This is a genomic window from Gangjinia marincola, assembly GCF_039523415.1.
Taxonomy (GTDB): domain Bacteria; phylum Bacteroidota; class Bacteroidia; order Flavobacteriales; family Flavobacteriaceae; genus Gangjinia; species Gangjinia marincola.
In genome coordinates this window covers 474038-531708 of the sequence record NZ_BAAAFG010000016.1, presented here as the reverse complement: position 1 = coordinate 531708, position 57671 = coordinate 474038, and the positions used below count along the sequence as shown (strand labels likewise).

57 protein-coding genes and 2 tRNA genes (1 of these 59 cut by a window edge) are annotated in these 57671 nt (G+C 38.1%); 26 read left to right on the top strand and 33 right to left on the bottom strand.

Annotated features, from left to right (window positions below; genetic code table 11):
- The 7 genes from ABD000_RS13410 to ABD000_RS13380 all read right to left on the bottom strand — a co-directional run.
- A protein-coding gene (locus tag ABD000_RS13410; RefSeq protein ID WP_343768562.1) for a VOC family protein crosses the window boundary here: on the bottom strand, positions 1-39 show its start. It extends 384 nt beyond the left edge of the window; 39 of the gene's 423 nt are visible here — the first part of the coding sequence; the start codon lies at positions 37-39; the stop codon falls past the left edge of the window.
- Positions 36-1055: an AI-2E family transporter gene (locus tag ABD000_RS13405; RefSeq protein ID WP_343768560.1), complete on the bottom strand. Its 1020-nt coding sequence runs from the start codon at positions 1053-1055 to the stop codon at positions 36-38. Before ABD000_RS13405 ends, ABD000_RS13410 begins: the two co-directional genes overlap by 4 nt.
- 25 nt (positions 1056-1080) lie before the next feature.
- Complete coding sequence (locus ABD000_RS13400) at positions 1081-1320, bottom strand: DUF7218 family protein (protein ID WP_343768558.1); 240 nt, start codon at positions 1318-1320, stop codon at positions 1081-1083.
- 70 nt (positions 1321-1390) lie between these two features.
- Complete coding sequence (locus ABD000_RS13395; RefSeq protein ID WP_343768555.1) at positions 1391-2227, bottom strand: alpha/beta hydrolase; 837 nt, start codon at positions 2225-2227, stop codon at positions 1391-1393.
- On the bottom strand, positions 2224-2595 hold the full coding sequence (locus tag ABD000_RS13390) for a cupin domain-containing protein (protein WP_343768552.1): 372 nt from the start codon (positions 2593-2595) through the stop codon (positions 2224-2226). The genes ABD000_RS13395 and ABD000_RS13390 overlap by 4 nt, the downstream gene beginning before the upstream one ends.
- 75 nt (positions 2596-2670) lie before the next feature.
- Positions 2671-3225, bottom strand: a complete 555-nt coding sequence (locus tag ABD000_RS13385; protein WP_343768549.1) for a hypothetical protein — start codon at positions 3223-3225, stop codon at positions 2671-2673.
- A gap of 39 nt (positions 3226-3264) precedes the next feature.
- Positions 3265-4800 (bottom strand): helicase HerA-like domain-containing protein, encoded by a 1536-nt coding sequence (locus ABD000_RS13380; RefSeq protein WP_343768547.1) that lies wholly within the window; start codon positions 4798-4800, stop codon positions 3265-3267.
- Between the two features lie 112 nt (positions 4801-4912).
- On the opposite strand from ABD000_RS13380, the gene ABD000_RS13375 reads away from it, so the two are divergent.
- On the top strand, positions 4913-5545 hold the full coding sequence (locus ABD000_RS13375; protein WP_343768545.1) for a 7-carboxy-7-deazaguanine synthase QueE: 633 nt from the start codon (positions 4913-4915) through the stop codon (positions 5543-5545).
- Between the two features lie 128 nt (positions 5546-5673).
- Here the strand turns inward: ABD000_RS13375 and ABD000_RS13370 are convergent, their stop codons facing one another.
- Positions 5674-6210 carry a DUF2911 domain-containing protein gene (locus ABD000_RS13370; protein ID WP_343768543.1) on the bottom strand — a complete coding sequence of 179 codons (537 nt, stop codon included), beginning with the start codon at positions 6208-6210 and terminating at the stop codon, positions 5674-5676.
- A gap of 244 nt (positions 6211-6454) precedes the next feature.
- Between ABD000_RS13370 and asnB the strand changes: the two genes are divergently transcribed.
- The 8 genes from asnB (at position 6455) to rlmB (ending at position 18946) form a co-directional block, all read left to right on the top strand.
- A complete protein-coding gene (gene asnB / locus ABD000_RS13365) occupies positions 6455-8119 on the top strand; it encodes an asparagine synthase B (protein WP_343768541.1) in 1665 nt (554 codons plus the stop codon).
- A 522-nt stretch (positions 8120-8641) separates the two neighbouring features.
- Positions 8642-9685 (top strand): dipeptide epimerase, encoded by a 1044-nt coding sequence (locus ABD000_RS13360; RefSeq protein WP_343768539.1) that lies wholly within the window; start codon positions 8642-8644, stop codon positions 9683-9685.
- Positions 9686-9873: 188 nt separating this feature from the next.
- Positions 9874-11814, top strand: coding sequence for a DNA topoisomerase (ATP-hydrolyzing) subunit B (gene gyrB / locus ABD000_RS13355; protein ID WP_343768536.1), 1941 nt, complete (start codon positions 9874-9876; stop codon positions 11812-11814).
- A gap of 112 nt (positions 11815-11926) precedes the next feature.
- Positions 11927-12949: a DUF6588 family protein gene (locus ABD000_RS13350; protein WP_343768533.1), complete on the top strand. Its 1023-nt coding sequence runs from the start codon at positions 11927-11929 to the stop codon at positions 12947-12949.
- A gap of 1 nt (position 12950) precedes the next feature.
- Complete coding sequence (locus ABD000_RS13345; RefSeq protein WP_343768530.1) at positions 12951-13928, top strand: DUF6588 family protein; 978 nt, start codon at positions 12951-12953, stop codon at positions 13926-13928.
- Between the two features lie 84 nt (positions 13929-14012).
- Complete coding sequence (mdh, locus tag ABD000_RS13340; RefSeq protein WP_343768527.1) at positions 14013-14939, top strand: malate dehydrogenase; 927 nt, start codon at positions 14013-14015, stop codon at positions 14937-14939.
- 200 nt (positions 14940-15139) lie between these two features.
- Positions 15140-18130 (top strand): protein translocase subunit SecDF, encoded by a 2991-nt coding sequence (gene secDF / locus ABD000_RS13335; RefSeq protein ID WP_343768524.1) that lies wholly within the window; start codon positions 15140-15142, stop codon positions 18128-18130.
- A 78-nt stretch (positions 18131-18208) separates the two neighbouring features.
- Entirely contained in the window at positions 18209-18946 is a 738-nt protein-coding gene (rlmB, locus tag ABD000_RS13330; protein ID WP_343768522.1) for a 23S rRNA (guanosine(2251)-2'-O)-methyltransferase RlmB, read from the top strand.
- A gap of 2 nt (positions 18947-18948) precedes the next feature.
- Here the strand turns inward: rlmB and ABD000_RS13325 are convergent, their stop codons facing one another.
- From ABD000_RS13325 to ABD000_RS13295, 7 genes are all read right to left on the bottom strand, one after another.
- Positions 18949-19437, bottom strand: a complete 489-nt coding sequence (locus ABD000_RS13325; protein ID WP_343768519.1) for a DUF192 domain-containing protein — start codon at positions 19435-19437, stop codon at positions 18949-18951.
- Positions 19437-20360 (bottom strand): prolipoprotein diacylglyceryl transferase, encoded by a 924-nt coding sequence (lgt, locus tag ABD000_RS13320; protein ID WP_343768516.1) that lies wholly within the window; start codon positions 20358-20360, stop codon positions 19437-19439. Before lgt ends, ABD000_RS13325 begins: the two co-directional genes overlap by 1 nt.
- 146 nt (positions 20361-20506) lie before the next feature.
- Entirely contained in the window at positions 20507-20737 is a 231-nt protein-coding gene (gene yidD / locus ABD000_RS13315; protein ID WP_343768514.1) for a membrane protein insertion efficiency factor YidD, read from the bottom strand.
- Between the two features lie 8 nt (positions 20738-20745).
- Positions 20746-22230, bottom strand: coding sequence for a cysteine--tRNA ligase (gene cysS / locus ABD000_RS13310; protein ID WP_343768511.1), 1485 nt, complete (start codon positions 22228-22230; stop codon positions 20746-20748).
- Between the two features lie 35 nt (positions 22231-22265).
- Entirely contained in the window at positions 22266-22949 is a 684-nt protein-coding gene (gene folE / locus ABD000_RS13305; RefSeq protein WP_343768508.1) for a GTP cyclohydrolase I FolE, read from the bottom strand.
- Positions 22950-23057: 108 nt separating this feature from the next.
- A complete protein-coding gene (locus ABD000_RS13300; protein ID WP_343768505.1) occupies positions 23058-24614 on the bottom strand; it encodes an OmpP1/FadL family transporter in 1557 nt (518 codons plus the stop codon).
- 21 nt (positions 24615-24635) lie between these two features.
- Complete coding sequence (locus ABD000_RS13295; protein WP_343768502.1) at positions 24636-25667, bottom strand: hypothetical protein; 1032 nt, start codon at positions 25665-25667, stop codon at positions 24636-24638.
- 102 nt (positions 25668-25769) lie between these two features.
- Here ABD000_RS13295 and proS point away from each other — a divergent pair, with 102 nt between their 5' ends.
- From proS to rpsT, 4 genes are all read left to right on the top strand, one after another.
- Positions 25770-27248 carry a proline--tRNA ligase gene (gene proS, locus ABD000_RS13290; protein ID WP_343768500.1) on the top strand — a complete coding sequence of 493 codons (1479 nt, stop codon included), beginning with the start codon at positions 25770-25772 and terminating at the stop codon, positions 27246-27248.
- A gap of 152 nt (positions 27249-27400) precedes the next feature.
- A tRNA-Glu gene (locus tag ABD000_RS13285) sits at positions 27401-27472 on the top strand.
- Positions 27473-27537: 65 nt separating this feature from the next.
- Positions 27538-27609 (top strand) — tRNA-Glu (locus tag ABD000_RS13280).
- Positions 27610-27633: 24 nt separating this feature from the next.
- Positions 27634-27885, top strand: coding sequence for a 30S ribosomal protein S20 (gene rpsT / locus ABD000_RS13275; RefSeq protein WP_343768496.1), 252 nt, complete (start codon positions 27634-27636; stop codon positions 27883-27885).
- 580 nt (positions 27886-28465) lie between these two features.
- Here rpsT and rho read toward each other — a convergent pair.
- Positions 28466-30115: a transcription termination factor Rho gene (gene rho, locus ABD000_RS13270; protein WP_343768494.1), complete on the bottom strand. Its 1650-nt coding sequence runs from the start codon at positions 30113-30115 to the stop codon at positions 28466-28468.
- Positions 30116-30307: 192 nt separating this feature from the next.
- On the opposite strand from rho, the gene ABD000_RS13265 reads away from it, so the two are divergent.
- The gene (locus ABD000_RS13265; RefSeq protein ID WP_343768492.1) at positions 30308-30718 is read left to right on the top strand and encodes a DUF4293 domain-containing protein; all 411 of its coding nucleotides are present in this window, start codon (positions 30308-30310) and stop codon (positions 30716-30718) included.
- Positions 30719-30998: 280 nt separating this feature from the next.
- Here the strand turns inward: ABD000_RS13265 and ABD000_RS13260 are convergent, their stop codons facing one another.
- A complete protein-coding gene (locus tag ABD000_RS13260; RefSeq protein ID WP_343768489.1) occupies positions 30999-31496 on the bottom strand; it encodes a metallophosphoesterase family protein in 498 nt (165 codons plus the stop codon).
- 104 nt (positions 31497-31600) lie between these two features.
- Between ABD000_RS13260 and truA the strand changes: the two genes are divergently transcribed.
- Positions 31601-32344 (top strand): tRNA pseudouridine(38-40) synthase TruA, encoded by a 744-nt coding sequence (gene truA, locus ABD000_RS13255; protein ID WP_343768487.1) that lies wholly within the window; start codon positions 31601-31603, stop codon positions 32342-32344.
- Positions 32345-32347: 3 nt separating this feature from the next.
- Complete coding sequence (locus tag ABD000_RS13250; protein ID WP_343768485.1) at positions 32348-34114, top strand: ABC transporter ATP-binding protein; 1767 nt, start codon at positions 32348-32350, stop codon at positions 34112-34114.
- 55 nt (positions 34115-34169) lie between these two features.
- On the opposite strand, the gene ABD000_RS13245 is transcribed toward ABD000_RS13250, so the two are convergent.
- The 4 genes from ABD000_RS13245 to folP form a co-directional block, all read right to left on the bottom strand.
- A complete protein-coding gene (locus ABD000_RS13245) occupies positions 34170-35069 on the bottom strand; it encodes a T9SS type A sorting domain-containing protein (RefSeq protein WP_343768484.1) in 900 nt (299 codons plus the stop codon).
- Positions 35070-35292: 223 nt separating this feature from the next.
- Complete coding sequence (locus tag ABD000_RS13240) at positions 35293-36138, bottom strand: DUF3667 domain-containing protein (protein WP_343768482.1); 846 nt, start codon at positions 36136-36138, stop codon at positions 35293-35295.
- Between the two features lie 115 nt (positions 36139-36253).
- A complete protein-coding gene (gene cdaA / locus ABD000_RS13235) occupies positions 36254-37027 on the bottom strand; it encodes a diadenylate cyclase CdaA (protein ID WP_343768480.1) in 774 nt (257 codons plus the stop codon).
- Positions 37028-37070: 43 nt separating this feature from the next.
- Positions 37071-37889 carry a dihydropteroate synthase gene (folP, locus tag ABD000_RS13230; RefSeq protein ID WP_343768477.1) on the bottom strand — a complete coding sequence of 273 codons (819 nt, stop codon included), beginning with the start codon at positions 37887-37889 and terminating at the stop codon, positions 37071-37073.
- A gap of 101 nt (positions 37890-37990) precedes the next feature.
- On the opposite strand from folP, the gene ABD000_RS13225 reads away from it, so the two are divergent.
- The 10 genes from ABD000_RS13225 to ABD000_RS13180 all read left to right on the top strand — a co-directional run bounded on the left by ABD000_RS13225 (position 37991) and on the right by ABD000_RS13180 (position 48215).
- Positions 37991-38533, top strand: coding sequence for a DUF1599 domain-containing protein (locus tag ABD000_RS13225; RefSeq protein ID WP_343768475.1), 543 nt, complete (start codon positions 37991-37993; stop codon positions 38531-38533).
- Between the two features lie 3 nt (positions 38534-38536).
- Positions 38537-39631, top strand: a complete 1095-nt coding sequence (locus ABD000_RS13220; RefSeq protein ID WP_343768473.1) for a BT_3928 family protein — start codon at positions 38537-38539, stop codon at positions 39629-39631.
- Between the two features lies 1 nt (position 39632).
- A complete protein-coding gene (locus ABD000_RS13215) occupies positions 39633-40706 on the top strand; it encodes an ABC transporter permease (protein ID WP_343768472.1) in 1074 nt (357 codons plus the stop codon).
- 64 nt (positions 40707-40770) lie between these two features.
- Entirely contained in the window at positions 40771-41523 is a 753-nt protein-coding gene (gene tpiA / locus ABD000_RS13210) for a triose-phosphate isomerase (protein WP_343768470.1), read from the top strand.
- Complete coding sequence (prmA, locus tag ABD000_RS13205; protein WP_343768468.1) at positions 41523-42380, top strand: 50S ribosomal protein L11 methyltransferase; 858 nt, start codon at positions 41523-41525, stop codon at positions 42378-42380. Before tpiA ends, prmA begins: the two co-directional genes overlap by 1 nt.
- 52 nt (positions 42381-42432) lie before the next feature.
- Positions 42433-42708, top strand: coding sequence for an ATP-dependent Clp protease adaptor ClpS (locus ABD000_RS13200; protein ID WP_343768465.1), 276 nt, complete (start codon positions 42433-42435; stop codon positions 42706-42708).
- A 150-nt stretch (positions 42709-42858) separates the two neighbouring features.
- A complete protein-coding gene (locus ABD000_RS13195; protein WP_343768463.1) occupies positions 42859-43707 on the top strand; it encodes a M57 family metalloprotease in 849 nt (282 codons plus the stop codon).
- A gap of 137 nt (positions 43708-43844) precedes the next feature.
- Complete coding sequence (locus ABD000_RS13190) at positions 43845-46343, top strand: ATP-dependent Clp protease ATP-binding subunit (protein ID WP_343768460.1); 2499 nt, start codon at positions 43845-43847, stop codon at positions 46341-46343.
- A gap of 56 nt (positions 46344-46399) precedes the next feature.
- Positions 46400-46849 (top strand): hypothetical protein, encoded by a 450-nt coding sequence (locus ABD000_RS13185; RefSeq protein ID WP_343768458.1) that lies wholly within the window; start codon positions 46400-46402, stop codon positions 46847-46849.
- Positions 46850-46862: 13 nt separating this feature from the next.
- Positions 46863-48215, top strand: a complete 1353-nt coding sequence (locus tag ABD000_RS13180; protein ID WP_343768456.1) for a DUF5458 family protein — start codon at positions 46863-46865, stop codon at positions 48213-48215.
- Positions 48216-48405: 190 nt separating this feature from the next.
- Here ABD000_RS13180 and ABD000_RS13175 read toward each other — a convergent pair whose 3' ends face one another.
- From ABD000_RS13175 to ABD000_RS13120, 12 genes are all read right to left on the bottom strand, one after another.
- The gene (locus ABD000_RS13175) at positions 48406-49221 is read right to left on the bottom strand and encodes a hypothetical protein (RefSeq protein ID WP_343768454.1); all 816 of its coding nucleotides are present in this window, start codon (positions 49219-49221) and stop codon (positions 48406-48408) included.
- A 254-nt stretch (positions 49222-49475) separates the two neighbouring features.
- On the bottom strand, positions 49476-50249 hold the full coding sequence (locus tag ABD000_RS13170; protein ID WP_343768452.1) for a hypothetical protein: 774 nt from the start codon (positions 50247-50249) through the stop codon (positions 49476-49478).
- Complete coding sequence (locus ABD000_RS13165; RefSeq protein WP_343768450.1) at positions 50243-50854, bottom strand: hypothetical protein; 612 nt, start codon at positions 50852-50854, stop codon at positions 50243-50245. The genes ABD000_RS13170 and ABD000_RS13165 overlap by 7 nt, the downstream gene beginning before the upstream one ends.
- A gap of 79 nt (positions 50855-50933) precedes the next feature.
- The gene (locus ABD000_RS13160; protein WP_343768447.1) at positions 50934-51245 is read right to left on the bottom strand and encodes a hypothetical protein; all 312 of its coding nucleotides are present in this window, start codon (positions 51243-51245) and stop codon (positions 50934-50936) included.
- Positions 51246-51361: 116 nt separating this feature from the next.
- On the bottom strand, positions 51362-51880 hold the full coding sequence (locus tag ABD000_RS13155) for a hypothetical protein (RefSeq protein ID WP_343768445.1): 519 nt from the start codon (positions 51878-51880) through the stop codon (positions 51362-51364).
- Entirely contained in the window at positions 51881-52402 is a 522-nt protein-coding gene (locus ABD000_RS13150; RefSeq protein WP_343768443.1) for a hypothetical protein, read from the bottom strand.
- Positions 52403-53129: 727 nt separating this feature from the next.
- Positions 53130-53525, bottom strand: coding sequence for a hypothetical protein (locus ABD000_RS13145; RefSeq protein WP_343768440.1), 396 nt, complete (start codon positions 53523-53525; stop codon positions 53130-53132).
- A gap of 395 nt (positions 53526-53920) precedes the next feature.
- Entirely contained in the window at positions 53921-54253 is a 333-nt protein-coding gene (locus tag ABD000_RS13140) for a hypothetical protein (RefSeq protein ID WP_343768438.1), read from the bottom strand.
- A gap of 7 nt (positions 54254-54260) precedes the next feature.
- The gene (locus ABD000_RS13135) at positions 54261-54671 is read right to left on the bottom strand and encodes a hypothetical protein (protein ID WP_343768436.1); all 411 of its coding nucleotides are present in this window, start codon (positions 54669-54671) and stop codon (positions 54261-54263) included.
- Positions 54672-54673: 2 nt separating this feature from the next.
- Positions 54674-55879 carry a DUF4280 domain-containing protein gene (locus ABD000_RS13130; RefSeq protein WP_343768433.1) on the bottom strand — a complete coding sequence of 402 codons (1206 nt, stop codon included), beginning with the start codon at positions 55877-55879 and terminating at the stop codon, positions 54674-54676.
- Positions 55872-56726 (bottom strand): hypothetical protein, encoded by an 855-nt coding sequence (locus ABD000_RS13125; RefSeq protein ID WP_343768431.1) that lies wholly within the window; start codon positions 56724-56726, stop codon positions 55872-55874. Before ABD000_RS13125 ends, ABD000_RS13130 begins: the two co-directional genes overlap by 8 nt.
- A 2-nt stretch (positions 56727-56728) precedes the next feature.
- A partial coding sequence (locus ABD000_RS13120; RefSeq protein ID WP_343768428.1) for a phage baseplate assembly protein V occupies positions 56729-57671 on the bottom strand: 943 nt, incomplete at its 5' end.

Here is a 57671-nt window from a genome sequence, read left to right as displayed (position 1 = left end):
AGGAATAGCCAGATGAAACGGCGTTAACATGTTGCTCATAATACATTTTTTGTGTTACTGTATTCTTTTCTATAAATTCGAACCAAAAGTAAAAATAGACTTACCAGTAAAGGACCAAAAATTAAACCAATAAATCCAAAAATGGGCACACCAACGATTACTCCGATAATCGTAATCATAGGGTGTAAGTCGGCAAGTTTTTTTTGAATTAAAAATCTAAATAAATTGTCTGTTGCGCTAACAATAGTGGCTCCATAAATAAGAATGCCAATAGCCTCAGTACTATCACCTTGTGCAAATAGTAAAATAGTAACTGGGACAATACCTAAAGCAGTTCCTACAAAAGGAATCATGGATCCAATAGAGGTGACTACGAACCAAAACCATGGATCGCTAACACCAAAAATCCAAAAGCCAATTAACGCAACGATCCCTTGCATAACTCCTACTAACGGTATTCCTATTGCGTTGGACTTTACCAAATCACTTACTTCTTGTCCAATCAATAGAATGTTTTCTTTTTTCAAAGGAATATAAGCTTGTGAAGCTTTTGTCCAAATGTCTCGCTCAATAAGCATGTAATACAGCATAAAATATAAAAGTCCTATTGCGATCAAGGCATTAAAGGTGCCACCGGCAAAATCTTGTAAATTATTACTTAACCATGCCGTGATTTCCTGTGTGTCAATGTTTTGAGAAAAATTTGGTCCTATATATTCTTCAAATCGATCTATATAATTTTTAGTTGCTTCAACTACTTTTTCAGAATTGTTGATAAACTTAGATACTTTAGAAGAAAGTAATAATACGATCAAGCTTACGGGAACCAATATGACGATAATAGAAATTACAATTAAAAGTGAGGCTGCGATCCAGGGTTTCCACCCTCTAACTTCTAACATACGCTGATAGCGCACTAAGAGCACATAAAAAGTTACTGCACCAAGAACTCCGCTTAAATAGGGTAGTAAGTAGTTAAAGATAATAGCAAACAGTAAAACAATCAGCAACAAAATGAATGTTTGCCTGATCTTAATGGGTTCTATTTTATTCATTGGTCAAAAGTAACCTTTAATTTTGCTAGTTATTTCTAAGCGCATCTATTAATTCTTGCTTGTTCATGGTCGACCGGCCGTCTATCCCCACCTTTTTTGCCTGTTCATAAAGTTCATCTTTGGTGCGCTCTTCATAATCCGTTGCTTTTCCGCCTTTTTTGCCGGCATTAGGCGTATTGGCTATGCGTGCAGCTTTCTCTTTAGAATACCCCTGATCCCTTAGTGCTTCGTACTGTTCTTCATTTTTAATACTTGGTCTGTCCATAATTTTTGGTTTAAATCTAACTAGAAGAACAGTTTTAGGGACGTAAATTTTTGTTATTTTTTTAGAACAACTAGGCCTCAAGGAAATCGACCATCTGCTTATAAATATCAGCGCGGTGTAATGAATGACCGGCTTGCGGAGTTTCGATAAGCGAAGCTTTATCCCAGTTAAAGGCTATAGATTGCGATGAACTGATTGGTGCGATAGCATCCTGAGGATCATGAAATAGTAATCCGTTTTGCTGGAGGTAACCGCTAAATTTAGGAATAGAAAACTGGTCAAACGTAAAACCAAACTGATCTACAAATAGTTCTTCTAAGGCACTCATAATCGCGTTGTCTAGTTGCAACAGTTGCTGATAATCATGCATAATTTCACTCAACTCACCCGGGGGAGCAAGAGCAATAATCTTTTCTACATTATTATCTGGATAGCGGTACTGATGAAAAATAGCGGTCATACCACCAATCGAATGTCCAATCACATAGCTTGGATCGTGAAGCTCTACCAATTTGCGTACAGTAGCAGAATACAGGGGTACATTTAAAATAGAGCCACTTGAGGCGCCATGAGCCGGTGCATCTAAGGCAATAATGTTGTAGTCCAATGGTTGTAGGTAGTTCAAAAATTCTTTCCATCGTGCCGTATTACTCTCCCAACCATGAATAAGCAAAATCGTTTCTCTTTCTCCTGGCCAGTGATAGGTTTGGATATCATTATGTTCAATGTGATGAAGTTGAGCTTTATATTCGGAAAGGTATTCTTCTTGTTGAGGCAGTAATTTTCCTTTTTGGGGAGAACAAAATATATTGAATGCCTGTTGAGCAGCTTTATTTAGGTCGGTCTTAGCTAACCTGTTGAGCATTTTTCCCACCTGAAGCGGTGATGGAGGTGTTTTCTCTATCATTCCTCTTCGCGATTAGCTTGATCGATGGAAAATGCCGGAAGACAGATCGCTAAATACTCACATGCTTCTTCAAATGGATTTGCGTAGCGTACACGTGTGTTTTTATTGATCTTAATGCTCTCTCCGGCTTTTAATATAATATCTTCTGCATTTATGGTAAATTGTTTTTTTCCTTTAATGACGTAGGTATATTCATCAAACGTAGGTGTTTGATATGGCTCAGACCATCCCGGTGGAGCGATCATGTGTGCAATGCTTAGCTCCTTCTCGCCATTTGTTGCCAAACCAACATGTTCTTCAATTAGTTTACCATCTGTAGTTGGGACGATAAACGGTGATCGTTGGATGGTGTACTTTTCCTTTTTCAAACTAAAATTATTTAATTTTCCTACTTCCTACTTCCTACTTCCTACTTCCTACTTCCTACTTCCTACTTCCTACTTCTACTCCCAACCAATCCAAAACTGGTCGATTGGAGCGTTATCTGGGATGAGGCTGGATTCTATTTTATGGGTTGTGGAAAGCTGAAATATCGTAGGGAGGTGTTTTTTATCAATAGTGATGTATGCTGGAATTTCCTCTAAAAAGATGACTGCATCTGTAATTGTATTCTCAATTTTCTTAATCGTATAATTCTCCAAAATTTCTTTATAGGTGCTTCGGGTACTCAATCCTTTTTCGGTTTTAAACGCTGGATCCAATATTCTAATATCCCCAATTCGGCTAGCTGTATCTCCAGGTGTTTTTGGGTCAAGGCGTAAAAGTTGATTTCCCGAAGTCTCATAGATTTCTATTTCATTTCCGCCAAATATATAGGTGCTGTCAAACCTTCGGTTAACAATTGAATCCTGTTTATAAATTTCACCTAATTGACTAACTCTGGTCTCTTTTGACAATTTACCAACTTGATCTGCCGTAATCAAAAAAGGATCATTTCCTACTTCACAAGAGGTCATCAACAGTACTATTAAGCTTACACTAATTATTGTTCTATTCATTTTTATATTCTTTTGCTTAAACCTTAAACCCTATATAAGCTATTTAATCATTTTACCCAATATGCCCAATACGCTTCTAATTACCGTAGCACTGGTTAACACTTTGATCACTGCTTTTTGTGTAGGGCTTTGGGTTGTTCTGCTGCTTCGGCGTTTTGAAGTAGTTTTTTCAGCTTTTTTTCGTTCTTCTTGTGCTTTAGCTTTAGCTTCTTCCTGATTTGCTTTCTTTATTTTCTCATTCAGTAATTCATAGGCACTCTCACGATCAATCTCCTGATTATATTTTTTAGCGAGTGTTGACGATGAGGTAATTTCTTCTAATTCTTTTTTAGACAGGATATCCATGCGCGACATAGGCGCTCTAAGCATAGTGGCGGCTAATGGCGTAGGGCGACCTTTTTCATCCAGTGCAGAAATTAAAGCCTCTCCAATTCCTAAAGATGTGAGCACTTCTTTTGTGTCATAATACGGTGAGTCTGGATAATTTTCAGCGGTTAGCTTAATTGCTTTTCGATCTTTTGCAGTGAATGCCCGCAGGGCGTGCTGTACTTTTAGTCCTAATTGACTCAAGACACCTTCAGGAATATCGGTGGGATTTTGAGTAACTAAATATAATCCCACTCCCTTAGACCGAATCAACTTTACAATGCTTTCAATCTGGCTATGTAGAGCAGCTGAAGCTTCTTTAAAAATAAGGTGCGCCTCATCAATAAAAATGACCAGTTCTGGACGACCGCTATCACCTTGTTCTGGAAAAGTAGCATAGATTTCTGCCAGTAAACTCAACATAAACGTAGAAAACAGCTTAGGGCGATCTTGAATATCAGTCAGGCGAATGATGTTAATCATACCTTTTCCGTTTTCCTCAATCCTACATAAATCCTGAACTTCGAACGAAGTTTCGCCAAAGAAAATATCTGCTCCCTGTTGCTCCAGTTCGATAACTTTTCTTAAAATGGAACCCGTAGAGGCTGTAGAAACTCGCCCGTAGTGTTCTTCAATCTCTTTTTTGCCGTCATTAGTCGCATAATGCAACACTTTTTTAAAGTCTTTTAGATCCAGCAGTGGTAAGTCATTATCATCACAGTATTTAAAGATAACTGAGATAATGCCAGATTGTGCCGGTGTGGCATTAATAATTCGCGAGAATAGCACAGGGCCAAATTCACTTACAGTAGCCCTCATACGAACACCATTTTGTTCTGATAACGTTAGAATTTCAACAGGAAAACCCTTAGGGGTAAACGGCAGTCCAATTTTCTCGTGGCGCTCATCAATTTTTGCGTGTCCAGTACTTGCTTTAGCAATTCCGCTAAGATCACCTTTCATATCCATGAGCAATACAGGTATTCCTTGCTCACTTAAATTTTCGGCAATCACCTGCAAAGTTTTTGTTTTACCTGTTCCGGTAGCACCTGCGATTAAACCGTGGCGGTTAAGTGTTTTTAAGGGAATGTTTACAAAAGCATTCGTAATTGTTTTTCCCTCCAACATAGCCGCGCCCATGGTGAGGTATTCACCTTTAAAGGTGTTTCCTTTGGTGATATGACTAATAAATTCTTCGGTCTTACTCATGAGTTCTTCTTAATACATCAAAAATAACAATAGTATTGAGTTAAAAGAAAACTCATGCAATTTAAATAGGAATCTTCAAGCAACTAGACGAAAAGCAATATCTTTGTACCACATGATGACAGCAGAGGTAAAGCAACAGGTAGATAAGGGTGAAATGCTCCCGTTAATGGAAGAATTTTACACTATTCAGGGCGAAGGATATCATAAAGGTAAAGCGGCTTATTTTATACGTGTAGGCGGTTGTGATGTGGGTTGTCATTGGTGTGATGTAAAAGAAAGCTGGGATGCTGATACACATCCTCCTACGTCTATTAATCATATTGTGGATAACGCAATTAAGCACAGTGATACCATTGTAATAACTGGTGGGGAGCCATTAATGTGGGATATGAACCCATTGACAAAAAAGTTGAAGTCTAAAGGCGTACAAACCCACATCGAAACATCTGGTGCTTATCCACTTTCAGGAGAATGGGATTGGATATGCTTATCACCTAAAAAAAGAATGCTTCCTAAAGCAGAAGTCTATCAACGTGCCAACGAACTAAAAGTGATCGTTTATAATACGCATGATTTCGCTTTCGCTGAGGAACAAGCTAAAAAAGTTAATCAAAATTGTAAACTATTTTTACAACCAGAATGGAGCAAACGCGAAAAGATGATGCCAAAGATGATTGACTATGTAATGCAAAATCCTAAATGGATTATGAGCTTACAAACCCATAAATATCTCAATATTCCTTAGGTCTGAATTAAAAAGAATTTTACGTTAATACGATATATTCTATGGGTCATCTATATGATTTAATCCTTTAAAATTAGAATGTCCTGATATATGTTTTCAGGACATTCTAATTTTAACCTCTTTGTTTATTAGGCTTTCTTAAATGGTACCTGTATAAATGTATCATCCCAGCCCATCATTAGATGTGCTCCATTGTCTGTGGGCTTAAATGCAATAGAAAATGATTCAATGGTTGCAGGAGATGTTCTTGCCGGCGCATTAATCCTCACTGCGTCTTGTTCCTGGCTGTAACCACTGGTTCCCCATCTGTTTGTAGTTTTATTTAGGATCACAGTCCATTCTTTCTCTCCAGGGATTGTATATAAGCTGTACGTTCCGGCTTCAATTTTAGAATCATTAAGCATCATATCTACGTAAAAGGTAATTTCAGTCGCTTCATTAGCACCTGTTCTCCAAATTTTACCATAGGGAACCAATTTTCCAAAAATCTCGCGATCCTTTTTTTGAGGGCGGCTATATATAACGCGTATCAAGGCCTGATTGTTATCACCTCTAAGCATTGCAATATCCATGGGACTTTTATCCATATCAGGAAAATCCTGTGCTTGAGTGGTTTGAAATGAGACTGTCACACAAAGAGCAATTAAAGCTAGTACATTTTTCATTGTTTTTATTTTTTATTTACCGTATAAATATATCTATAAGCAAAAGCACTCGCTGTTAAGGCTCTGCTAAACTATTGGGTTGTATAACTTACAGTTTGACTTAATCATACCAATAAACACTAATTCATCTACCAAATTGATATAAAAATGAGCTTTAGAACTACAATTCAAAACCATTTAGGCTCTTTGACTTTTTAAATAGAAGGATAAGGTAGAATTTAGCCCAGAATTTAAATCGATAATTATGTGCGGAATTGTATGTGCTTTTGATGCAAAAGAATCTCCTGATCAGGTAAGACCTAGAGTGTTAGAAATGGCAAAAAAAATAAGACATCGCGGTCCCGATTGGAGTGGAGTCTACGCCAATGGTACTACGGTCATGGCGCATGAGCGCCTGGCGATTGTAGATCCCGCTTCAGGCAAGCAACCGCTGGTGAGCCCAGATGGAAAGCTTGTTTTAGCGGCAAATGGAGAAATTTATAATCACAGAGCTTTACGAGATCAATTGGGTGGAGCCTATCAGTTTAAAACCAATAGTGATTGCGAAGTCTTATTAGCATTATATCAAGAAAAAGGTGCTGAGTTTTTGGATGAGCTCAATGGTATTTTTGGCTTTGCAATTTATAATAATCAAGCCAATGAATATTTCATCGCACGCGATCATATGGGAATCATCCCTCTGTATATGGGCTGGGATCAACATGGAACTTTTTATGTAGCTTCAGAATTAAAAGCCTTGGAGGGTACTTGTTCAAAAATTGAATTGTTTCCGCCGGGTCACTATTTAAAAAGTTCCGACGCAAAATTCGTCCGGTGGTATCAAAGGGATTGGCAGGATTACGATACTGTAAAAGACCATGAAACTTCAGTTGTTGAGCTTCAGCAAGCACTTGAAGATGCTGTACATAGACAATTAATGAGTGATGTTCCTTATGGCGTGCTGTTGAGCGGGGGCTTGGATTCTTCGGTCACTTCGGCTATTGCTAAAAAATATGCCGAGATGCGTATAGAAGCAGATGATAAAACGAAAGCTTGGTGGCCTCAATTGCATTCGTTTTCCGTAGGATTAAAAGGTTCTCCTGATTTGGCTGCCGCCCGAAAAGTAGCCGATCATATCGGGACAGTACATCACGAGATAGAATTTACGATCCAAGAGGGAATAGATGCGATAAGAGATGTGATTTATCAATTAGAAACGTATGACATCACAACAATTAGGGCCAGTACGCCCATGTATCTCATGGCGCGCGTGATCAAATCTATGGGAATAAAAATGGTCTTGTCTGGCGAAGGAGCAGATGAACTCTTTGGAGGTTATTTATATTTTCATAAGGCTCCAAATGCAAAGGAATTTCATGAAGAAACAGTTCGAAAATTGAATAAACTCCACATGTACGACTGCTTACGCGCGAATAAAAGTTTGGCAGCATGGGGAATTGAAGGTCGTGTACCATTCCTAGACAAAGAGTTTATGGATGTAGCCATGAGAATCAACCCTAGAGATAAGATGATCACAACGGATCGTATGGAAAAATGGGTGATTCGAAAAGCTTTTGAAGATTATCTCCCTCAAGAAGTAGTCTGGAGACAAAAGGAACAGTTTAGCGACGGAGTGGGATACAGCTGGATTGATACCTTAAAAGAAAAGGTGAATGTTGAGGTAACAGACGGGCAAATGGAAAACGCTCAATATAGATTTCCATTGCAAACCCCACAGAATAAAGAAGAATATTATTACCGAAGTATTTTTGAAGAGCATTTCCCCAGCGATGCAGCGGCGTTGAGTGTGCCCCAAGAGCCAAGCATAGCCTGTAGCACAAAAATCGCATTAGAATGGGATGAGGCCTTTAAAAACATGAATGATCCCAGCGGAAGAGCCGTCGCTAAAATTCACGAAGATGCATATTAATGAGACCCATTCTGAGCTTTTTGCTCAGGATGCCGGTCGAATTAACCCCGCAACAATGCGGGGTCTCTTTTCATGATATGTGGACCCATTCTGAGCTTTTTGATCAGGATGATGGTCGAATTAACCCCACCACAATGCGGGGTCTCTTTTTCATGATATGTGGACCCATCCTGAGCTTTTTGCACAGGATGATGGTCGAATTAACCCCGCAACAATGCGGGGTCTCTTTCTCATGATGTATGTACCCATTCTGAGCTTTTTGCTCAAGATGCCGGTCGAATTAACCATTGTATTATTCCTAATCATACTTTCAATTTATAGTTCTCCCTCTCCGACGGGAGAGGGGTTAGGGGGTGAGGCCTTTTAAGGGAATCATTAATTATATTGGCAAAAGAAAATAAAGTTTCATCAGTTTACTCTTCATCCACCTTTTAGTAAGATTATTAAAGAAGGAATAGTGGATCGGGTTGAGGACTTTTTAAGGAGTTTTGATCATTTTAAAAGCACTATCTTACTGTATTTATGAAATTAAAGATTTCGGCGCAGGTCTATAAACTACCCCTCAGGCATCCTTTCACTATTTCTCGATATACGATAGAGATACAAGAAACTGTCATAGTCTCAATTACCTGTGGTGATCATACAGGGTATGGCGAAGCAACAGCCAATCCGTACTACGGGAGTACCGTAGAAAAAATACAAAGGTCAGTAGTAAGTGTAGCACAAAAGGTAAAAGATGCATCTCGCACATCTCCGCAAGCGTTATGGAACGAGTTATCTCAATCGCTAAAAGAAGATTATTTTGCCTTATGCGCTATCGATTCTGCTTTTTGGGATTGGAAATCAAAAAAACGCGGTATTTCGTTAAGAGATTTGCTTTCGGTTGATTTCAAAGCATTTAAAAACAATAGTTTAAGTCTTAATACTAGCTATACCATAGGTTTGGCCTCTATGGACAAAATGATAGAGAAATTGAGGGAAACACCCTGGCCTGTGTATAAAATTAAGCTAGGAGGTAAGGATGATCTTAACGTGATCAAATTTTTACGTTCCCAAACCAGTGCCGTTTTTAGAGTTGATGCGAACTGCGCCTGGACTGCTAACCAAACAGTAGAGTTTGCAAAGCAAATGAAAACACTGGGAGTGGAGTTCATTGAACAACCTTTGCCAAATCATAAGATTGAGTCAATGGACAGGTTGAAATTGAAAAGTGTTTTACCGCTTATGGCAGATGAAAGTTGTCCGCGTTACGAAGATATACTTAAATGCTCAACAGGATTTCACGCGGTAAACATAAAATTAATGAAATGTGGCGGAATCACACCCGCGATTAAAATGATTCAACAAGCGCGTGAATTGAAATTGAAAATCATGCTGGGTTGTATGACAGAATCTGGTGTTGGTATCGCAAATATATGTCAATTGGCTCCATGGGTAGATTATCTTGATACAGATGGTGCTATGCTGTTAAAAAATGATCTTGCAAAGGGAGTAAAATTTGTCGATGGAAGATTAGTTTATGGCAATATTTCAGGTAATGGAATTCACACACTTCGGCAGCAATAATTACCCACATTTTGTTGATAACTTCCCCCTATTGGCAGGGCTTTTGCACTAAGAAAGTGGCCTATTTAGGTATATTTGTAAATGACCTGTTTTTAGAATTTTTTAAGAAGCGTACAGGTCGATTATCCCGCAATTATGAGCGGGATCTATTTGAATAAAAAGTAGAGCATTAATAAAACAAGAATTTTATGAGTGAAGAGAAGAATCAACCGCAATATTCGGCAGATAGTATCCAGGCGCTTGAAGGTATGGAACACGTACGTAAGCGTCCTTCCATGTATATTGGAGATGTAGGTGTACGAGGATTGCATCATCTTGTCTACGAAGTAGTTGATAACTCAATTGATGAAGCATTAGCGGGTCATTGTGATCATATTGATGTTATTATCAATGAAAATAATTCCATTACCGTAAAGGATAATGGTCGTGGTATTCCTGTGGGAATTCACAAAAAAGAAGGTATCTCTGCACTGGAGGTTGTAATGACTAAAATTGGTGCTGGGGGGAAATTTGATAAAGACTCGTATAAAGTTTCCGGTGGATTGCATGGTGTAGGGGTGAGTTGTGTGAATGCACTTTCAGATCACTTACATGCCACAGTCTATCGTGAAGGTAAAGTTTGGGAGCAAGAATATGAACGCGGTAAGGCAATTTATCCTGTCAAAGCGACTGGTGATTCTGACAAAAATGGAACCGAGGTAACTTTCCTGCCAGATCGTAGCATCTTTACTCAGGTAACAGAGTATAACTACGATACACTGGCCAGCAGGATGCGTGAATTAGCGTATTTGAATAAGGGTATCACCGTAACACTTACAGATAGACGTGAAACTGATGAAAAAGGAGAACACCCTACTGAAGTTTTTCATTCAAAAGAAGGTCTTAAAGAATTTGTTAAGTTTTTAGATGGGAACCGAAACCCTATTATTACCGATGTTATTTCAGTAGAAGGTGAAAAGAATGGAGTCCCCGTAGAAGTGGCGATGATTTATAATGAATCTTATGCTGAAAACCTTCACTCTTACGTAAATAACATCAATACTCACGAAGGTGGAACGCATTTGGCTGGGTTTAGACGTGGCTTAACCTCATCGTTAAAGAAGTATGCTGATGCTAGCGGAATGTTAGATAAACTAAAATTTGATATCGCGGGAGATGACTTTAGAGAAGGATTAACTGCAATTATTTCGGTAAAAGTTCAGGAGCCTCAGTTTGAAGGCCAGACCAAAACAAAATTGGGTAACCGTGAGGTTACTTCAGCGGTTTCGCAAGCAGTATCAGAGATGCTTGAGAACTATCTTGAGGAAAATCCAAACGACGCAAAAACCATCGTGCAAAAAGTAATCTTGGCTGCTCAGGCGCGGCACGCTGCTAAAAAGGCACGTGAGATGGTGCAGCGTAAAACGGTGATGAGCATTGGGGGATTACCCGGAAAATTATCAGATTGCTCTGAGCAGGACCCTGCAATGTGTGAAGTATTTCTAGTTGAGGGAGACTCTGCAGGAGGAACTGCAAAACAAGGACGCGACCGAAAGTTCCAGGCAATTTTACCCTTGCGGGGGAAGATTTTAAATGTGGAAAAAGCCATGTCTCACCGTGTCTTTGAAAATGAAGAGATTAAGAATATTTTCACGGCATTGGGTGTTACCATTGGTACCGAAGAAGACAGCAAAGAATTAAATTTAAGCAAACTAAGGTATCACAAAGTGGTCATCATGTGTGATGCAGACGTCGATGGAAGTCATATTGAAACCTTGATTCTTACCTTCTTCTTTAGGTATATGCGTGAGCTTATTGAGAATGGACACATTTACATTGCTACCCCGCCATTATATTTAGTCAAAAAAGGATCTAAGAAGATTTATGCTTGGGATGATAGTGAACGAGATAGTATTGTAGATAACATGAAAGGTGGGGCAAGTATCCAGCGTTATAAGGGTCTGGGTGAGATGAACGCAGAGCAGTTATGGGATACTACCATGAACCCAGAGTTTAGAACACTTCGCCAGGTTAGTATTGATAATGGAGTAGAGGCAGATCGTATTTTTTCTATGTTGATGGGGGACGAAGTTCCACCTCGTCGTGAATTTATTGAGAAAAATGCGACATACGCTAATATTGACGTGTAACTCAATCTAAGGTTAGACTTTTATGATTCCCGATGTTACCCGCAGGTAACATCGGGAATCTTTTTTTTGGTAACTTGCCGATCTGGCTAAAAGCTTAATAATGCATAGAATTATGAAAAAACTCATCCTACTTTTTAGTGTATTGTTCGCTCAGGGTGTTAATGCCCAAGAGATTGAAGGTCTTCTACTGGCAGGAACCGAAGATGTCAACACACTGATGCAAAAATACCTTAATCCCGCAATGAAAGGGGTGAATTATAACTTGAACAATGGGTGGTATACTACGGCTAAAACACATAAAGCCTGGGGTTTTGATATTACATTTACGGTGAATGGTTCCATTATCTCAGAGGAAGATAAGAACTTCACTTTTGATGAAAATGATTATACCTTTTTAACGGTTGATGGAGGAACTCAGGAATACCCTACTTTACTTGGTGGTGATGCATCTTCAGTCCCTATTCAAGTGGCAATTGAAGCTGAAGGAAACCAAGTACAATTAGCTGAGATTTTAATGCCAGATGGTGTAGCCAAAGATCTTCCTGTTAGTTTGGTTCCCAGTGTCATGGTTCAAGCAGGACTAGGATTGCCGTTTAATACAAATTTAAAAATTAGATACGTGCCCAATGTAGGGAATGATAATAATGAAGGGAATCTTTTTGGAGTTGCTTTAATGCATGATATCATGCAGTATTTTGGACCTCTAGACCGTTTACCGCTCAACGTTTCTGTTTTAGGAGGTTTTACCAGAGTAAATGTGGATTATAATTTACAGGGAGTAGACCTTATTCCCGGGTCAAATCAATTGGGCGAATTCAAGATCAATTCATGGACAGTACAGGGAGTTGCTTCATTAGATTTTCCGATCATCACGATTTATGGAGGAGCAGGATACGGTTTCGGTACTTCTACCTTTAATATGAGAGGAGAGTATGTCTTAGAATATACCGAAGAAAATTCTGGTCAAACTATAACCCAAACCATTACTGATCCCTTAAGTCTTGATTTTAATGCGGGAGGTCCCAGTATGACACTTGGATTACGCTTTAATCTTGGATTCTTTAAGCTATTTGGTAATTACACGCTTCAGGAGTATCAAACCTTTACAACAGGAATGTCATTTAGTTTTAGGTAGTATGAAAAGATTTTTAGGAATTCTTTCTATTCTTGCACTCTATCTTCCGCTGCAAGCGCAAAATGATATTGCCGATGCAGCACAAGATATCTTATTTATTTCCCAAGAGTATATTGAGCCGGGCGCAAATGCAGCTACCATGATGTCTAGAGGTGGCTGGTATATTAGCGGGAAAACGCTGGATAAATGGCAAGTTGATGTTGCCATTGGGGGTAATGTATTGTATGTGCCATCTTCACAACAAAGTTTTACGGTAAATCAAAGTGATTTAAAATTTTTTGAAATAGAAACAGGTGAGGCCAGTGTAGAAATTCCTACATCTTTAGGAGGTAAAGATGATCTCCAATTTTTAGGAAAAAGACCAATACTAAATCAGGATATTAAATTTACTGCTTATGAGGGTGTCGACAGAGATTTTGTGGTCTATCCTTATCTTCAGGCGGCTGTAGGAGTGCCCTTAGATACGCAGGTTACCTTAAGATATACCCCGGGATTTGAAATTGATAAATTAACTTATCAGGCGTATGGGGTAGGAATTCAACACCAAGTGAGCCGTTATTTTTCAGCATTAGAAGAGAAGAATTTATATTTATCGTTGCTAGCCACTTATTCGCGCTTTGATTTTGACGTAAGCCTATCGACAACACTAGACGATGCAGAGAACTTTAAAATAACTAAGTCGCTGACTGATGCAGATTCGTATTCGTTTCAACTGGTGGCATCAAAGCATCTGGAGCAATTTGATCTATTGGCAGCAGTGAGTTATTCCACTTCTTCTACCACTAATTTATTTGAGGCAGATCCCGTAATATTAGAAGATGCGCTTAACGCATTCGCCAGTGATGCAGAAATAGATGCCACTACCATCCAGGCAGATCTTGGCTTTAATTGGAGGATTGATCAATTCACGGTAAAATCAGAGTTTTCTTTTGGATCGTTTTTGAATTACAACTTAGGACTACATTACACGATTAATTAACGCGATTTTCACGTCACAGATTCGTTTAAAACGATGTGGAAATTGTATTTTCGCGAAAATCAATAATTCTAAAAATTTACCTATATGAAAGTTACGGTCGTTGGAGCAGGAGCTGTTGGAGCTAGCTGTGCTGAGTACATTGCGATGAAAAATTTTGCTGCTGAAGTTGTTTTACTGGATATCAAAGAGGGTTTTGCCGAAGGGAAAGCTATGGACTTGATGCAAACAGCTTCGCTTAATGGATTTGATACTAAAATAACAGGATCAACCAATGATTACTCGAAAACGGCAGAAAGTGATGTAGTTGTAATTACTTCGGGAATTCCCAGAAAACCAGGTATGACCCGCGAGGAATTGATAGGGATTAATGCGGGGATCGTAAAATCGGTTTCATCCAGCTTAATTGAACATTCTCCAAACGCGGTAGTGATCGTAGTGAGTAATCCTATGGATACCATGACCTATTTAGTACACAAAACAACCAGTTTACCCAAGCATAAGATTATAGGTATGGGCGGGGCATTAGATAGTGCACGCTTTAAGTATCGCCTTGCGGAAGCCTTAGAGGCACCAATTTCTGATGTTGATGGAATGGTGATTGGCGGTCATAGTGATAAAGGAATGGTACCTTTAATACATCATGCCACCCGAAACAGCGTCAAAGTTTCAGAATTTTTAGACAGCGACAAGATGGATTACGTGGTACAGGAAACTAAAGTAGGAGGAGCAACACTTACAGGTTTGTTAGGAACTTCGGCATGGTACGCACCGGGTGCAGCAGTATCTGGATTAGTTCAGGCAATAGCGAACGATCAAAAGAAAATGTTCCCATGTTCTGCTTTATTAGAAGGTGAATACGGCTTAAATGATCTTTGTATAGGTGTTCCCGTAATTTTAGGTAAAAATGGAATCGAAAAAATCGTCGAGATTAAATTAAATGACACCGAGAAAGAAAAGCTTCACGAAAGTGCAGAAGGTGTTAAGAAGACAAACGGACTTTTAGACGTTTAAGAATAAACAGATTATATAGGATTAAAAGGCTGCCATCGGCAGCCTTTTTCAGTTTAAAAACATTAAAATAAATTGATTTTACACGGGTATAAATCACGATAAAAAATTATTGTCAGTTCGTTATCGAAATCCTATATTTGTCCGTTTTTAAAAAACAGATTAACACTATTTTAATATATCGATTTTAATTTAAAGGAATAATGCAGAATAAGGGAATAATTAAGGTATTTGCTGTTTTGTTTGTATTGGTAAGTATTTATCAATTATCATTCACATTTATTGCAAACAAGGTTGAAAATGAAGCTGAGGAGTTCGCACAGGCGCAAGTTAGCGAAACTGTTGAAGATTATTCAGGAGAGAGAGATCGCGCAGAGCGTCGTTATTTAGATTCTATCGGTAATGATCCCGTATTTCTAGGTATTGACTACAACACTGCAAAAAATAAAGAACTTAATAAAGGACTGGATTTAAAGGGGGGTATCGATGCAACCCTGCAAATCTCAGTACGAGATATTTTAGAAGGACTTTCTAATGAGTCAAAAAATCCGGCCTTTAATCAAGCATTAGATGCGGCAGATCAAGCTCAAAAAGAGAGTCAGGATGACTACATTGATTTGTTTTTTGAAGCTTTTGACAATATTGAAGGAGCTAACTTAGCTTCGCCAGACATATTTGCGAATAAAACCTTAAGCAACGAAATTAACTTTGAGATGGATAATGATGAGGTAAAACCTATCATTCGTCGTAAAGTTGATGAATCTATCACGTCTGCCTTTGAGGTTTTGCGTAAGCGTATTGATAAGTTTGGAGTTGTTCAGCCTAATATTCAGCGATTAGGAAACTCGGGTAGAATTTTAGTGGAACTTCCCGGAGCTAAAGATGTAGAGCGTATTAAGAACCTTCTCCAAACCACTGCACAACTTGAATTTTGGGATGTATACAAAGCAGGAGAATTTGGATCATTTTTATTTCAAGCCAATGAGACCTTAAAAGGGATCGTAAAAAAAGATGCGTCAAAGGCAGCAGTTGATAGTACAGATGTAGATAGTGATATTGAAAATCTCTTGGCTGATGCCGAAGATTCTACAGAGGTGGCAGTAGACAGAGGACCTTTGTTTGAAACCCTTGTTGCACCGGGACAAGCTCAGGGTCCTGTTTTAGCCACATTTGAAGCTGAAGATAGAGAGCAAGTCATTGAATACCTCAACATGCCACAAATACGCTCCTTGCTTCCGGCAGAGCAGCGTTACGTGAAATTTGTATGGGGTAAACAAGAAGAGGACAGTGAGCTGGTTGATTTATATGCATTAAAAACTAATAGACAAAATAAAGCTGAGCTTGCAGGTAATGTCATTACAGATGCTTCACAACAGTTCAACCAGGTGGGCAGCGTAGTAGTGACGATGCAAATGGATGGTGTTGGAGCAAAGAAGTGGGAAGAGATGACCGCCCGTGCAGCAGCGCAAGGAAGCCAAATTGCAATCGTTCTTGATGATATTGTGTATTCTGCTCCGGGTGTTTCACAAGCAGGAGGTATATCTGGAGGCCGAAGTGAGATTTCAGGTGATTTTACGGTTGCCGAAGGAAAAGATTTAGCCAATGTACTACGCGCTGGTAAACTTCCGGCTTCAGCCGAGATCATTCGAAGTGCAACTGTTGGTCCTTCATTAGGTCAAGAGGCCATCGACTCTGGGATGTTATCATTCTTAATTGCGCTGGCATTTGTATTGGTCTGGATGATTTTTTACTACGGTAAAGCAGGAGCCTATGCAGATATCGCGCTTATGGTAAATATCTTAATCATCTTTGGAGTATTGGCCGGATTAGGAGCTGTTTTGACATTACCCGGTATTGCTGGTATCATCTTAACTATTGGTATGTCAGTAGATGCCAATGTACTTATCTTTGAACGCATTAGGGAAGAACTGGCTAAAGGAAAGCTGCAAAAAGACGCCATTAAAGACGGTTTCAATAACGCGCTATCCTCAATTTTAGATGCAAATATTACGACAGGATTAACGGGACTTATTTTATTAATCTTTGGTACAGGTCCTATTAAAGGATTTGCGACAACCTTATTGATTGGTATAGCAACATCCTTATTTACAGCAATTTTTATTACGCGCTTATTTATCGATGCATATACAAAAAACGGGAAAGACCTTGCGTTCTCCACAGGAGTAACCAAGAACCTCTTCAAAAATATGAGTATTGATTTCTTAGGAAAGCGTAAGATTTCTTATATCGTTTCTTTCGTATTAATTGCAGTAAGTATTGGATCACTGCTAACAAATAGTCTAGATCAAGGAATTGATTTTGTTGGAGGTAGAACCTATACCGTACGTTTTGATCAAGAGGTAAATCCTGTAGAAGTTGAAAATAATCTTATCGCTACGTTTGGTAGTGCAGATGCAAAAATTTATGGTTCCAATAACCAATTGAAAATTTCTACAAAGTATAAAACCGATGAAGAAGGAGCTGAAGTTGATGAAGAAATTCAGCAGAAATTATATGATGCTGTACAGGAATATTTACCTAGCGGAATCACGTATGAGCAGTTTAGAATTGAAGGAAGTGATGATAAGATTGGAATTTTATCTAAGGCTAAAGTAAGACCAACGATTGCAGATGATATCAAAGAAAACTCCTTGTATGCGGTATTTGGTTCATTGATCGTAGTATTCTTATATATCTTACTTCGATTTAGTAAGTGGCAGTTTGGACTGGGAGCGGTTGCTGCAGTATTTCATGATGTTTTGATCGTTCTGGGAATCTTTTCCTTAACCTATAAATTCATGCCGTTTAACATGGAAATTGATCAGGCGTTTATAGCAGCGATACTTACTGTAATTGGGTACTCCTTAAATGATACGGTAGTTGTATTTGACCGTATTAGAGAATTTGTCAATGATCATCCTAAATGGGTAATGGGTAGAACCATCAATGCAGCTTTAAACAGCACATTGAGTCGTACATTAAACACATCTCTTACTACCTTAATTGTACTTTTAGCTATCTTTATTTTTGGAGGAGAAAGTATTAGAGGATTGATCTTTGCCTTGATAGTTGGTGTGGTCGTGGGGACATATTCTTCATTATTTATTGCAACACCGGTGATGTACGATACCGCAAAGAAAAAAGGAACAGAATTACTCAAAAGAAAAACAGTTGAAGAACCTGTAGAGGCATAATTCGACGAATTTATAATAGAGAGAAAAGCCATCTAACATTTGTTTGATGGCTTTTTTGTACTTTGACAGATATAGAATATGAGCGATACATCAAAAATATACGGCATACACTCTGTGATGGAAGCATTGGAGAGTGAGCGACCTATAGAAAAAGTGTACTTACAAAAGGATTTGAATAGTGGAATGATCAAAAGGATTCAGCAAAAAATTGCTCAGACTTCTGCTGCTGTTTCGGTCGTGCCGGTACAAAAACTTGATAGACTGGCTAAGGGGAATAATCATCAGGGGGTGGTTGCTGTAATTGCTCCGGTCGCGTTTAGAAAATTAGAAGAGGTGGTTGAAGCTGTATTGGAAAAGGAAAAGACTCCCTTATTCCTATTGCTTGATGGTGTTACTGATGTACGAAATTTAGGTGCGATCATGAGAACAGCAGGATGTACCGGGGTGGATGCGATCATTGTCCCAAAGACCGGTTCTGCTCCTTTAAATGCCGAAGTGGTCAAAACTTCTGCCGGTGCTATATTCACCATTCCGGTGTGTAAAGTAGATCATTTAAAAGATGCCGTCTATTATTTAAAAGCCAGCGGCATTAACATAGTAGCTGCCACAGAAAAAACCGAAGATTTGCTCTATACCGTTGATTTTAGAAAACCTGCTGCAATCATTATGGGAGACGAAGGTAGAGGTGTTCACTCCTCTTTACTAAGCATGGCAGATCATAATGTGAAATTACCTATGACAGGTAACATAAACTCTTTAAATGTGTCGGTGGCATGTGGAGCGTTTTTATACGAAGTGGTAAGGCAGCGGCAATAGACCTACTGGCGTATTAAAGTTCCTTCATCTCCAGCTTGTAGTCCTAATTTTTCAAAACTGCCGGCAGTTAATTCCAAAACGTACATTGAAGGCGACCGTGAAGGAATAGGATTTTCATCTAAAGGAGTGGTGTTTTTATTAACGTCGACTATCATCAGGTCTTTGTCGAGGTACACCATATCCAGCGGAATGTAAGTGTTCTTCATATAAAATGTGGAGCGTATAATCTCATCATTAAAAACAAACAGCATTCCCTGATCATCGTTCATCTCTTTGCGGTGCATTAAACCGGTTTGATGCTCGTAGTCATCTTCAGCCAGTTCAATATTAAGTGTGGCTACCGTATCTCCAATTCGATTGATAAAGGTCAACTCGGCTTCTTTTTCGAACTGAATATTAATTGGTATTTCATTCGCTTCAGTTTTTTCTTTACAAGAATAAAACGTTAAAGCAACTACTACTAATGTCCAATAAGCGCTTGAAAATTTCATTACTCGATCGTTTTCTTCGGTCTAAACATAAAATAAAGTCCTGCTAGAATCGCGGGAATACTCAATAATTGACCCGTATTAAGTCCTAGGATCCAATCTTCCCGACCTTCTACCTGTTCACGCTTGAAATACTCTACGATAAATCTGACTGTAAACAATATCGATAGAAATGCACCAAAGAGAAAGCCCAGATGCTTTCTTTTTTCGGTTTTATAATAGATCCACATCAAAATAAGAAAGACGAAAATATACCCTGTGGCCTCCATTAATTGTCCTGGGTAGCGATAGGGAATTTCTGCGATGCGATCAGAAAATTCAGGATTATCGGTGAGTGCCTGGTAAGCTTTGATCGCTGTTTTCTCCCCGGTTAAACGCATTGCTTCTCCTTTATAAATAGCATCTTGTACAAACTGAACACCAATAGGAGAATCAGTTACTTTTCCTACCATTTCAGAATTAAAAAAATTTCCAAGACGTATGAACACACCTGCAAGTGCTACTGTGATGACAATGCGGTCAAGAATCCACAGCGGCGGTTTTTTTAGAACGTTCTTGCTATAATAAATCATCGCAATAGGAATTGCGATGGCTGCACCATGACTGGCCAGGCCTTGAAAACCGGTGAATTCAAACTCAGGTACTGTGCGTATAGGTAACAGAACCGCAAATGGATCTTCCCATAATAATTCTGTTTGATAAAACAGCACGTGACCCAATCTGGCTCCTAACATAGTTGCAATAACAGTATACATGAATAGTGGATCTAACTTATCCAGATCAACATTTTCACGTTTGTAAAATTGCTTCATCAAAAACCAACCCAGGGTAAAGGCGACAACAAACATCAAGCTGTAAAAGTGAATGGTATAAAATCCCAAGTCGATACCCTCCATAGGGTTCCAGGTGAATTTGTAAGCGATCATGTGCACAATAAATAGTTAGGAGATAAAGATAGAAAAAATGGTGGTGGAGAGAGGCTATTCTATCTAAAAGTAAGAAACACCTTATCAAAATTGTACAATTGTAATTATACAATCCTTACCTACCCAAAAGATTCTATAAGAAACTACTATTCTTTAGGGGGAACAGGGTCATAACCAGATCCACCCCAGGGATGGCAGCTAAAAATTCGCTTTAGAGAAAGATAGCCTCCTTTGAGTCCTCCATGAATTTTGAGTGCTTCAAGGGTGTACTGGGAACAGCTAGGCTGATAACGGCATGTTGCAGGAGTTAGCGGTGAGATAAATCGCTGATATCCTTTGACCAACAGGATAAGCGGATATGCGATGAGCTTACCCATATTTCCTTTTATAATTCAAAAGTAGTCCCTTCCCGGGAATCTTTTAATGTAATACCCATTTCCTCCAGTCCATCTCTAATTTTATCACTCGTAGCAAAATCCTTCTTTAATCTGGCATCATTTCTAAGATCGATGATAAGTTGCATAATATCATGAAGTTTATCATCATCAGTTTGAGCAACGTTGGTACTTTTTGTCAATCCTAAAACTTCAAAAACAAAACTGTCTAGTGTTTTTTGAAGTAACTCTTTATCCTCTTGAGTAATGCTGGCTTTACTTTCTTTAATCTTATTGATCTCTTTTACTGCTTCAAACAAGTTTGCAATGAGTACAGGTGTATTAAAATCATCATTCATCGCGTCATAGCACCTCTGCTTCCATGCCTTGACCTTGAAGTCTGATGTTTTTCCTGTCGGAAGAAATTCCAGGTGTTCCAACGCATCCATGAGTTTATCAAATCCTTTTTCGGCTGCTGCAATCGCAGTATCCGAAAAATCCAACACACTTCTATAATTTGCCTGAAGCATAAAAAATCGCGCTACCGATGGAGAATATGGTTTGCTAAGATGTGGATTCTCACCTGTAAAAATTTCGCCGGGTAGAATGTTGTTGCCTGTGCTTTTAGCCATTTTCTTCCCGTTGAGGGTAAGCATATTGGCATGCATCCAATAGTTCACCGGGGATTTTCCGGTTGCGGCTTCTCCTTGTGCAATCTCACATTCATGATGTGGGAATTTTAGATCCATTCCTCCTCCATGAATATCAAACTGATCTCCAAGGTATTTCGTGCTCATAGCGGTACATTCTAAGTGCCAACCAGGGAATCCATCACTCCACGGTGATGGCCAGCGCATAATGTGTTGGGGTTCTGCTTTTTTCCAAAGCGCAAAATCCTGCGGATTCTTTTTGTCTTGTTGACCTTCCAGCGTTCTTGTATTGGCGATCAGGTCTTCAATATTTCTTCCGCTTAATTTACCATAATGACCGCCCTCACCATTAAATTTTTTGACATCAAAGTACACAGAGCCATTGGCTTCATACGCCAGTCCCTTTGTCATAATTTCTTTGATGATCTCTATTTGTTCTATAATGTGCCCGGTAGCAGTAGGTTCTATGCTGGGCGGTAGAAAATTAAATTTATTAAGGATATTATGAAAATCTACGGTGTATCGTTGAACGACTTCCATAGGCTCTAATTGTTCTAAACGTGCTTTTTTAGCGATGCGATCTTCGCCAACCTCGGCGTCGTTTTCAAGGTGTCCCGCGTCTGTAATATTTCGAACATAGCGAACTTTATAACCTAGATGCTTTAAGTATCTAAATACCACATCAAATGACATAAATGTACGTACATTACCTAGATGCACGTTGCTGTATACAGTAGGGCCACAAACGTACATACCAACATATCCTTCTTCAAGAGGAGTAAAGGAATCTTTTTCTCCTGTAAGAGAATTGTATATTTGTAACGGCTGTTCTTTAAAAAGCGCCATGAAGAATGTAAAATTATGAAGTTATTAGTGAAGCGTTAGAACTGCGTGTCAAGTTTTATATAATCCAGAAATTCTCTTCGAACCGCTTGTTCTTTAAATTTACCTCCAAATTCACTGGTAACGGTGCTGCTTTCAATATCTCTAATTCCCCGGCTATTTACACACAGGTGTTTGGCATCAATCACACAGGCGACATCCTTGGTTCCTAATGCGTTTTGAAGCTCTTGTACAATTTGCATATTCATACGCTCCTGAACCTGAGGTCTTTTCGCAAAATAATCTACAATACGATTCATCTTTGAAAGACCAATCACCTTGCCGTTAGAAATATAGGCAACGTGTGCCTTGCCTACAATTGGAAGTAAGTGATGCTCACAGGTAGAATATACTGTGATGTTTTTTTCAACTAACATCTCACCGTACTTGTATTTATTCTCAAATACCGAAGCTTTTGGTTTACGATCGGGATGTAATCCAGCGAATATCTCATTAACAAACATTTTTGCCACCCTATTAGGAGTTCCTTTCAAACTATCATCAGTAAGGTCAAGTCCAAGCGTTTCCATGATATGGGCAACATCCTTTTTGATGGCGTTGATTTTTTCAATATCACTTAGTTCAAACGCATCAGCTCTCATAGGATTATCTGTGCTGGTTCCTACATGGTTATCTCCTAATTCTTCGATATCGCTTAGTATTTTGTCAATGTTTGTATCCATAGTATTCATGATCTCACAATTGAGGGGGCAAAGATAAGGCAATTAGGATTAGTTCGTTTATCAAGTGTTAAGACTGCGGAAAATTTTTAACAGATACCCACTCAATTCTTAAAAATCAAAACCCACTGTGAGCGTGATGGCATGTTGATTACGATCTATATTCGCTTGTGTTGCGAGTCCTGTTTGAAAAAGTCGTTCGTTTTGATCTTGCGCAGAGAAGTCATAGCTCCCATCAAAATGAAAATTCTTATAGGTGTATCCTAAGCCGCCCGAAAATCCATACAGATCGCTACCCGCATCTTCATCCTTAAAGGGAGATTGCTCATAACGCGTGCCACCTCTTAAGCTCCATTGATCAATTCTATATTCTGCACCAATTCGTATGGCGGAAACTGCCTGTAGAGTATTTTCTATTTCTCGGTTTTCTTCACCGTAGATATTTGGTGATTCAAATTGATCGTTGTAAACATCAGAATTTAATCTTGCGTTCGCATAATTTTTATAGCTGTAATCAATGCTTAAAAGTCCTTTTTGTCCAAAGACATAGGCTAAGCTGCCTGTAGTTTTACCTGGTGTTCTAATTTGATAGGCAGGGAATATAGTAACTACATTTGGGTTTAAATCAATGACATCAGGATTAGCAGCATCATCTGTAGCAGTAATTAATCGTTGTGAGAAGCTTTCGGTTAAAATCCACCAGGTGGGACTTTCATACGCCAAACCTGCTCTTAATGAGTTTCCTATTTTAGCAATCCCACCCACTTGTACAGAAAAGCCACTACCATCAACATCCAAACGATTGATAAATTCTACGTAGTTGGTTTCTGCACCAGGGTTGGAGTTTTGTTCTAAGTATGTGGTTCGCTGGTCATAATTTAGGAAATGGCCATTAAAGTTGAATCCTAAGTAATAGGTATCACTAAATTCAAATGCTAAATTACCCGAAAATTTTCCCATATTCCCTCTCGCATCTATACGGTATTCCTGATCAAATTCTCGATTACTTTCAGTCCCTAAAGCTGAAACGTAGTTCGTTTCATTAAGATCATCTGGGTCAAAAGGATTAATAATAAAACCTTCATATCCCAAGAATGCCTGTTGAGCGGGAAAACCTAACTCTGGTATATCCCCGATTTCAAGATAAGCATTGGTGGTGCTCTGCCCATTGCTAGCTATATCATCAACAGTGAAGCCCGTGGCACTATCAATGAAATATTGATCGATTGAATTAGCGCTAGTTCCAAAAATAGCATATTCGTTATCCAGACTGGCTGTTTGATCAATGGTAATACCAGCTACAAATTTTATGTCATTATTTTGATTGTAATTATCAAAAATAAAGACAGCTCCTAACTGGCTTAAATTAAAGTCAGTGCGATTGTCGGTAGATTCATTCCCTAAATATCCCGCAGATTGATCTGTAAATGATGTCCTAAACGAAATAGCAGCAGCATCTTGTAAAAATACTGCGCTCCCAGCGGGATTTACTTTTAGTGCAGAGAGGTCTCCACCTAATGCGCCAAAGGCACCGCTCATTGCTGTAAAACGGGCGGTTCCTGTAAGGTCTTCTTGTGAATATCGCAATGCATCAGTAATGTCCTGTGCAGCACTAAAAAAAGTTGCGCCAAAAAATAGCGCAACTAATATTATTGGTTTGATTTTCATACGAATTGATGTTCAAAAATATTATCCTCTTCCTCCGCGTGAGCCTCCTCTTGATCCACCTCCAGAGCGTCCGCCACTGGATCTGCTGCCGCCACCAGATCTCATGGAACCACTGGATCTGCTGGAGCCTCTTGATCTGCTCATATTGCCAGAGCTACGGCTACCTGAAGATCTGGAGTAATTACCGCTTCTGTTTCCGCTTCGGGATGATCTGTTATATGTACCAGAACGATTTCCTGAACCGCTTCGGTTGTAACGTGTGTTAGAGCGATTTCCATTACGGGCATTATTTATTCTTGAATAATAAGAGCGATTATATCTTGTATTTCCGCTTCGGTTATAATTGGATCGATTTGTCGCGTTTGATCTGCTGTAATTCCCTGCGAGATTACTTCGATTATATCGGTTAAATCCTCTTTGATAATAATACGGGTGACCAAAACCTCCTCCATAAAATCCTGCACCGTAGAAGCCTCCCCAGCCCCATCCAAATCCAGGTCCCCATCCAAATCCGGGACCCCATGCGTTCCAGCCCCATCCAAATCCGGGACCCCAGCCGCCCCATCCCCAGCCTATGCCGGGTCCAAAACCTCCCCAGCCCCATCCAAATCCGGGACCCCAAGCACCCCAACCGGGACCCCATCCTCCCCAGCCCCAGCCGTTATCATAGACATTGACAGTGACATTTTGAGGATTTTGACCCCAACCGGAGTTTCCGGTTTCGTAGATGATTTGATCTTTATTGTAATAATCTTGAATTGAATCATTTTGGCGTGAAGAATATCCTTCAACATCGGTAAAAACCTCTTGTTGCGGATTTACCTGTGAAATCGCCTGATTGATTTCTGCAGACTGTTCCGCAAAGTAATTTTTATAATAGCTATCTGTTTGTACAGCTGCGCCTTGAGCAGCCACAGGTTGGCTTTGAGTTCCGTAGATCCCGTCAGATTTATAAGCGACGTCTTTATTACTGCTACACGAAGCAAGTATGAACGTGGGTAGAATAACATATAAGAATGTCTTTAATTGTCTGGAGTCTATTTTTGGTATCATAACCTGGGCTTTTAATTGTTGTACATCACAAATTTAACTAGTTTTGCCCAATCGACATTGGACATTAACAAAGGCACAACATTTATGCCAAATATCTATTAAATGGGTAAAGGACTTACAAAGCGAAGTGAAGATTATTCAAAATGGTACAACGAATTGGTTGTGAAAGCAGACCTTGCCGAAAATTCTGCTGTACGCGGCTGTATGGTTATCAAACCTTACGGATATGCAATTTGGGAAAAGATGCAGGCCGAGTTAGACCGAATGTTTAAAGAAACGGGGCATCAAAATGCTTATTTTCCATTATTTGTTCCAAAAAGTTTGTTTGAAGCCGAAGAAAAGAATGCTGAAGGTTTCGCAAAAGAATGTGCCGTAGTTACTCATTACAGGCTCAAAAACGATCCTGAAAAAGAGGGAAAGCTTATCGTTGATCCCGAAGCTAAATTAGAAGAAGAACTTGTGGTTCGTCCAACCTCTGAAGCAATCATCTGGAATACCTATAAAACATGGATTCAATCCTACAGGGATTTACCTATTCTCATCAATCAGTGGGCAAATGTCGTGCGGTGGGAAATGCGTACGCGTTTATTTTTGCGCACTGCAGAATTCCTGTGGCAGGAAGGTCACACAGCTCACGCTACTAAAGCCGAAGCGATCCAAGAAGCGCAGCAAATGCAGGAGGTATATGCTCAATTTGCACAAGAATTTATGGCAATGCCGGTCATAAAAGGAGTAAAAACAGAGCATGAACGTTTCGCAGGGGCAGATGACACGTATACTATTGAGGCTTTAATGCAAGATGGAAAGGCCCTGCAGGCGGGAACCTCACATTTTTTAGGACAGAATTTCGCCAAGGCATTCGACGTGAAATTTGCATCAAAAGAAGGAAAATTAGAACATGTATGGGCAACCTCCTGGGGAGTAACTACGCGACTCATTGGAGCCCTAATAATGACACATAGTGATGATCTGGGATTGGTATTACCACCAAAATTAGCTCCCATTCAAGTAGCTATTGTACCTATTTATCGCGGTGAAGATCAACTGGAAGAGATATCCAAGGTGGCGAACCAACTTGCTGTAGACCTTAAAAAAGAGGGAATAAGTGTCAAGTATGATGACAGAGATACACATAAGCCGGGGTGGAAGTTTGCGCAATATGAATTACAAGGAGTACCTGTTCGCATTGCTATTGGACCAAAAGATTTAGAAAAAGGAACTGTAGAACTTGCACGCAGAGATACATTGACAAAGGAATTTGTACCCAAGAATGAAGTAGTTGAAAAAGTGAAGCAGCTCATGGTGGAGATTCAAGACAATATTTACCAAAAAGCGTTGGACTTTAGAGAAAATCATATCACAGCAGTAGATGATTTTGAGGCATTCAAAGAAGTTTTAAATACAAAGGGTGGTTTTGTTTCTGCACATTGGGATGGAACAAAAGAAACCGAACAAAAAATTAAAGACCTTACCAAGGCAACGATTAGATGTATTCCCTTAGATACGAAAGAGGAGGCGGGTAGCTGTGTACTTACCGCAAAACCTTCTTCACAGCGCGTATTATTTGCTAAAGCCTATTGATTTAAATAATTCATCTTCATCGAACAGGTCTAATATTTGTTAAGTTTTAGGGAATCACTAAAAAAAATAATTGGGCTATTTGCGACATTGAAAAATAGTTGTATTTTTGCATCCGCTTTAAAAGAGTCTGTTTAAGTTCTCAAAGGCATTATGGTCCGTTCGTCTAGGGGTTAGGACGCCAGGTTTTCATCCTGGTAACAGGGGTTCGATTCCCCTACGGACTACTAAAATAGTCGAAAGATTGTTTTTTTCTGAATAGGTTGAGAATATAATTTCAAGACATAACAATGGTCCGTTCGTCTAGGGGTTAGGACGCCAGGTTTTCATCCTGGTAACAGGGGTTCGATTCCCCTACGGACTACAACAAGAAGTAACACAAAGAATTATGGCAAATCATAAGTCAGCATTAAAGAGAATTCGTAGCAATGAGACGAAACGCACCAGAAATCGTTATCAGCATAAGACTACGCGTAATGCAGTACGTAAGCTAAAGGATACTGCAGATAAGAATGAAGCACTTAAGCAGTTACCTGAAGTATATTCTATGTTAGATAAACTGGCTAAGAATAACGTGATTCACGATAACAAAGCGGCTAATATCAAATCTGGTTTAGCAAAGCACGTAGCTGCACTTTAAGTAGGTACTTTGTTTTAAAAAATGTACTCCTTTCACTACGGTGGAAGGAGTTTTTTCGTTAATGAAATCCTTAGTTGAAAAGCCGCAAAGCGGCGCATTCAACTAAGTTGATTGAATTAATCCCGCAGAAATGCGGGATCTCTTTTTTTGAAATCTACATTAGAAAAGTCTAGCAGTAACTTCGATAGTGCTGATTGAATTAATCCCGCAGAAATGCGGGATCTTTTTTTCATAACGTTTAGCTGAGAAGTTGCAACCCTATGCATTCAACTGGGTCGGTTGAATTAGAAGCTTTCTCAAAAGTGCTTTTTGCTGTCAAACTAAGCCTGTCGAAGTTTTTTGGATGGCTGGTCATTAGCTTATTTAGCTGGCCCTCCCGATGGTTCGGGAGTGACAAGATATCAATGAGAATTCTTTTGAGACGGTTTCCTTTTTTCTTAACGTTGGGAAGAAAAGGTTCTACGGAACACATTCAACTTATGTAGTTGAATTAATCCAGCAGAAATGCACGATTAACGTTCTAAAATAAAAAAGTCGTTTCAACATTGAAACGACTTTACATTATTATTACCTAATGTTCCTACCCATTCATGGAGATCAAAAACTCTTCGTTATTTCGGGTTTGTTTGATGCGTTCTTGGATGAATTCCATGGCTTCCACAGGATTCATGTCTGCTAGATATTTACGTAACACCCACATGCGTTGCAGGGTGGTTTCATCCAATAACAGATCATCACGACGTGTACTGGATGAGGTAAGATCGATCGCAGGATAAATTCTTCGATTGGCGATTTTACGATCCAATTGAAGTTCCATGTTACCGGTTCCTTTAAATTCTTCAAAAATCACTTCGTCCATTTTAGAACCTGTATCGGTCAATGCAGTTGCAATAATAGAGAGCGATCCACCGTTTTCGATATTCCGCGCAGCGCCAAAAAAGCGTTTAGGTTTGTGTAGCGCATTGGCATCCACACCACCACTCAATACCTTACCACTGGCAGGTTGTACCGTATTATATGCTCTGGCCAAACGCGTAATAGAATCTAGTAAGATCACTACATCGTGACCACATTCTACCAAACGTTTTGCTTTTTCTAAGACGATATTTGCGATGCGTACGTGTTCGTGCGGTTCTTTGTCAAAGGTAGAAGCAACTACTTCACCACGCACATTACGTTGCATGTCGGTAACTTCTTCAGGACGTTCGTCAATTAACAGTACGATTTGATATACTTCAGGATGGTTCGCGGCAATGGCGTTTGCAATGTCTTTCAATAAAACCGTTTTACCAGTTTTAGGTTGAGATACTATCATACCACGCTGTCCTTTGCCAATAGGAGCGAATAAATCCATCACTCTGGTAGAAAGGGTGCTTTGACGATCAGCAATATTAAATTTTTCTTTTGGGAACAAAGGAGTCAAATGTTCAAAAGCCACACGATCGCGAACGACTTGCGGATCCATTCCATTAATTTTATTTACCCGAATAAGTGGAAAATACTTTTCTCCTTCTTTAGGTGGGCGTACTTGTCCTAATACGGTATCTCCTACTTTTAGTCCAAATAATCTAATTTGAGATTGAGATACATAAATATCATCTGGTGATGATAAATAGTTGTAATCACTTGATCTTAAAAACCCGTATCCATCTTGCATTACGTCTAAAACGCCTTCACTTTCAATGATGGCATCAAATTCGTAATCTGGTTCACGGTAGCGATTTCTATTGTCTCTGTTACCAGAGTTTTTTTGCTGATTGCGGTTGTTGTTGTTATTGCCGTTACCCTTATTGCTATTTCGATTATCCTTCTGGTCTTTGCGATTATCCTTGCGGTCGTCTTTTTGATCTTTGCGCTGATCTTTTTGCTGATTGCGATTGTCTTTGCGATCGTTTTTTTGGTCTTTGCTTTGATCTTTACTTTGTCGATCATCACCTTTTGAAGAGTGTTCTTGTTTTTTGTCTTGCTTTTGATCCTGCTTTTTTTGGGGTGCGGGCTTACGTGCTTGACTTTTTTGATTTGATCTTGGTGCAGGTTTATCGGCTGCTTTATCAGCGACCAGGTCTGCGGGAAGTTCTTTTACTTTTTGAGGATTTTCTGCCTGATGATCTAAGATTTTATAGATAAGATCTAATTTTTTTAACGATCGATATTTAGGGACCTCAAAGGTTTTAGCAATTTCTTGAAGCTCAGGAAGCTTTTTCGCTTTTAATTCAGCAATTTCTAACATGGATATGTTTACGATTATATTTTATATGGTGTAAAAATGAATTCTAAATCTAGAAGAGAAGTATTCGTCTATTTCGAAGAAATAAGAACCCGATGGTCAGTAGGTTACTTATTATTCTTGCAATTATACGACTTTATTTTAATTATATCCCTTCTCAAATAAAAAGAATACATTATTTTTGCGTGCGTTATTATGATACAACGTATACAATCTGTCTATCTTTTACTAGTTGCAACGCTTAATGCGGGAATGCCTTTTGCTGTTGCATTATGGAGAGACAGTACCGGTAAAGAAATTTATGCTATCGATGAGCCATTAGTTTTAGGCGCTTTTTTTATCAGCGCTTTTTTTGCAGTCGTGGCAATCTTATTATTTAAACGACGACAGACTCAATTTGTATTGAATCGTCTAAATATCCTATTGAACGTTACTTTACTAGGATTTTTTGTGTATTGGTCGCTAATGCTACCTGGAGAAATGCGTATTTCTGAGAAAGGTATTGGGATGTTGATTCCTATTGTTTCTATCGTTTTATTGGTCTTGTCAAACAAGGCTATCATGAAGGATGAAGCACTCGTAAAATCTGCAGATCGATTTCGATAAACCTAACTAGTAAATTTTGTGCGTAAGCCCTTTGGATTAATTCAAAGGGCTTTTTTTAGCAAAATAGTCAATCTTTGATTGGCGTGATTTTGCTAACCGCGCAGTAATGCGGGGTCTTATCATATAAAATCGTAAACAATTTTGAATCAGCCCAACCCGCTTCCTCCTTTTCAACCCCATTGCTTCATCGTTGAAGACTAAAGGGAGAGCGAGTTAATTCGTTTTCAAAGTGAAGTTAACTAAGTAATCTTTATCATACTACAATTCTCCTACTCACCAATTAACCTCTTTTACCAAGCTCAATCACCTCAAGATTTTTAATCTCTTTTTGATCGATGCTAAAGCGTAACATGGTGCGAACGTTATGAAATCCGTGTTTACCGGCAGCCCCCGGATTCATGTGCAGCAGATCTAGTTTCTGATCAGGCATGACCTTTAAAATATGAGAATGACCGCAGATAAAAAGATCAGGGGGATTTTTATTTATTTCATCGCGAATCGCCGGTGAGTAACGCTTTGGGTAACCACCAATATGCGTAATCCAAACGTCTACTCCTTCACACAAAAAGCGTTGATGTAGCGGAAATTCCTTCCGGATTTCGTGATTATCAATATTACCAAAGACTGCTTTCAACGGCTTGATTTTTTGAAGTTCGTCGGTAACGATCACATTACCTATGTCTCCCGCGTGCCAGACTTCATCAGCTGCTTCTGCGTAAGCTAGAATACGATCATCAATATGACTATGCGTGTCACTGAGTAGTAGAATCTTCTTCATGCGCATCAAAATTAAACTACTCACTAGATTCGTCCTTAAAATTTCAGTTTTATTTATCTATTCATGCATTTTTGATTGGGTATCTTTGAAATAAATTTATTAGCGTGCGTTATTTTATTCGGTTAGGGTATGAAGGGAGTTCGTTTTTTGGATGGCAACGACAGCCAAATGTTCCCACAATACAGCAAATGTTAGAGGAGAGTTTTGAGACCATTTTAGGCGAAAAAGTAAGTATAACCGGTGCCGGAAGAACGGACACGGGTGTTCACGCTACTGATTATATCGCTCATTTTGATACATCACGTACATTGGTTGAAGAGGAATTAGTGTATAAGCTTAATTCATTACTACCTAAATCTATCGCCGTTTTTGACATTGTACCGGTAAACGATGAGGCACACGCGCGTTTTGATGCTAAAGCCAGAACTTACGAGTATCACATTAACGTAATAAAAGATCCATTTAGAGTCAATAGCTCTTGGTATGTTCGTAAAGATTTGGATGTCAAACGTATGAATGAGGCTGCACAAATTTTACCAGAGTATACCGATTTTAAGTGTTTCTCTAAAGTCAAGACAGATGTAAAAACGTATGATTGTACGATCACTGCGGCTCACTGGGAAGCTATTGATCATTGTCTTGTATTTACAATTACAGCCAATAGATTTTTGCGCAATATGGTGCGTGCGATCGTTGGGACATTAGTAAATGTTGGAACGGGTAAAACAAGCCCGGATGAATTGCACCAAATTATAAAAAGTAGAAATAGAAGCCAAGCGGGCAGCTCAGTCCCTGCACATGGCTTATATTTGACCAAGATTGAGTATCCCACTCATTTGTATCTATAATTCATGGCAGAAACTCAAGGAAGTGCATTTGATTTTAAGTTGTTTAGGCAGTTATTGCGTTATACGCGACCCTATCGTGGCACATACTATTTTGTAGCATTTTCGGCAGTATTGTTGGCTGCTTTGGCCGTGGTAAACCCTTTATTATTAGAAAAAGCAATCAATCAAAGCATCGTGCCTAAAGACAGTGAGATGTTACTCACTTACGTCTTGCTTATGTTTGGGGTGTTGCTGTTAGAGGTGATTTTTCAGTTTTGTTTTATCTACTTTGCCAGTTGGCTAGGGCAAGAGGTGATTAGAGATATTAGAGTGCGCTTGTTCAATAAGATGCTTAGTTTTAAGATGCAATATTATGATAAAGCAGCAGTAGGTCGTTTGGTGACCAGAGCCGTGAGTGATATCGAAACTATTTCACAAATCTTTAGTCAGGGACTTTTTACCATCATCGCAGATTTACTCAAAATGGCAGTGATTGTAGGAGTTATGCTCTATAAAAGCTGGCAACTATCCTTATTAGTCTTTGCAGTACTTCCCTTTATACTATACGCGACACGTATATTTCAAAAAAAAATGAAAGTGGCGTTTGAGATGGTACGTAATGAGGTTGCCAACCTTAATTCTTTTGTGCAAGAGCGTATCACGGGGATGAAGATCGTACAAATTTTTGCCCGTGAGGATACCGAGTTTGACCGTTTTAAAGAAATCAACGCTAAGCATCGTAAGGGCTGGATTAAAACCGTGTGGTATAACTCAATTTTCTTTCCTATTGCAGAAATGTCCACCTCGGTAACTATAGGTTTAGTGACTTGGTTTGGGGGATTGAGGGCTGTAGAAAATGACCTCCTTTCACTGGGGATTATTGTGATGTTCATCCAGTTGATACAGATGCTGTTTAGACCTTTGCGCCAAATTGCCGATAAGTTCAATACACTCCAAATGGGGATGGTAGCGACTAATCGTGTGTTTAAAATATTAGAAACCGAATCCTTTATTGCAGATACCGGTACCGCTGTAGCGGAAGATATTAAAGGACGTATCGAATTTAATAAAGTTCGATTTAGCTATGTGCAAGACGAGGAAGTGCTCAAAGGAATTTCGTTCACTGCTGAAGCCGGTCAAACTATTGCTATCGTAGGTTCTACCGGTGCCGGAAAAAGTACGGTCATCAATCTTTTGAATCGTTTTTATGAAATTGACGGCGGAGTCATCTCCATTGATGGAACTGACATCAAAAAATTCACCCTCGACTCCTTACGCGGCCAGATTGCCATCGTGCTACAAGATGTCTTTTTATTTGCAGATACCATCTTAGCTAATATTACCCTTAACCATCCTGAAATTACAATAGAGCAAGTTACTGCCGCTGCTAAAGAAATTGGAGTACATGAATTTATTGCCAGCTTACCCGGCGGGTATGAGTACAACGTCAAAGAACGCGGAGTCATGCTCTCAAGCGGGCAAAGACAGTTGATTGCTTTTTTACGGGCATATGTGAGTAATCCAAGTATTTTAATTTTGGATGAAGCGACCTCATCGGTAGATAGTTACAGTGAACAGTTGATCCAGGATGCGACAGATAAGATTACACAAGGAAGAACCTCTATTGTTATTGCACATCGATTAGCGACCATTAAAAAAGCCGATAAAATTATCGTCATGGACCAAGGTAAAATTGTAGAATCGGGCACGCATACGCAACTCCTTCAACAGGATGATGGCTACTACCGTAATTTATATGAAGTTCAATTTATGGCAGAAGAGGAGGTTTAAAAAAAGCACCAGAAAAAAATCTAGTGCTTTAGTTTACGCTATATAAAGTTTCTCGTTATTCTTTTATCCACTTCAAGGTTTCGATTACTTTTTGATCAGAAATTATTTGGATAAAGTAAATTCCTTTTTTCAATTCTGAGACATTTATATTTTCTAGATCATTTGACTTAAGAACGGATTCTCCTGAAGAAGAAAATATTTCAACTGTATTTTCATAATTATCATCCTTTCCTAAAGTTGAAATATTAAGAAAATTTCTAGAAGGATTTGGTGATAGATAATATTTGGTAATATTAGATCTTGCAGGAGGGCATTCGCCAGGAGATTCATTATATCTCGCAAAATCGCTGTAGGTAACAACTTTTCCTGAAGGACAAGAAGATGTAAATGTTAGGTTGACAACAAGACCATCTCCAGGGATAGGTGAGCTTTGTACTTTTAAATTGCTGGTATTAGTAGGACCTATTATTTGTGTTGTATTATAGTTGTTCGTGATACTCCAACTGTAGGTGCCTGGTGCATCAGAGGGTAATAAAATAGCATTAAACTCTAAAATATCACCCATACAATACGGAATGGATATATCTTGTATCCAGGTTATTGAATCTGGTTCAACACAAGGAGGTTCAATAGCTACTGTATTACACGTACAGCAAGGTACTTGTCCATTTTTAAAACGCGTAACACAGACTTTTCCAGTTCCTTCATTTGTTCCCTGTACTTGGACCGAGGAAGAACTATTACTTCCAACAATTGACAACCCTCCGGTAACCGACCAGAAATAACTGCTACCGTTGGCCGAAGTTATACTGTAGGTTACACTTTGATTTTCCTCAATTGAACTTGGGCCATTTATTGAACATTTAGAGGTAGTTGATCCAATTTGGGCAACTGTGGTCATTGAAAAGAGGCAAACTAAATATGCTAATCTGCTCTTTTGTAGTTGATTTTTCATAATTATATGTTTTAATGTTAATTTAAATTTATGAATTAAAAATCCAAAATATCAGATTATGGTGTTAATTTAAGGTGAACAATTTTCAAGTCTGATTGTAATTTGATAATTAGAAATCAAATTGTTAAACTTTCCGGCTTATATTTTATATATGACTTATTACATTAATTGATGGCTATTACCGCAATTTATACGAAGTTCAATTTATGGCAGAAGAGGAGGTTTAACTACCCTTTGCCGCTTTAGCAGCTTCGGCTTGTTGGCGGGCTGCTTCCCATATTTCGTCATAGAATCCAATTTTAATCAGGATTATAATTATTAGTGCCATGACTGCTGCTAATAGAATTCCACCTACGATAAAGAAAATAAGTGTTTTGAGTACCATTTCAGCTTTACTTAGTTCAAATAGTCGTTTTAGTATATAAATGTGATAGATAAGATAGATTAGAGAGAAAACGGGACTGACCCACATATAAATATTTGGAGGTAATGCGAACGCTGCAAATACCGCACAGACATAGGTTATCATTGCGATATGCGAATAAGAATAAAGGTAAATAACAAAATGTTCGATATAATTATACCCTTTTCCTTTCCAAAAAACTACTTTCGAGATCAAGGCTAGAATAGGAATAGTTAAAAAAGAAACTACTGCGGTGTAATCGGTCATGAATTTGACCAAATTGGAAGTTGTTTCAATTTGCTTCTCCTTTAGTTCTTCAGGGCCGGTGTCGAAAAATTCTGATCCTGCAGTCATATAATCTGGAAAATAATTCAGTATAACCCATGAATATAAACCTGCGATAGTAGCTGAAATCGCAAAATAACTAAAGGCTGTCAAATACCGTTTTCTGGTTCCATTAATGTAGCTGCCGATCACATCTTCAGGCTTAATAAACATGGCGATAAACGTTTTTAAAAAGCTATTTTCCAAGTTGAGGAAACGATCGGCAAAATCTTCCCACAAATTCTTCGGGGTAATTCTAAAGTCAATATACCGCGCGCCACAGGCAGGGCAAAAATCAAATTGTTCTTGAAAAGTGGTGGAACAGTTCTTACAGCTTTTCATAATCTAGAAATGAATGATGTTGTAGTTGAATAAGATTTAATAATAATTGCTTTTATTCTCAAAATATGCTATTCTTATTTATTCACTAAAGTCTTGGCGAAGGAGGACTAGTTCATCAAGATAAATCAGTCTTTAGCTTTTCAATAAGTTGTTGAGTTGAGGTGTATGTTACAAATCGACCATTTTTAATGTAAGCGATTTGCCCCGTTTCTTCACTAACAATCAATGCGACTGCATCGGTTCGTTCTGTAATCCCAATAGCAGCTCTATGACGTAATCCAAAACGCGCAGGAATGTTTCGGTCGCTGGATAATGGAAGTACCACACGTGTAGCAGTAATTTTATTATCTTCTATGATCACGGCGCCATCATGCAGCGGACTATTTTTATAAAAGATGGCTTCTAGGATGGGTTGGTTTACTTCGGCATTCATGCTATCCCCTGTGTCTTTCACAAAATCCAATTTGGTATTGCGCTTAATGACCATTAAGGCTCCTGTCTTGGTTTGCGCCAGCTTTTCACAGGCTGAAATAATGATAGGGATGTTATTGATGGTTTCGGTTGCGCTGTTAAAGAATTTAAACGATTTAAAGAGTCCATCTTTTGAGGCAAGATTGGTGGAGCCAATCATGAGTAAAAACTTTCTAATCTCTTGTTGAAATACCACAATCAAAGCGAACATTCCTACACCGATGAATTCACCTAATACGCTACTCAACATCTGCATTTGAAGCAGTTGGGTAAGCTTCCAAATTAAATAAATGATGACAATCCCAATAAAAATATTGATCGCTGCTGTGCCTTTAACCAGCTTGTAGATGTAGTATAGCAACACCGCCACAAAGATGATGTCGATAATATCAAGAATTCTAAGTTCTAAAAAGTCCAAAGGCGGTTGGTTTGTGTAAAAATAGGTGGTTGCACACTCATATTCAAATATTGCTGATCAATTTAGCGCATTGAACGGCTTCATTGACATCGTGAACTCTTAAGATGGATGCTCCTCGATCCAAGGCTATGGCATTTAAGACGGTCGTGCCATTGAGGGCGTCATCTGGTGAGATATCAAGTGTCTTATATATGGTACTCTTTCGGGAGAGTCCAACAAGTAAAGGTAATTTTAATGCCTTAAAATAATCCAGGTATTTAAGCAGGTGAAAATTTTGTTCAATTGTTTTGGCAAATCCAAATCCCGGGTCAATGATGAGGTCGTTGATTCCCAGCTGAGTTGCTTTAGCCACTTTTTCAGAAAAATAATACATCATTTCCTTAAGCAAATCTTCATAATGGGTTAATTCCTTCATGGTTTGTGGGGTGCCCCGCATGTGCATCATAATATAAGGTACCTTATGTTTCGCTATGGTTTCCATCATGTGACCATCTAAATTTCCCGCAGAAATATCATTGATCATTGCGGCACCTGCTGCAATACATTCGGCAGCAACAGTGCTTCGAAACGTGTCTATGGAAAGTATGGCATTAGGAAAATAATCCTTGAGCATGGTAACAATAGGGACGATGCGTTTTAGTTCTTCATCTGCAGAGATATGATCTGCTCCCGGTCTGCTGCTGTATGCTCCTACATCAATAAATGTAGCACCCTCAAAGAGCATTCGATTGACTTGATGAATCATACTATTCTTATCCCTATACTTACCACCATCATAAAATGAATCTGGTGTAAGATTTAGAATCCCCATTATTTTAGGAGTTGTTAAATCGACTAACGTACCCGCGCAATTAATTGTCATGATAGGTCAAAATTCAATAGGAGTTCTGTTTTCTAACTGGTAAGCATTTTTTACCTTGCCAGTTCAGAAGTTTAAAAATTTTCCTGAAAAATACGTCTTTTATGCAAGATACCTCTCGTCAATATGATGCGGTGATTGAACAATGCAGAACCTTGTTTCAAAACAAAACCACCGATTATGGAACCGCATGGCGCATTTTACGCCTGCCATCCCTAACGGATCAGATATTTATCAAAGCACAACGCATTAGAGGTCTACAACAAAATAAAGAACAAAAAGTTGCCGAAGGAGCGGCGTCAGAATTTATTGGGATTATCAATTATTCTGTCATGGCGCTCATTCAACTGGAAAAAGGAATTGTGGAGAAACCCGATTTATCTGCTGAGGAAGCACTCTCATTATATGATGAAAAGATTACCAAAACCAAGCAACTTATGCTGGATAAAAATCATGATTATGGTGAAGCCTGGCGTGATATGCGAGTAAGTTCTTTGACAGACCTTATTTTGCAAAAGTTATTGCGTGTAAAACAAATTGAAGATAATCAGGGAAAAACTTTGGTGAGTGAGGGAATAGATGCTAATTATCAGGATATGATTAATTATGCGGTATTTGCAATGATTCACCTTGAAGCAGAAAAATAGGATATGAGGGGACTAGTCAATTTTGCAAGGCTTTTTGTTGGGGTGCTATTCATCTTTAGTGGATTCATCAAACTTAATGACCCTTTAGGTTTCTCTTACAAGCTACAGGAATATTTTAGCGCAGATGTATTGGGATTGGAGTTTTTAATTCCGTTTGCGCTAGCCATTGCCGTTGTACTGGTCATCTTTGAAATTTTAGTTGGGATTATGCTATTGCTAGGCTATGCTAAAAAGTTTACACTTATTAGTCTTTTGCTCATGATAGTCTTTTTCACCTTCTTAACATTTTTTTCGGCGTATTTTGAAAAAGTGACTGATTGTGGTTGCTTTGGGGACGCCATCCCCTTAACCCCTTGGCAATCCTTTTACAAAGACATTATTCTATTGGGGCTCATTGTGATATTGGTTGTAAAACAGAAGTACATCAACCCCATTTTAGTGCCTGCTTCTCATAAATGGATTGTTTTTGCAGCGACTATTCTATGCATGGCATTAGGCTATTACGTGTTGATGCATTTACCTGTGATTGATTTTAGAGCGTATAAAATAGGGTCTAATATTGCTGAAAATATGAAGGTGCCGCCAGATGCACAAGAAGCAATTTACGAATATGAGTGGACCTTTATGGTTGATGGCGAAGAAGAAGTGTTTACAACCAACGGGAGTTATCCCGAAGTGGATGGCGAGTTTATAGGAGTCGAAACTTTTTTAATTGAGGAAGGATATTTACCACCCATCAGGGATTTTTCTATTGAGAAAAATGGAGAACAATACACCGCAGCCTTTTTAGAAAAACCGAAGCTCTTATTGCTTTTAAGCTACGATCTCTCAAAAGCCGAAACTCCCGGATGGCCCGGCGTGGTGGAGCAGATCAATAATGCAAAGGCGTTGGAGTATGAGATCATTGGTTTAACTGCCTCTGGTCAGGAAGAGATAGATGTACTTAAGGAGCGCTATGACTTAGACATTACATTTTATGCTACAGATGAAAAAGTACTCAAAACCATGGTGCGTTCAAATCCTGCTTTAATGACGCTTGAACAGGGAACTGTGATGGATAAAGTACATTGGAATGATGCTGAGAAATTGAAATTATAGATTGATCAAATACATCACATATAAACTGGGCTACGCCTTACTTACCTTATTGGGAGTCGTTACGATCATCTTCTTTTTATTTACCATCTTACCCGGCGATCCCGCTCAAATGATGTTGGGACAAAATGAAAGCGAAGAGCAATTGCAGAAAGTCCGCGCAAAGTACGGGTTTGATCAACCTGTTTTTGTACAATATGGGTATTATCTCAATGACCTCTCGCCAATTTCGTTTCATTCGGCAGAGCAGGAGTCTTACACGTATTTGGATAGAGAAAAATACAATGCGATCCCACTATTTACTAGTTCAGGAACTACAGTTGCGTTAAAAATACCTTATTTAAGAGAGTCGTTTCAAAAAAAAGGAAAAAGTGTAACGGCAGTTATTGGCGATACCTTGCCCAATACAGCCTTACTCGCAGTAAGTGCTATTTGCGTAGCCATGGTATTGGGCGTATTGTTGGGCATTTTTTCGGCTTTATATAAAGATCAATGGATTGATCGCTTGATTCAGTTGGTAAGTACGCTTGGGATGAGTCTTCCGTCATTCTTTAGTGCCATTTTATTTGCCTGGCTTTTTGGATATGTATTGCATGAATATACACAGCTGAATATGACTGGGAGTTTATATGAATTAGATGATTTTGGTGAAGAGAATCAGCTTCGGCTTAAAAATTTAATATTGCCTGCGATTGTATTAGGGATTCGACCATTAGCCGTGGTCTCTCAATTAATGCGAAATTCCTTACTCGAGGTATTACAGCAGGATTACATTCGCACAGCCAGAGCAAAAGGCCTATCAAAAGCTAGAATCATACAGCGTCATGCTTTAAAAAATGCATTGAATCCTGTGATTACAGCGATTTCAGGATGGTTTGCCTCTATGTTGGCCGGAGCGGTATTTGTAGAGTATATTTTTGGGTGGAATGGCTTGGGGAAGGAAATCGTTGATGCGCTAAATAATCTGGACTTACCTATTATTATGGGTGCTGTGCTTGTGATAGCAACCATGTTTATTTTAATTAATATCTTAGTAGATATCATCTATGGCTGGCTTGATCCCAGGATACGAGTATAGTTCCTTTAATAAAGAATTAAATTTAGTCTAATTTTAAAAGATACCCGCTTTCGCGGGCAATATTATGAGAAAGAAAATTGTTGCCGGAAACTGGAAAATGAATACTAACCTTTCTGAAGCAGATGTTCTAACTACTGCCTTAATGAAAGGATACGATAGGAAAGAAAATACGGAGGTCGTCATTGCCCCACCTTTTACACACTTATACCATTTATATGAACTCACTCGTACAACGAATATTGAAGTAGCGGCTCAAAATATGCATCAGGCAAGTAAAGGAGCATACACGGGAGAGATTTCGGCAGATATGTTAAAGAGTGTAGGAATAAAAACGGTGATTTTAGGTCATAGTGAACGTCGTGCTTATTTTCATGAAGGAGATCAACTCTTGGCCGAAAAAGTTTCAGCAGCCTTAAAAGAAGAGATGAAGGTAATTTTTTGCTTTGGTGAGGAGCTGGAAGATCGACAAAAGAAAACCCATTTTAATCTAGTTGAGTCGCAGCTTAAAGAAGGCTTATTTCATATCGCCATAGATGATTGGCAGAACATTGTATTGGCCTATGAACCCGTATGGGCGATCGGTACGGGAGAAACAGCCTCACCAGAACAAGCGCAGGAGATGCACGCTTTTATTAGAAAAACTATTGCCGAAGCTTACGATCAAACCATTGCAGACCACGTTTCTATTTTGTACGGTGGCAGTGTAAAGCCTGCAAATGCCAAAGAAATCTTTTCAAAACCAGATGTGGATGGCGGACTTATAGGTGGGGCATCTTTAAAGGCTGAAGATTTTTTAGCTATTATCGCTGCAATATAATGAGTATAACCTATCACGCCTATCAGTTTACCGTCAAAGCTCTAGGTGAATTACCAAGTTCTATTGGAGTGGACATTCTTATTGCGCAATTGGGAGAAACCGGCTTTGAAAGCTTTATTGAAACAGATGATGGAGTCACGGGATATATTAATGCCGAAGAGATTCACGAGAGCCTACTGGATGAGGTGCACATTTTAAGCTCACCAGATTTCTCCATATTTCAAACTACTGAAGCCATTGAACAAGTCAATTGGAACAAGGAATGGGAAAATAATATTGATCCTATAGTGGTTGACGATATATGCACAGTGCGTGCGCCATTTAACAATATTCCCACAACGAAATATGATATTGTGATCGAACCTAAAATGTCTTTTGGTACAGGTCACCATGCTACAACTCATATGATGATTCAACATATATTAAAGGATTCTTGGCAGGATAAGCGTGTATTGGATATGGGTAGTGGTACCGGAGTTTTAGCTATTCTAGCTGAAATGAAAGGAGCCACATCCATCAAAGCCATTGATATCGATACATGGTGCTATGAAAATGCACTAGAAAATATAGAGCGTAATAACTGTAAGAATATTACCGCTATTCAAGGAGATGTAGATCTTATTGAAAACGACACCTATAATACAATCATTGCGAATATTAATCGCAATATTTTACTTGAACAGATTCCGGTGTATTCAAAAACGCTAATTACAAGAGGAACACTTTATCTAAGTGGATTTTATGAAGCAGATTTGGAGCTTATGAATGAAGCTTGTTTAAAAGATGGACTGCATTATGATGAACATTTGGTAAAAGAAGATTGGGTTGCTGTTAAATTTTCAAAAAGAAATGGTTAGTTAAACATTCTTACCTAATTTTATTTCATTGTTCGATATTTAATCTATAGTTATGAGTGTACAGGAAGATGTTTTAGAAGAGATATCCATTAAAGAGAAAGCAATTGATCAACATGAAATTGTGGTCTACAACGATGATTTCAACACCTTTGATCATGTTATCAATACACTCATAGATACGTGTGAGCATGATGCCATCCAGGCAGAGCAGTGTACCTTACTCATTCACTACAAAGGCAAATGCGCTGTAAAAACGGGAGATTTTGAAGATCTTAAGCCGCGTTGCACTAAAATCTTGGAAGCAGGAATTAATGCAGAGATCGTCTAGTTTTAATCTGTTGATTTTCAATTAATTACTTTATTTAAAATGTTAAATTATCTATGAAAAGATAAATTTTAACGCTTAAATACATTTTTATATACAATTAGTGTCTAATTTTATTCACGACAATATTGTCATAACACTAATCACAATAATATGAAAATGATTAATGTAAAAGCAGTACTCAGCTGCTTGGCGTTATCCGCCATCGTTATGTCTTGTTCTAAAGACGAAGTAAATGAGAACCAAGATGAGATCAACGCCTTAGAGAAGGAAGTCTCTCAGGATATCAAAACCATGATTGATGACATTGGTCTCAATCAGGATTTTGTAAAATATGATACCTTTTATTATCCAGATGGCTCTAGTGAAGAGCGCCTAATGGTTGAAGAAGATGTTTTCATGACCGAAACTGAATTACAAGCCTTTCATAAAGAGCATGGAGTTCAAGAAGGGGGTAGGCAATATAGTACTACGCCTTTAGTAAGTCAGGGAAGAAATATAAGTATCATAGGATTCACCGGGGGTGGAGGTCAAGGACTATCCAGTAAAGAGCGAACTGCGTTACAATGGGCGGTGAATAATTATAACCGTCTTAGCGGGGTCTCAATAAGCTTTACGTTAACTTTTGGTACAGACTGGCAAAGTAAGGACATGGTCGTATACCGCAATCCTAACCAATCCGGTTCTGGTGGTAGTGCTGGTTTCCCAAGTAATGGAAATCCTTTTAAGTTTGTGCAGATCTACGGTTTAGGTAATCTTGACACCAATGTCATTGAGCATGTAATCACTCACGAAGTGGGACACTCTGTAGGATTTAGACATACAGACTGGTTTAGTCGTCAAAGCTGTGGTCAAAATGTGAATGAAGGCGGGGACGTTAATTATATTCCCGGTACACCAAATGGTTTTGACCCAACTTCGGTAATGCTAGCTTGTTTTAGTAACAATGAAGATGGAGAGTTTAACAATAATGATATTATTGCCTTACAATTCCTGTATTAGACTTCTCATTTCAATGTTGATGTTAAAGCCCGTTGGAACAAACGGGCTTTTTTTATTTTACATCAAAAAGAATGACATTCCTTCAATAATTCTCTCTTTTTTCGTTACTTAGAGTTCCATACTAACTTTATCAACTCATGCCTACTTTACTTGATTTTGATTATTCCTCTTTAACTGAAACTTCAATCCACATAGCACAATCCTATGCAAAAGAATTTCATCAAAAAGAATATAATGCAGCCCATCTTTTACGTGCTTTGCTGCACAAAGATATAGGATTGAGTAGGTTATTAGATGCTGTTGATGCCGATCCATTTTATATAGAAGAGTGGTGTGAAGTTCGTATTGAAAATCTCCCTAAGGCAGCCGCAATTCCAGATGAGATCAAGGGAGACAAAAGTATTGAAGCCGTATTTAACGAAGCCGATACCCTAAGATTAAAACTAGGTGAAGATCAGATTACTCCGGCGGCGTTGCTCATAGCACTGCTGATGCCCGGAGTGGGTTTTTCATATGAACAATTAAAAACCCTACCGCTCAAGGCGGAAGATGTTCTTCACGCATCTCAAAAAAAGCAAGGGGCTAAACGCCCTATTTCAACTACTACTACATCAAACGGATTTTCTGGTAGCGTTTCTTCTGAAGCTGCTGCAGATATGAGCATATTAGAAGAATACTGTATTGACTTATCAGCAAAAGCTACTGCCGGTGAGCTTGGGCAGGTATTTAGCAGAGAAGGAGAGCTAAAAATGATGACAGAAATTTTGGGGCGATATACAAAACCTAATGTATTAGTTACGGGAGATCCAGGGGTAGGCAAAACAGTATTGATTGAAGGTTTCGTTCAAAAAATAGCCAATGATAGCGTGCCTAATTCTCTCAAAGGAGCTCAGGTCTATGCCTTGGACCTCATTCATTTAGTCTCTGGCGCTAGTTACAAAAGCGAAATTGAAGACCGTTTTAAAAAGATCATTATTGCATTAAAACAATTTGATAAACCTGTATTGTGCATTGATGAATTACACACTCTTACCGAAAAAAACAGTGGCAACCAGGGATTAGTAAATATTCTAAAATCAGAACTGGTTAAGGGTGCGGTAACATTTATCGCCACAGCTACGAATGATGGATATCGCAAGCACATCGAACCAGATGATGGATTATCAAGACGCTTTGAACGTGTTAATTTGGATGAACCCGACCATGCAGCAGCTTTAGATATGGTGAGCAACGCGATAAAAGAATACAGCGCTCATCACGATCTGGATATAGAGGAAGAAACCATCGTAGAGGCGATACGTTTATCAAAGCGTTTCAATAAAGATCGCAGTTTGCCGGATTCTGCTATTGATCTTGTGGACAGAACGATGTCTGCAACCCGATATATGCTAGAAACCACTTTGGGTCAGATTGAAAAAATTGAAGACGAAATAAAAGAGGTTTCAAACATAAAAGAGAAGGAGAAAAAAGAACAAAAGCTTCAGCAATTATTCAGCGGAATAAAAAACCGCTTAAGTTACCTCTTATTTACCGTACTTAAGGAAGAAGATACCATTGACGGATTGAAAACTTTTCCGAAGCAAAAGAAAAAATTCAGTGAAATTTTAAGCTTACTTAAAAAGAAGGCGAAAGAGAAAAAAACACGTGTAATCAAGCAGGATGTTGCCGCTACAATAGCTAATAAAACCGGTATTCCGGTAGGTAAGCTACAGGCAGATGAGAAAGAGCGATTGCTTAAAATGGATGAGCATCTTAAACGTCGTGTCATTGGGCAGGATCATGCTATTACGACAATTACTGAAGCCGTGCTGGAGTCCAGATCGGGATTAAGCAAACCCGGTTTACCCATTGGTTCATTTTTCTTTACCGGGCCTACTGGAACAGGTAAAACTGAATTGGCAAAGTCGCTGGCAGAGTTTTTATTTCAAACCGAAGAATCTATCATAAGGTTTGACATGTCAGAATTTAAAGAAGAGCATTCTGCTGCACTGTTATATGGAGCACCACCGGGATACGTGGGGTATGAAGAAGGAGGACTACTGGTGAATAAAATTAGGCAAAAGCCTTACTCCATTGTATTATTTGATGAAATTGAAAAAGCGCATCCCTCTGTTTTTGATATTTTTCTTCAAATTTTGGATGAAGGAAAACTCAATGATCGCCTGGGTAAGACGGGAGATTTTTCAAATGCGGTTATTCTATTTACCTCTAATATAGGGAGTGAACATGTCGTAAAATCATTTACCGGAGGCGAAATTCCAAGATCTGCTGATCTTATGGAATTAATGGGAAGACATTTTAGACCAGAGTTTTTAGGACGTTTGACAGAAATTGTGCCGTTTGCGCCTATTACTAAAGAAAACGTGATTAAAATCTTTATAATTCAACTCCGTGATCTTGAAAAAGCACTTGAAAAACAAGATATTTCATTAGAGTTGTCTAAAAAGGCGCAGGAATTCTTAGCCCACAAGGGCTTTACTCCTAAATACGGGGCACGACCTTTACGCGGAGTAATACGAACAGAATTACGATCTCCACTCTCGCGTATGCTAATTACCGGTAAACTGGATAAAGGAAAGGTGGTCAATGTAGGAGTGAAAAATAATGAATTAACGTGGAATTTTAAGAATAAGTAAGATCGCGCGTAAATTTTAGTATATTTATATCTTTATAATCATAATGCGCTACAACTATGAGCAATACATACGGATTAGGAGGAACTGAGGTAAAAACTGATGCTTCAGAAGCGATTCTGGAAATCGGTCAAAATAAAACCCTGGTGGTTCAAAAGCTTACGCATGATCAACCGGTTAAACCAAATATCGTATCTGGTTTAACTTCGATTGATGATGTTTTTGATCATTATAAACCCGAAGTAGAAGTCGATTTTGAGGATCAGTATGGAGTAGAGAGTAAAGAAAAACTTTCTTTTTCCAACTTAGGTGACTTTGGTAAAAAGGGAATTATCAATCAGAGTAAGTATCTTAATGACCTGGATACAGAAAAAGAACAATACCTAAAAGTGGTCAAGCAACTCAAGTCGAATAAAATCTTGAAAACAGCTCTTGCAGATCCCGAAGCAAAAGAAGCCCTTTTAAAATCTATTCAATCCCTTTTAGTTGAACTTAAACAACAAGGATAATCCTCACTAAGCTATGGCAGCAAAACAAGCAAAAGAACAACAGTTTAATATTGAAAACCCTGCAAAAGAATTAAAGGTCAATGAGGAAAAACTGGCCAAATACGGTGGGTTTGATTTGTTAGAAGCGTGTATCGACGATGTTCAAAACATGAACCCTGATCGAAAAGCGCGTAAGAAAATATTCTTAACAGAATCTGCAAAAAAACAGGAGCGCGCCAAATTGGCTAAAACCCTGGAGATATGGAATTCAATATTATCATCATCTGATGATATATCTGCAATGGCAGAAGAATCAGAAAAGAAATCAATTAGTGCGGGCAAATCTCTGGCTAAAAATTTAGGAGCCGCATTAGAGCAAACCAGAGAGTTAGAACAATCGTATAGATCTGTTGCGCTTTTCTTTAAGAATACAGAATCCCAAAAGATAAAGAATGTACGTATTCTAAATGCAGAACTTGAACAGCTCAAAGACTTGGATAACACGCGTTTTATTGATGCTGTTGAAGAAGAGTTAGTACAAGGATACGATCGATTGGATTTACGTGATAATTATGGTATTCTAGTGGTACCGGGTTACTTAGGTTCTAACAAAGTAGTTGAGAAATGGGCAAAGATCGCTCATGAAAATAAGGTGATGCTGATTACTGATTTTGAACATTTGGATGAGCCAGATGATGTGATGGAAATGTTTGAAGCCGCAAACTTGACCGGTGGAGATAAATATCGAAGTAATGTCATCATGGCATGTAACTGGCTGGTAGGTCGTGGTAAGCATGATGAGGTAGGAGAAGAGGATGACCTCTTTGTTCCACCTTCAAGTGCACTTGCAGGTAAGATATATAAGACCTTAATGTCTCAGGTAACTGCCGGTAAGAAATTTGGGGGAATGAATGAGGTTGACGGCGTACGTTTTGATCTTAAGAAAAGTGAGATCGCACAGCTTGAAAAGCTTGGTTTAGTACCTATGGTGAATGAATATGGCAAAGTCATGGCATTTTCTGCAAAGACGTTATTCAATGGAGATAACCTAGGACTTCAGACCTATTCTGTGGTGCGTGTATTTGATTATGTGACTAAGGTATTAATGGATTTCTTAAACCGAAGAGCCTTTGAAAACTTCAACGCCAGAACCCGAAAAGAGCTTATGGGTCAAATTGTCAAATTTTTAGATGAAATAACCGGTCCGGATCAATTGATCGAGGACTTCTCTATTAAGCGTTTTGAGCAAGATCCTAATCAAAAGGATCGTATCTTTTTAGATATTCACATGAAGCCTTATTTTCCGGCCAAGAACTTTATGATTAAAATGGATGGTCAAAAAGGAGATGATGGTACTGATTGGGACTCTGAATATGAGCAGCAGTAATTCGTCAACGTAGAACTTAGCGCTAGATATATCCCCTCAAGAAATTGAGGGTTTTTTAGTTGGATGTATTGATGCACGCATATTGTAATTTGTTTTTCAATGTGAATAATTAAAAGCTAGCGTAACGGTGCAGGATAGAAAGCCTGTCAAGTTTAGATAAGAAATAGGGTCATCATCATGCAGGAGTGAATTAGCCTTCACTTTTGATGTATTCCTTCCCGGTCAAATGAATAAAGCCTATTTCTCCATTTGATTTCTCAAAAGGAGCTAGGCTATACTCAAAGTTTCCCAAAGAGCTGTATGGAGTACCATTTGTAATTCCGTAATATCCGTATTGATTATTTTTCATGACTTTAATCGGAAAGGTGTTCTGGAAAACATTGTCATATCTGGTTATTTTACCGTCGTCCCAGATACCATAGCTATTATCGTAGTGTATTACGATAATTTCTGAAGCTCTGGTGTTATCATCATATTGAAGTGTTCTTGTCTCATTCAAAAAACAAATATCCTTAATCCCTTTTGAATTTAGTGAAGCAATCACTTTTTTGTCTTTATCTTTTGGGAGGGAAGTAAAACCTTCTGCTTTCTTAATGACGTACGTATCATCTATTTTTTCTATCGTTAGTAAATATGTTCCCACATTACCACATACGAAGTAGGTTTCTGGTTCTGGTGGTGAAGTAAGAAGCTTTAAGTTATAGTCGTAATATTCTATTTCTGTACTATGATTTAATGCTTGAAAACCACCATTAATTTGTCCGAAATAGTGTAAATCTTTCAATAAGGTTTGCCCTTTTTTATCTTTAAGGATGTACAGCTGTGTATGTTTATTTTTAAAAAGTTCATACGTATAGACAACTCCTGCAAATACTAAACTATCATTATTCACTAGACTGGCGCTATGCGTTTTCGTACGATTAAAATCTAGGTCGACGGTTTTGTTATTAAAGCTAGTATGGAGAAATACTAATCCTAGAAAAAGAGTTATTAATAAAGTTTTCATATCGTTTTAATTAAAAACGTACAAGAAAGATACGAAAACTATATAAGCTTGGTAAAGCCACTGTATTCTCCCAAATATAACTCCATATAAGAGGGTGAGTGTAGTAATTTTGTGATAGGAAGAGTATGTAACTTTCTTTCCAAAGTCTAGCATAAAGTCCAGTTTTTTGAGTTGAGACATCTTCATTCTGGGTCATATCAGATAGCATAAACCGCTCTCCTTTTAGTTTGAGTTTTACTCTCTTAAATTGAAATTCACCACCCCCCAATTGCCTTTCTTTCTTTTTGTTGCTCTTTTGTAGCTTCAGGTGTGGGGATGTTACTTGGGTATAAAGGTTTAGGGAATCCTTCGGCTTTACGACGTTCATAATCCTGTTGGCGAAATTCATCAAAGGCAGAGCCGGGAGGTAAGGGTCTGTTTTTATCCATGTACCAGGTGATAAAACTCATGCTTTCATAACAATCTCCGGCCAATTCAAATGGGTCCGGACCTCCTTTAGGACGTACTGCCTGTAGTTGAAATGCTCCCACCATATTATCTCCACCTGTAGAATATGAGAAAAGCATATCCTCAAATGGCATGGTAATATTCTTAGCCCAAAAAAAGCCTGTTATAGTGATTAAGCCGTCCCGTTGATTAAGTATCTGCTCTTTATGTGGCATTGTAAAATAGTAGATGATAAAAAAAATCAGGATACTTGAAAAAAGGATGGTAAGAAATAAATATCCTCCTTCTAAAGGATTATTTCTGGCATGTCTCAACATTATTAGTAAAAATACAAATGCTATACCACCAAAAATTAAAAGACTACCAAATTTATCATGTTTGTAATTAATAAAATTATTATCAACATAGTTATTTTTAGATTTTTTTACTACTCCATCTTTATACTTAAGAATATCATCAGAGTAAATTTTTTTATCGACTATCGAACTTAATTTACCTCGTTTTGAATCAATTTTTTGGGTTAGTTTACTATAGTCCTTATAGGTATGGGTAATTTTTCTAGTAAAATCTTTTTTTACCATATAAAAGATTTTTTTAATTCATCCATGGGAGCAATTTTTATGTTTTCATCCTGTGAAAGATCAGTAAAAATATTGAAATCCTTAAGTTTTATTTTTGCCCCTAGCCAACGTTCACGTCCATTTTGATGATATGGAAAAAAAGATTGTTGATGTTCATCAATCTTAATTCTAACGGCAAAAACAGCCTCTGAATTGCTATAAATTTCATTTTTATGCTGATTAGGAATATTAAATTTAACTTGCAAAGCTTCTCGTTGGTTATCCTTAATTTTTTTGACTGAACCAAGATTCATTTTTATTGGATTGTCATTACGCACTCCCCTGGAATAAAACCAAGCTTGTGTTTCTACTTGAGCCGGATTACTAAAAAATTGAGTAAAAACCATTGTCGCATTAAAAGATGTAGCTTTTTCATATGAAGCGGGCATAGCACTCATTGAGGGTAAAATTACAGTTTCTTGATCTAATGGTTCAAAAGCAATTTGTTGGCATACGGTTAAATCAAATAGTTTTATCTGAGCGTCCAAAGGATTCATAAGAGTATCCTGAAATGATGCAGCGGTAAGTAAAGCACGATTATCAAGTATGGAATCAACGTATTGCATGGGTGTAGAATGAGCCGGTTTTGAGAAATCTTCTTTATCGCACAGGATAAAATTCTTAAAAAATGTTTCTAGTTCTGTGTCAGTTAGCAGCGCTGCAATTAGTAGCAGACCTACTCCTACGGCCGCGATACATCCGATACCCCTTAAAAATGGCAGCCCCGGCTCCTAAAAACAGAAAGCCTACTGCCACCTCATTAAACAATACCTCCTCGTTCCTATCCTGACTGTAATTATAAAGTGCTTTGGCCGTTAGTAGGCACCCTGCTACCTCTAGTGCGACCTCAGTAACTGCAACAGCGGTACTGAGCGCGGTCCTAGCATTGGCAACAGCGGCTACCGCCATACCTCCAGTCACCGCGATTAAAGCTACGGCTGCCATCACCAGAGCCATCTTGCTCAAGTTTCTTTAAAAACCCGATTCCTAGGTAAAGTAGATGTAGGGCCCAATTAAAATTTCCAGGAAGAGGTATGTATGAAAATAAAAATTGTCTTAGAATGTTCTAATATTCAAAGAATATCATCACCTAATAAAAAACGGCTCTTCTTTGTTTTAAGGTATTCCTGTTTTGCGCTCAGAACGCGATTCTTGTGAACATCAAATGATTCCTCAAAATCAAAATTTCTAAAGTCTTTACATTGAAGAATCGGCTCAAAAAATTTCGTAATCAACTGCAAGTAAATGAAGAATTTTCTTTCTCTTGTGAGGCGTGCATTTTTGAATCCTTGGCTTTTATCTTCTTGGGAATACTCAATTGGAGAATGCTTATAATTTAATATGACCTTATTTTTTTCCGCTTTTGAAAAGTTAGATAATAATACGTCAATGTTACTTGATGCAGTGGCCTCGTTCGAATAAAAATCTATATATATGACATTTTCTACCTCCATAGCAAAAATCTCGATAAATAAACATTTTTTGAATAAATAGTGTATTTGTTCTTGTTGATAATGAACAAAATTATATTTCTTCATGAATTGAACAGCCTCTTTTGATTTGAGTAGATATGATATATCAGCGTATTTCATTTAAAACCAAGATTTGATAGTATTCCATTCAGAAGCTGATAGGTTTACCGGTTTGTAATTTTGTTGAACAAGATATTGTACTTCTTCTGCAAACATTCCCTTGAGGCTACCAAATTCGTCCATTAGTTGAAGAGGGTTAGTAGGTTTGGTCGCTAGAATTATATCATCCCCTCTATTTATTGCACCTTCTAACCAAGGTTTATTATACAATTCAAAAAAAGTATCAGGATCGTAAAGATGATCCGGTACATTTAAAAAATTAAAGCCACCTTTATTTTCTGCCACTTCTCCTAAAGCCGTACCCACATTTATATCTTCCGGTAGCATACTGGGTTTGATATGTTCCATATCACCTGCCCAACGCCCCAGAATGGTTGTTATTTTATAAGGATTTGCGACCAGTTGGCTACCGCTAGTTGGAACAAAATTATCAACACTTCTTACTGCATCTTCAGCTAGTTCATCTCCGCCACGTACAGCACCTTCTGCTAATTCATCTGCAGAACGCGCAGCCCTGTACATCTTAAAGCCCTTCGCAATTGCAGCCCCGGCTCCCAAAAATAAAAAGCCTAAAGCAACCTCTTTAAATAAGGCTTCAATGTCTATATCTCAGTGCTAATATTAGACTTTTTAATATTGAAATTCTTAGACTAGATTTTAAATCATACCTTAAAATTTAGTCGGATTTTTTTTAAATATTACCAAGTAAAAAGCTCAAATGCATTTACTCCATTTTTTGGATAGTAAATTCTATTCTTGAATTCCATAGGTGAATCTGTCTCTATTTTAATGTGATTTTTACTAAAATCAATTTTCTTAAAATTTTTAATAATCAACTTACCTTCTTCAAAATGTAAATATAACTCGTCTTCTTTCTGAGTAATATCTACTAAATTTAAAATGGTATCACAGGTTTTTCGAGAAATGAGCCATATATAGAAATTGCACCTTTGTCAGGTGTCTCCCCATTTTAAAATGCCTGTATAATATTATGTTTTGACATAGTTTATGGTACAAAGTTTGGAAATAGGTTACTATTTTCTTTCTAAACATACTTTTTCAGATGGTTAAGTCTATAATTTACTTATTTAAATCTGATTATTTTATCATTTGTATAGTATATTTAATACTTTCTATAGTTTGTTATATTTCATTAAACTATTTATACTAAAAGATTTTGAAAGCATCTGAGAGTATTCTGGATTTTTACTTATGGTTTTTTGGGCATATTTATTTAAGCTTATATGAGTTAAATTTCTATCCTCTGGCTCATTAAATAAATTCTCCTGTAACCGTTCAGCTGATTGTATATGTCTTTAGAGCCAACATTTAATTCATTAGGGAATCGAATCATTTTTGTTTCAGCTTTAGTTTTCTCAAGGGCGTCCCAAGCTTTTGATTTTTCAGCTGTAAATTTAGATTCCTCAAGTACTACCTTAAAGTCTTTTTTCTCACAATAATCTAAAATTTCCTTCTTCAACTGATCCTTTTCTATTGGTGGAACAGAATCTTTACTATTTTGATATTTTAAAGTGTCGAAATAAGCTAGGAAACTATTAACTAAAAGTTCTCCTTTGATAACATAATTCTTATTTTTTGTTATCACGCTGATTTGAGATGAAGTTCCTGAAATATTTTCTATCATCTTGTAAAATTATTTTTTCTATTTCAGTTACTGGATCTATTGTTGTGATTTTGACGACATTTGGATTATTGATTTGAAGGTGTAGGCTTCCATATTTTTAAAGGATTCATGAAAAGATGAAATATTTACCAATTTGAGATTAGAACCAAGATTTAGTTGTGTTTCATTTTTCTTAGAAAGGTTTACTCGAAATTATTCTGCTCTTTTTAAAAATTTAATTATCTGATAATATTAAGTATTAGTGAAATTTATATTTAAAGTGTTTTATTAAAATTATAAATAAAATCTTCTATTCATTCAAATCATCAATTAAAAATCGTGAATTTTTTCTTTTATTAATTAATTTGAAGTCTATTAAAATATAAGGTCTAATATTCCTCGGATCGTATTCATAACTAAAGTCTCCCCATAAAATATCTTCTTTTAATTTCTTCATAAAACATTTTATTATGATTAATCCTATCATCTTTTAGATTATTATATTCTAGCCAATTGGTTGCATTTGAATGTTTCTCTATTGTAATAAAATCTATGATCTTATCTGTAAAGACAAATGATATATTAGCTAAAGAAGTTTTAATAACATATTCTTTTCTGTTTGGTAAATCACTCAAAATATTGAACTGATGATCACTATCTTTAAGCTCCAACTCAAACTCATTCAACGTTTTATTTTCATCGAAGGATAAATCTAATACATTAATCTTTTTCTTGTTTAGGGTTATCATGATAATACTAATCCAACAAAAACCTACTTTTTCTTGATTGATTTAAACCTTGCTCATCAAAGGTGTTCTTTAAATCGTCACGTATTAATATTACAAACTTTCTGATTTTTTCTTCATCATTTAAAAGAAATGGGTAAAGTTCGTACTTAGACTCTTCTGTAATAGTGTCGTAAGAAATTTCTTCTAAATCGCCTAAATATTGTTCGTTAAGCTTTATTTTAGATGAAAGACGCCAAGGAATATCTAGAGGACTAAAGGATGCGTGGAATTTAATATAATCCTCTTCACCATCGTCAAATTCTACATTTAAACTTGTAGCTCCATCGCTAGAATCTATATTGACCTCTGACCAATACTGATTTACCAATTTTGTTAATTGCTCAATTAATTGATTTCTCAAATATTCAATCTTTATCATTTTCAAAAAATTATACCTAATTCCATATTGTAAAAAATACTTTCAGAGTTAACTCCTGTGGGATAGCCCATATCTAAAACTTCAAAACCTTCTTCTATTAATTTATCAGCCCATTGTTTGTTAGCTTTATACATAACTGTATTGTGCAAGTCAGAGTCAATTATCCAACCTTTTTCATTTCTCGAATATTTCGACAAATCATTAAAATCATCAGCTAGGTCTTGCCAAGTATGTGCTTTTCCATCTATATCAAAAGTCTTTCCTGCTTGATAAGTATCATTAAATACTTCAACTTGTTTTCCTTGTGAAGATAATTCTTCTGCAACTGTATTCACGTGACCATCCATTTTTCTTCCTATGATCGCTGTTTTTCCATTATTTCCCTGTCTTATTTGTTTTATAGGTTTTCCAGCTATTTCATCTCCAATGCGAAATGAACTTTCAACAAAGTTATCTGAGTTCTTTAATGTGCCTTCAGCCAATTCATCCCCACTTCTTACAGCTCCCTCACCCAACTCCAACGCTTCATCAGCAGCCTTGGCCACTCTTGCACCGCGATACATTCTATAGCCCTTCGCAATTGCAGCCCCAGCTCCCAAAAATAAAAAGCCTAAAGCCACCTCTTTAAATAGGGCCTCTTCGTCTCCATCTTGAGAATAATCATACAATGCTTTAATAGTCAATGCACAGCCGGCTACTTCTAAAACAGCCACTGTAACGGCTACCGTGGTAGCAAGAGCTCCTGTGGCTGCTGCAGCTGCCCCAATGGCGGCAATTGCCATACCCCCGGTTACGACAATTAACGCCACGGCTGCCACCACCAATGCGACCTTGCCTAGGGTTTCCCAAAAACCAGAAGGTTCTTCGGTACAAGCTGCCTTGGCTTCTTCCAGCGAATAAAAAATTTCAATTTTTCCTCCTATACCACAGGGTAATACAGAGTCTTCTAATAGCGGATTAAAATTGCCTACAAAAATACCATCTTCAAATCCCTGCCAGGCAATAGGAGCTGGTGCACAAGCACTCCCGCTTACTGCACAGGTGCCAAAAGGCATTACATTTACACTGGGGACAAAATCCCCGGTATTGGCCACGGGTTCTTCAAACAAAAAGGCATTGTTATTATTGGTGATTTTAAATTCTTGAGGTACGGTGCCTTTGTCACAAGCAAGATAGGTACCCTGGGGAACATATTTTTTCTTACTCATAGCGGTCAATTTCTACAAGTTTCTGTTCACTCTCGGTCATGTAAAAACCGGGAATTTTTACTTTGACGTTTTGATCTGCTTTCTCCAGCCAGCCGTACTGATCAAAATAAAGGTGTTCTACATAAAATACATTAAGCTCTACCTTTAGATTAATCTTATCCTTTATGCCGCGTACCATTTTATTCAATAAGAGTTGATCAAGTCGGTCTTTTGCTAATTGACCCTTACCCTTAAGAACGAGTTTTCGGGTTAAACGATCGTATTTTTCAACAATGTATGTAATGTTAAGTGGTAGAGGTTGTAGTACAAGAAATTTATTTAAATCTCTTTTGACTTCAATGGGTTCTTTGTTTGAATAACTGCGATAGGCACCGCTAAACAAAAAATATAAAGCACCTTGCTCAGTCATCTCACGAACAAATGATCCATTTTGAAGATTTTCTTCTACCGTATGTATTGTTGCAGCAACTTGTGCACTTTCTTCTTTTGAAGATTCCTTTTTCCAGCGTTTCTTTAGCACATGCCACTTATCAAATACCTCTTCTTTATTTATGATTGCTTCCAAATAACCTAACTCATTTGTATATACTCCTATGTTAGATATCAGACTGTTCAGGTCTTTAGCAAGCTTTTCAGTGGCGCTTTCTGCTCCATAGGTTTCAGAATGCGTAATAACCCGAAAGATATCACCTTGCCCAAAGGGTTTTTTACTAATATATTCTTTTTCAACCATGGTCTCTGAAGAGTTTTTCATCATTAACTTCTCCGTCGCTACAATAGACCGTGCGTTGTGTTTATATAATTTTCCCTTTGTGATATAGGTCTCAAGTTCCAGCTGATGCTCCATCTTTACCCTTTGTTGACGTGAACTTCTCCTCCTGTAAGTTTACTGGTGGATTTACCGTGCATCGCAAGTTCATTACCTGAGAGAATATCTACTTTATCATTGCCCACAATATTTGCAGTCGTTTTGGCTTTTAGCTTCACGGTGGCATCATGACTTCGCATATCGACATCTTGTTTTCCGCTAATTTGAACTTTCGCTTCTTTACTGTGCATCCCTACATCTTGTTTTGCATCTATTGCAATAGACGCCTCCTCAGACTGCATGGTAATTCCATTTTTTGCTTTAATATCAATAGTATCTGCCATTAGTGATAAATTACCGGGAGCAGTAATGCTAATGTTTGATCCTTTTGTATCTAATAGAATTTTATTGCCACTTTGATCCGTAATGGTAATAAACTCACCTCCTTTGGTATCATTGAGTTCTATGGTGTGCCCGCTTCGGGTTCTGATGGCTTTAACGTCATTAGTTCCTGTTTTCCATCCTGCGGGATTACTGCTGCCGTTGTAAAGTGCTCCCATCACGTAGGGACGTTCTGCATTACCCCCTTCAAAACCAATGAGCACTTCTTCACCGGTCTCTGGAATAAAGTGAAAGCCTTTTTCTCCTCCTGCATGTGGGGTCATCACCCGTAACCAGGGCGTTACTTCTCCCTGTGGCTTTTGCCATGGAAACTGTACTTTGATCCGTCCCAGCCCGTCTGGATCAGCATTATCCATTACAACAGCCACCTGACTGTTGCTTTTTGGATATGCCATCACATTGGTCATGGGATAAGTATCTGCCGCGGCATCGATCCCTTCAAAGCTATTGAGGTAGGTGCCATTCTCTGTGGCAGTGTGGGTAACCTTGGTGATTCTAAAACTCCCCGGAGTGATTCCCTGCCCGGTTACTTTGATGATCTGCCCCAGGCTTACCCCGGGATTATCACTCACCCCTTTCACA

What these genes read in the sequence shown, in the direction of transcription:
- ABD000_RS13350 (WP_343768533.1), top strand. Translation starts at nt 11,927, where the DNA reads ATGAAAAAACTCATCCTACTTTTTAGTGTATTGTTCGCTCAGGGTGTT.
- ABD000_RS13300 (WP_343768505.1), bottom strand. Translation starts at nt 24,614, where the DNA reads ATGAAAATCAAACCAATAATATTAGTTGCGCTATTTTTTGGCGCAACT.
- ABD000_RS13165 (WP_343768450.1), bottom strand. Translation starts at nt 50,854, where the DNA reads ATGCAATACGTTGATTCCATACTTGATAATCGTGCTTTACTTACCGCT.
- ABD000_RS13385 (WP_343768549.1), bottom strand. Translation starts at nt 3,225, where the DNA reads ATGAATAGAACAATAATTAGTGTAAGCTTAATAGTACTGTTGATGACC.
- folP (WP_343768477.1), bottom strand. Translation starts at nt 37,889, where the DNA reads ATGACAATTAATTGCGCGGGTACGTTAGTCGATTTAACAACTCCTAAA.
- ABD000_RS13225 (WP_343768475.1), top strand. Translation starts at nt 37,991, where the DNA reads ATGCAAGATACCTCTCGTCAATATGATGCGGTGATTGAACAATGCAGA.
- ABD000_RS13400 (WP_343768558.1), bottom strand. Translation starts at nt 1,320, where the DNA reads ATGGACAGACCAAGTATTAAAAATGAAGAACAGTACGAAGCACTAAGG.
- rlmB (WP_343768522.1), top strand. Translation starts at nt 18,209, where the DNA reads ATGAGCGATACATCAAAAATATACGGCATACACTCTGTGATGGAAGCA.
- ABD000_RS13185 (WP_343768458.1), top strand. Translation starts at nt 46,400, where the DNA reads ATGAGCAATACATACGGATTAGGAGGAACTGAGGTAAAAACTGATGCT.
- ABD000_RS13175 (WP_343768454.1), bottom strand. Translation starts at nt 49,221, where the DNA reads ATGAAAACTTTATTAATAACTCTTTTTCTAGGATTAGTATTTCTCCAT.
- ABD000_RS13360 (WP_343768539.1), top strand. Translation starts at nt 8,642, where the DNA reads ATGAAATTAAAGATTTCGGCGCAGGTCTATAAACTACCCCTCAGGCAT.
- asnB (WP_343768541.1), top strand. Translation starts at nt 6,455, where the DNA reads ATGTGCGGAATTGTATGTGCTTTTGATGCAAAAGAATCTCCTGATCAG.
- ABD000_RS13240 (WP_343768482.1), bottom strand. Translation starts at nt 36,138, where the DNA reads ATGAAAAGCTGTAAGAACTGTTCCACCACTTTTCAAGAACAATTTGAT.
- ABD000_RS13370 (WP_343768543.1), bottom strand. Translation starts at nt 6,210, where the DNA reads ATGAAAAATGTACTAGCTTTAATTGCTCTTTGTGTGACAGTCTCATTT.
- cysS (WP_343768511.1), bottom strand. Translation starts at nt 22,230, where the DNA reads ATGGCGCTTTTTAAAGAACAGCCGTTACAAATATACAATTCTCTTACA.
- ABD000_RS13375 (WP_343768545.1), top strand. Translation starts at nt 4,913, where the DNA reads ATGATGACAGCAGAGGTAAAGCAACAGGTAGATAAGGGTGAAATGCTC.
- prmA (WP_343768468.1), top strand. Translation starts at nt 41,523, where the DNA reads ATGAGTATAACCTATCACGCCTATCAGTTTACCGTCAAAGCTCTAGGT.
- yidD (WP_343768514.1), bottom strand. Translation starts at nt 20,737, where the DNA reads ATGGGTAAGCTCATCGCATATCCGCTTATCCTGTTGGTCAAAGGATAT.
- ABD000_RS13190 (WP_343768460.1), top strand. Translation starts at nt 43,845, where the DNA reads ATGCCTACTTTACTTGATTTTGATTATTCCTCTTTAACTGAAACTTCA.
- ABD000_RS13150 (WP_343768443.1), bottom strand. Translation starts at nt 52,402, where the DNA reads ATGTACAGGGCTGCGCGTTCTGCAGATGAATTAGCAGAAGGTGCTGTA.
- gyrB (WP_343768536.1), top strand. Translation starts at nt 9,874, where the DNA reads ATGAGTGAAGAGAAGAATCAACCGCAATATTCGGCAGATAGTATCCAG.
- ABD000_RS13405 (WP_343768560.1), bottom strand. Translation starts at nt 1,055, where the DNA reads ATGAATAAAATAGAACCCATTAAGATCAGGCAAACATTCATTTTGTTG.
- folE (WP_343768508.1), bottom strand. Translation starts at nt 22,949, where the DNA reads ATGGATACAAACATTGACAAAATACTAAGCGATATCGAAGAATTAGGA.
- ABD000_RS13195 (WP_343768463.1), top strand. Translation starts at nt 42,859, where the DNA reads ATGAAAATGATTAATGTAAAAGCAGTACTCAGCTGCTTGGCGTTATCC.
- mdh (WP_343768527.1), top strand. Translation starts at nt 14,013, where the DNA reads ATGAAAGTTACGGTCGTTGGAGCAGGAGCTGTTGGAGCTAGCTGTGCT.
- ABD000_RS13260 (WP_343768489.1), bottom strand. Translation starts at nt 31,496, where the DNA reads ATGAAGAAGATTCTACTACTCAGTGACACGCATAGTCATATTGATGAT.
- ABD000_RS13245 (WP_343768484.1), bottom strand. Translation starts at nt 35,069, where the DNA reads ATGAAAAATCAACTACAAAAGAGCAGATTAGCATATTTAGTTTGCCTC.
- ABD000_RS13325 (WP_343768519.1), bottom strand. Translation starts at nt 19,437, where the DNA reads ATGAAATTTTCAAGCGCTTATTGGACATTAGTAGTAGTTGCTTTAACG.
- ABD000_RS13145 (WP_343768440.1), bottom strand. Translation starts at nt 53,525, where the DNA reads ATGATAGAAAATATTTCAGGAACTTCATCTCAAATCAGCGTGATAACA.
- ABD000_RS13295 (WP_343768502.1), bottom strand. Translation starts at nt 25,667, where the DNA reads ATGATACCAAAAATAGACTCCAGACAATTAAAGACATTCTTATATGTT.
- tpiA (WP_343768470.1), top strand. Translation starts at nt 40,771, where the DNA reads ATGAGAAAGAAAATTGTTGCCGGAAACTGGAAAATGAATACTAACCTT.
- ABD000_RS13200 (WP_343768465.1), top strand. Translation starts at nt 42,433, where the DNA reads ATGAGTGTACAGGAAGATGTTTTAGAAGAGATATCCATTAAAGAGAAA.
- ABD000_RS13155 (WP_343768445.1), bottom strand. Translation starts at nt 51,880, where the DNA reads ATGAAATACGCTGATATATCATATCTACTCAAATCAAAAGAGGCTGTT.
- ABD000_RS13345 (WP_343768530.1), top strand. Translation starts at nt 12,951, where the DNA reads ATGAAAAGATTTTTAGGAATTCTTTCTATTCTTGCACTCTATCTTCCG.
- ABD000_RS13170 (WP_343768452.1), bottom strand. Translation starts at nt 50,249, where the DNA reads ATGGTAAAAAAAGATTTTACTAGAAAAATTACCCATACCTATAAGGAC.
- ABD000_RS13250 (WP_343768485.1), top strand. Translation starts at nt 32,348, where the DNA reads ATGGCAGAAACTCAAGGAAGTGCATTTGATTTTAAGTTGTTTAGGCAG.
- secDF (WP_343768524.1), top strand. Translation starts at nt 15,140, where the DNA reads ATGCAGAATAAGGGAATAATTAAGGTATTTGCTGTTTTGTTTGTATTG.
- ABD000_RS13180 (WP_343768456.1), top strand. Translation starts at nt 46,863, where the DNA reads ATGGCAGCAAAACAAGCAAAAGAACAACAGTTTAATATTGAAAACCCT.
- ABD000_RS13220 (WP_343768473.1), top strand. Translation starts at nt 38,537, where the DNA reads ATGAGGGGACTAGTCAATTTTGCAAGGCTTTTTGTTGGGGTGCTATTC.
- ABD000_RS13140 (WP_343768438.1), bottom strand. Translation starts at nt 54,253, where the DNA reads ATGATAACCCTAAACAAGAAAAAGATTAATGTATTAGATTTATCCTTC.
- ABD000_RS13130 (WP_343768433.1), bottom strand. Translation starts at nt 55,879, where the DNA reads ATGAGTAAGAAAAAATATGTTCCCCAGGGTACCTATCTTGCTTGTGAC.
- ABD000_RS13135 (WP_343768436.1), bottom strand. Translation starts at nt 54,671, where the DNA reads ATGATAAAGATTGAATATTTGAGAAATCAATTAATTGAGCAATTAACA.
- ABD000_RS13395 (WP_343768555.1), bottom strand. Translation starts at nt 2,227, where the DNA reads ATGATAGAGAAAACACCTCCATCACCGCTTCAGGTGGGAAAAATGCTC.
- proS (WP_343768500.1), top strand. Translation starts at nt 25,770, where the DNA reads ATGGGTAAAGGACTTACAAAGCGAAGTGAAGATTATTCAAAATGGTAC.
- ABD000_RS13125 (WP_343768431.1), bottom strand. Translation starts at nt 56,726, where the DNA reads ATGGAGCATCAGCTGGAACTTGAGACCTATATCACAAAGGGAAAATTA.
- rho (WP_343768494.1), bottom strand. Translation starts at nt 30,115, where the DNA reads ATGTTAGAAATTGCTGAATTAAAAGCGAAAAAGCTTCCTGAGCTTCAA.
- ABD000_RS13265 (WP_343768492.1), top strand. Translation starts at nt 30,308, where the DNA reads ATGATACAACGTATACAATCTGTCTATCTTTTACTAGTTGCAACGCTT.
- ABD000_RS13160 (WP_343768447.1), bottom strand. Translation starts at nt 51,245, where the DNA reads ATGGCTCTGGTGATGGCAGCCGTAGCTTTAATCGCGGTGACTGGAGGT.
- lgt (WP_343768516.1), bottom strand. Translation starts at nt 20,360, where the DNA reads ATGATCGCTTACAAATTCACCTGGAACCCTATGGAGGGTATCGACTTG.
- rpsT (WP_343768496.1), top strand. Translation starts at nt 27,634, where the DNA reads ATGGCAAATCATAAGTCAGCATTAAAGAGAATTCGTAGCAATGAGACG.
- ABD000_RS13380 (WP_343768547.1), bottom strand. Translation starts at nt 4,800, where the DNA reads ATGAGTAAGACCGAAGAATTTATTAGTCATATCACCAAAGGAAACACC.